This window comes from Thiorhodococcus drewsii AZ1, assembly GCF_000224065.1.
Taxonomy (GTDB): Bacteria; Pseudomonadota; Gammaproteobacteria; order Chromatiales; family Chromatiaceae; genus Imhoffiella; species Imhoffiella drewsii.
On sequence record NZ_AFWT01000039.1, the window covers coordinates 1 to 44,565 of the forward strand.

General features: G+C 62.1%; 38 protein-coding genes. 26 read left to right on the plus strand and 12 right to left on the minus strand.

Annotated elements, in window-relative coordinates; all coding sequences use genetic code 11:
- Window positions 1-244 precede the first annotated feature (244 nt).
- From leuC to THIDRDRAFT_RS19025, 16 genes are all read left to right on the plus strand, one after another.
- Entirely contained in the window at window positions 245-1,648 is a 1,404-nt protein-coding gene (gene leuC / locus THIDRDRAFT_RS18950; protein WP_007042521.1) for a 3-isopropylmalate dehydratase large subunit, read from the plus strand.
- On the plus strand, window positions 1,648-2,286 hold the full coding sequence (leuD, locus tag THIDRDRAFT_RS18955) for a 3-isopropylmalate dehydratase small subunit (protein ID WP_007042522.1): 639 nt from the start codon (window positions 1,648-1,650) through the stop codon (window positions 2,284-2,286). The genes leuC and leuD overlap by 1 nt, the downstream gene beginning before the upstream one ends.
- A gap of 154 nt (window positions 2,287-2,440) precedes the next feature.
- Window positions 2,441-3,523 (plus strand): 3-isopropylmalate dehydrogenase, encoded by a 1,083-nt coding sequence (gene leuB, locus THIDRDRAFT_RS18960; RefSeq protein WP_139058817.1) that lies wholly within the window; start codon window positions 2,441-2,443, stop codon window positions 3,521-3,523.
- Window positions 3,524-3,559: 36 nt separating this feature from the next.
- Window positions 3,560-4,675 (plus strand): aspartate-semialdehyde dehydrogenase, encoded by a 1,116-nt coding sequence (asd, locus tag THIDRDRAFT_RS18965; protein ID WP_007042524.1) that lies wholly within the window; start codon window positions 3,560-3,562, stop codon window positions 4,673-4,675.
- 302 nt (window positions 4,676-4,977) lie between these two features.
- Entirely contained in the window at window positions 4,978-7,875 is a 2,898-nt protein-coding gene (locus tag THIDRDRAFT_RS18970; protein WP_007042525.1) for a FimV/HubP family polar landmark protein, read from the plus strand.
- Window positions 7,876-7,982: 107 nt separating this feature from the next.
- Window positions 7,983-8,765 carry a tRNA pseudouridine(38-40) synthase TruA gene (gene truA, locus THIDRDRAFT_RS18975; RefSeq protein ID WP_007042526.1) on the plus strand — a complete coding sequence of 261 codons (783 nt, stop codon included), beginning with the start codon at window positions 7,983-7,985 and terminating at the stop codon, window positions 8,763-8,765.
- Between the two features lie 46 nt (window positions 8,766-8,811).
- On the plus strand, window positions 8,812-9,441 hold the full coding sequence (locus THIDRDRAFT_RS18980) for a phosphoribosylanthranilate isomerase (RefSeq protein WP_083827529.1): 630 nt from the start codon (window positions 8,812-8,814) through the stop codon (window positions 9,439-9,441).
- On the plus strand, window positions 9,422-10,672 hold the full coding sequence (gene trpB / locus THIDRDRAFT_RS18985; protein WP_007042528.1) for a tryptophan synthase subunit beta: 1,251 nt from the start codon (window positions 9,422-9,424) through the stop codon (window positions 10,670-10,672). The genes THIDRDRAFT_RS18980 and trpB overlap by 20 nt, the downstream gene beginning before the upstream one ends.
- Window positions 10,669-11,505 carry a tryptophan synthase subunit alpha gene (trpA, locus tag THIDRDRAFT_RS18990; RefSeq protein WP_007042529.1) on the plus strand — a complete coding sequence of 279 codons (837 nt, stop codon included), beginning with the start codon at window positions 10,669-10,671 and terminating at the stop codon, window positions 11,503-11,505. Before trpB ends, trpA begins: the two co-directional genes overlap by 4 nt.
- Before the next feature lie 55 nt (window positions 11,506-11,560).
- Window positions 11,561-12,454: an acetyl-CoA carboxylase, carboxyltransferase subunit beta gene (gene accD / locus THIDRDRAFT_RS18995; protein WP_007042530.1), complete on the plus strand. Its 894-nt coding sequence runs from the start codon at window positions 11,561-11,563 to the stop codon at window positions 12,452-12,454.
- Between the two features lie 15 nt (window positions 12,455-12,469).
- Complete coding sequence (gene folC, locus THIDRDRAFT_RS19000; RefSeq protein WP_007042531.1) at window positions 12,470-13,798, plus strand: bifunctional tetrahydrofolate synthase/dihydrofolate synthase; 1,329 nt, start codon at window positions 12,470-12,472, stop codon at window positions 13,796-13,798.
- Window positions 13,799-13,995: 197 nt separating this feature from the next.
- The gene (locus tag THIDRDRAFT_RS19005) at window positions 13,996-14,604 is read left to right on the plus strand and encodes an SPOR domain-containing protein (RefSeq protein WP_159105434.1); all 609 of its coding nucleotides are present in this window, start codon (window positions 13,996-13,998) and stop codon (window positions 14,602-14,604) included.
- 19 nt (window positions 14,605-14,623) lie between these two features.
- Complete coding sequence (locus THIDRDRAFT_RS19010) at window positions 14,624-15,115, plus strand: CvpA family protein (RefSeq protein ID WP_007042533.1); 492 nt, start codon at window positions 14,624-14,626, stop codon at window positions 15,113-15,115.
- Between the two features lie 121 nt (window positions 15,116-15,236).
- On the plus strand, window positions 15,237-16,751 hold the full coding sequence (gene purF, locus THIDRDRAFT_RS19015) for an amidophosphoribosyltransferase (RefSeq protein ID WP_007042534.1): 1,515 nt from the start codon (window positions 15,237-15,239) through the stop codon (window positions 16,749-16,751).
- Complete coding sequence (locus THIDRDRAFT_RS19020) at window positions 16,729-17,982, plus strand: O-succinylhomoserine sulfhydrylase (protein WP_007042535.1); 1,254 nt, start codon at window positions 16,729-16,731, stop codon at window positions 17,980-17,982. Before purF ends, THIDRDRAFT_RS19020 begins: the two co-directional genes overlap by 23 nt.
- Window positions 17,983-18,034: 52 nt before the next feature.
- Window positions 18,035-19,060 (plus strand): hypothetical protein, encoded by a 1,026-nt coding sequence (locus THIDRDRAFT_RS19025; protein WP_007042536.1) that lies wholly within the window; start codon window positions 18,035-18,037, stop codon window positions 19,058-19,060.
- 40 nt (window positions 19,061-19,100) lie between these two features.
- Here THIDRDRAFT_RS19025 and ybaK read toward each other — a convergent pair whose 3' ends face one another.
- The gene (gene ybaK, locus THIDRDRAFT_RS19030; RefSeq protein WP_007042537.1) at window positions 19,101-19,583 is read right to left on the minus strand and encodes a Cys-tRNA(Pro) deacylase; all 483 of its coding nucleotides are present in this window, start codon (window positions 19,581-19,583) and stop codon (window positions 19,101-19,103) included.
- 171 nt (window positions 19,584-19,754) lie between these two features.
- Between ybaK and mtgA the strand changes: the two genes are divergently transcribed.
- Window positions 19,755-20,450: a monofunctional biosynthetic peptidoglycan transglycosylase gene (mtgA, locus tag THIDRDRAFT_RS19035; RefSeq protein ID WP_007042538.1), complete on the plus strand. Its 696-nt coding sequence runs from the start codon at window positions 19,755-19,757 to the stop codon at window positions 20,448-20,450.
- A gap of 184 nt (window positions 20,451-20,634) precedes the next feature.
- Window positions 20,635-21,726, plus strand: coding sequence for a radical SAM protein (locus THIDRDRAFT_RS19040; protein WP_007042539.1), 1,092 nt, complete (start codon window positions 20,635-20,637; stop codon window positions 21,724-21,726).
- Between the two features lie 29 nt (window positions 21,727-21,755).
- Here the strand turns inward: THIDRDRAFT_RS19040 and THIDRDRAFT_RS19045 are convergent, their stop codons facing one another.
- From THIDRDRAFT_RS19045 to THIDRDRAFT_RS19070, 6 genes are all read right to left on the minus strand, one after another.
- A complete protein-coding gene (locus tag THIDRDRAFT_RS19045; RefSeq protein ID WP_040845467.1) occupies window positions 21,756-22,775 on the minus strand; it encodes an alpha/beta hydrolase in 1,020 nt (339 codons plus the stop codon).
- A 13-nt stretch (window positions 22,776-22,788) separates the two neighbouring features.
- On the minus strand, window positions 22,789-25,629 hold the full coding sequence (locus THIDRDRAFT_RS24085; RefSeq protein ID WP_007042541.1) for a putative bifunctional diguanylate cyclase/phosphodiesterase: 2,841 nt from the start codon (window positions 25,627-25,629) through the stop codon (window positions 22,789-22,791).
- A gap of 6 nt (window positions 25,630-25,635) precedes the next feature.
- Window positions 25,636-26,148, minus strand: a complete 513-nt coding sequence (locus THIDRDRAFT_RS19055; RefSeq protein WP_216725657.1) for a prepilin-type N-terminal cleavage/methylation domain-containing protein — start codon at window positions 26,146-26,148, stop codon at window positions 25,636-25,638.
- A 124-nt stretch (window positions 26,149-26,272) separates the two neighbouring features.
- Window positions 26,273-26,881 (minus strand): AmmeMemoRadiSam system protein A, encoded by a 609-nt coding sequence (amrA, locus tag THIDRDRAFT_RS19060; RefSeq protein WP_007042543.1) that lies wholly within the window; start codon window positions 26,879-26,881, stop codon window positions 26,273-26,275.
- Window positions 26,868-27,653 carry an AmmeMemoRadiSam system protein B gene (amrB, locus tag THIDRDRAFT_RS19065; protein ID WP_007042544.1) on the minus strand — a complete coding sequence of 262 codons (786 nt, stop codon included), beginning with the start codon at window positions 27,651-27,653 and terminating at the stop codon, window positions 26,868-26,870. Before amrB ends, amrA begins: the two co-directional genes overlap by 14 nt.
- A 96-nt stretch (window positions 27,654-27,749) precedes the next feature.
- Window positions 27,750-28,082 carry a hypothetical protein gene (locus tag THIDRDRAFT_RS19070; RefSeq protein WP_007042545.1) on the minus strand — a complete coding sequence of 111 codons (333 nt, stop codon included), beginning with the start codon at window positions 28,080-28,082 and terminating at the stop codon, window positions 27,750-27,752.
- 62 nt (window positions 28,083-28,144) lie between these two features.
- Here THIDRDRAFT_RS19070 and THIDRDRAFT_RS19075 point away from each other — a divergent pair, with 62 nt between their 5' ends.
- Window positions 28,145-30,061, plus strand: a complete 1,917-nt coding sequence (locus tag THIDRDRAFT_RS19075; RefSeq protein ID WP_007042546.1) for a transglycosylase SLT domain-containing protein — start codon at window positions 28,145-28,147, stop codon at window positions 30,059-30,061.
- Window positions 30,062-30,126: 65 nt separating this feature from the next.
- Window positions 30,127-30,771, plus strand: coding sequence for a hypothetical protein (locus THIDRDRAFT_RS25845; RefSeq protein ID WP_139058819.1), 645 nt, complete (start codon window positions 30,127-30,129; stop codon window positions 30,769-30,771).
- 118 nt (window positions 30,772-30,889) lie between these two features.
- Here the strand turns inward: THIDRDRAFT_RS25845 and THIDRDRAFT_RS19090 are convergent, their stop codons facing one another.
- Complete coding sequence (locus THIDRDRAFT_RS19090) at window positions 30,890-31,687, minus strand: sulfite exporter TauE/SafE family protein (protein WP_007042548.1); 798 nt, start codon at window positions 31,685-31,687, stop codon at window positions 30,890-30,892.
- A 199-nt stretch (window positions 31,688-31,886) separates the two neighbouring features.
- Between THIDRDRAFT_RS19090 and THIDRDRAFT_RS19095 the strand changes: the two genes are divergently transcribed.
- The gene (locus THIDRDRAFT_RS19095) at window positions 31,887-32,795 is read left to right on the plus strand and encodes a complex I NDUFA9 subunit family protein (protein ID WP_007042549.1); all 909 of its coding nucleotides are present in this window, start codon (window positions 31,887-31,889) and stop codon (window positions 32,793-32,795) included.
- An 18-nt stretch (window positions 32,796-32,813) separates the two neighbouring features.
- On the opposite strand, the gene THIDRDRAFT_RS19100 is transcribed toward THIDRDRAFT_RS19095, so the two are convergent.
- The 3 genes from THIDRDRAFT_RS19100 to THIDRDRAFT_RS19110 form a co-directional block, all read right to left on the minus strand.
- Window positions 32,814-33,245 carry a phosphate-starvation-inducible protein PsiE gene (locus tag THIDRDRAFT_RS19100; protein WP_007042550.1) on the minus strand — a complete coding sequence of 144 codons (432 nt, stop codon included), beginning with the start codon at window positions 33,243-33,245 and terminating at the stop codon, window positions 32,814-32,816.
- A 169-nt stretch (window positions 33,246-33,414) separates the two neighbouring features.
- Window positions 33,415-36,495: an efflux RND transporter permease subunit gene (locus THIDRDRAFT_RS19105; RefSeq protein ID WP_007042551.1), complete on the minus strand. Its 3,081-nt coding sequence runs from the start codon at window positions 36,493-36,495 to the stop codon at window positions 33,415-33,417.
- Window positions 36,496-36,500: 5 nt separating this feature from the next.
- The gene (locus THIDRDRAFT_RS19110) at window positions 36,501-37,604 is read right to left on the minus strand and encodes an efflux RND transporter periplasmic adaptor subunit (RefSeq protein WP_007042552.1); all 1,104 of its coding nucleotides are present in this window, start codon (window positions 37,602-37,604) and stop codon (window positions 36,501-36,503) included.
- A gap of 289 nt (window positions 37,605-37,893) precedes the next feature.
- Here THIDRDRAFT_RS19110 and THIDRDRAFT_RS19115 point away from each other — a divergent pair, with 289 nt between their 5' ends.
- A complete protein-coding gene (locus THIDRDRAFT_RS19115; RefSeq protein WP_007042553.1) occupies window positions 37,894-38,604 on the plus strand; it encodes a class I SAM-dependent methyltransferase in 711 nt (236 codons plus the stop codon).
- Between the two features lie 46 nt (window positions 38,605-38,650).
- On the opposite strand, the gene THIDRDRAFT_RS19120 is transcribed toward THIDRDRAFT_RS19115, so the two are convergent.
- A complete protein-coding gene (locus THIDRDRAFT_RS19120; protein ID WP_216725658.1) occupies window positions 38,651-39,262 on the minus strand; it encodes a 4'-phosphopantetheinyl transferase family protein in 612 nt (203 codons plus the stop codon).
- A gap of 314 nt (window positions 39,263-39,576) precedes the next feature.
- Between THIDRDRAFT_RS19120 and THIDRDRAFT_RS19125 the strand changes: the two genes are divergently transcribed.
- The 4 genes from THIDRDRAFT_RS19125 to THIDRDRAFT_RS19140 all read left to right on the plus strand — a co-directional run bounded on the left by THIDRDRAFT_RS19125 (window position 39,577) and on the right by THIDRDRAFT_RS19140 (window position 44,071).
- Entirely contained in the window at window positions 39,577-40,071 is a 495-nt protein-coding gene (locus tag THIDRDRAFT_RS19125; protein WP_007042555.1) for a DUF697 domain-containing protein, read from the plus strand.
- Between the two features lie 411 nt (window positions 40,072-40,482).
- On the plus strand, window positions 40,483-42,207 hold the full coding sequence (locus THIDRDRAFT_RS19130) for an ATP-binding cassette domain-containing protein (protein WP_007042557.1): 1,725 nt from the start codon (window positions 40,483-40,485) through the stop codon (window positions 42,205-42,207).
- Window positions 42,195-43,337: a prohibitin family protein gene (locus THIDRDRAFT_RS19135; RefSeq protein ID WP_007042558.1), complete on the plus strand. Its 1,143-nt coding sequence runs from the start codon at window positions 42,195-42,197 to the stop codon at window positions 43,335-43,337. The genes THIDRDRAFT_RS19130 and THIDRDRAFT_RS19135 overlap by 13 nt, the downstream gene beginning before the upstream one ends.
- Window positions 43,334-44,071, plus strand: coding sequence for a thioesterase II family protein (locus THIDRDRAFT_RS19140; RefSeq protein WP_007042559.1), 738 nt, complete (start codon window positions 43,334-43,336; stop codon window positions 44,069-44,071). Before THIDRDRAFT_RS19135 ends, THIDRDRAFT_RS19140 begins: the two co-directional genes overlap by 4 nt.
- Window positions 44,072-44,565 lie beyond the last annotated feature (494 nt).

The window sequence follows — 44,565 nt, forward strand, 5'->3', positions numbered from 1 at the left end:
CGTGAAACGCTGCCTCGCCGATGTTAGTGTGGGGCTTCCCCATGCGAAAGTAGGTCACCGCCAGGGCCTTATCCCGAAACCCCTCCACCAACAGGTGGCGGGGGTTTCTTCTTTGCGCAGACAAAAAATGTCCCGGTCTTGAACTAGAATCGAGGTTCCCTCGGTTTTTCGGGTTGCGAGAATTGAGTTTCTCGGCGCTGCGGAATATGCTACGCGATTCTCTTTTTCCCACTGAGGTAAGGCCATGGTCGCCAAGACCCTCTACGACAAACTCTGGGACGAGCATGTCGTCCGTGTCGACGACAATGGCACGGCACTGCTTTACATCGACCGTCAGCTGATTCATGAGGTGACCTCGCCGCAGGCCTTCGAAGGTCTGCGGTTGGCCGGACGCACGCCTTGGCGCACCAGCGCCAATTTGGCGGTTCCAGATCACAACGTCCCCACGACCGATCGCGCTGCGGGTATCTCGGATCCGGTCTCGCGCATCCAGGTCGAGGCGTTGGGCACCAACTGTCTGACGTTCGGCATCACCGAGCTTGGCATGGGCGATAAGCGGCAGGGTGTCGTGCACGTCATTGGTCCTGAGCAGGGCTTCACGCTGCCTGGCAGCACCGTCGTTTGCGGCGATTCGCATACCGCGACTCACGGTGCTTTTGGTGCGCTGGCCTTCGGTATCGGTACCTCCGAAGTCGAGCATGCCCTGGCGACTCAGACCCTGATCCAGCGCAAGTCCAAGTCGATGCTGATCAGCGTCGACGGCAAGCTGGGCACGGGCGTCACCGCAAAGGACATCGTGCTGGCCATCATCGGCAAGATCGGTACTGCGGGTGGTACCGGTTATGTCATCGAATTCGGTGGCGAGGCGATCCGCGAGCTCACCATGGAAGGCCGCATGACGGTCTGCAACATGGCGATCGAGGCGGGTGCGCGCGCCGGTCTGATCGGAGTCGACGACAAGACCGTCGAGTACATGCGTGGGCGCCCGTTGGCACCGCAGGGCGAACTGTTCGAGCGCGCCGCCGCTCACTGGCTCACGTTGTCGAGTGACGAGGGCGCCCAGTTCGATGCGGTCATCCACATGGATGCCGCCGACATCAAGCCGCAGGTCACCTGGGGGACCTCGCCTGAGATGGTGTTGCCCATCGACGGCAAGGTGCCGAGCCCTGAAGATGCTGACGACGAGGTCAAGGCGAACGGCATTCGTCGCGCGCTCGATTACATGGGGCTGGAGGCCGGCACCCCGCTCACCGAGGTTCGTCCCGATAAGATCTTTATCGGTTCCTGCACCAACTCGCGTATCGAGGATCTGCGTGCCGCAGCCTTGATCGCCAAGGGACGCAAGGTCGCCGAAAGCATCAAGCTGGCGATGGTGGTGCCCGGTTCGGGTTTGGTGAAGGAGCAGGCCGAGGCCGAGGGTCTAGACAAGATCTTCGTCGAGGCCGGTTTCGAGTGGCGCGAGCCCGGCTGTTCCATGTGTCTGGCCATGAACGCCGACCGACTGGAGTCGGGCGAGCGCTGTGCATCGACCTCGAACCGCAATTTCGAGGGACGTCAGGGCCAGGGCGGTCGCACCCATCTGGTCAGTCCAGCCATGGCCGCCGCAGCGGCCGTGACCGGACATTTCGTCGATGTGAGGGAGCTGTGATGGAAGCGTTCAAGAATTTCACCGGCGTCGTCGCTCCGCTCGATCGCGCCAATATCGATACGGATGCCATCATCCCCAAGCAGTTCCTCAAGAGCATTCAGCGGACCGGTTTCGGTCCCTTCCTGTTCGACGAGTGGCGCTATATGGATCATGGCGAGCCGGGTATGGATTGCACCAATCGGCCGCGCAATCCTGAGTTCGTTTTGAACGATCCGCGCTTCGCGCAGGCGCAGATCCTGTTGGCGCGCGAGAATTTCGGTTGTGGCTCGTCGCGCGAACACGCGCCCTGGGCGCTGACCGATTTCGGTTTTCGGGTCATTTTGGCACCGAGCTTCGCGGATATCTTCTTCAACAACAGCTTCAAGAACGGTCTCCTGCCCATCGTGCTCGATGCCAAGGTGATCGACGCGCTGTTCGCCAAGGCGACCGGTGAGACGCCGCTGTCGATCTCGGTCGATTTGTCTGCGCAGACCCTGACACTGGACGACGGTACTTGCATCTCTTTCGAGGTGGATGCGGGCAGCAAGCATCGTCTGCTCGAAGGGCTCGACGATATCGGTCTGACCCTGCAGGAAGTGGATCTCATCCGCGCCTACGAGGAACGCCGCCGGGCCGAGACGCCTTGGCTGTTTATCTGATTCGCACATCCTGAGCACTGTTCGGAGACACCTTTCGCGGCGTCTCCAACGGGCTTACCAAACTGATTTCGATCCCTTTCCTCCTTCCGGGCTTCGTCCCTGGGCGATGCGCGTTGACGTGGCAGAAAGGGGTCAACCAATGGGAGATAATCGCTTGAGCAAGAAGATTCTGGTGGTGGCTGGTGATGGTATCGGTCCCGAAATCGTCGCCGAGGCGATCAAGGTCCTGAATGCCCTTCAGGCCGATGGCGCGATCGATGTGACGCTCGAAGACGCGCTGGTCGGCGGAGCTGCCTATGACGCCGTTGGCAATCCATTGCCGGAGGAAACACTGGTCAAGGCCAGGGCCTCCGATGCCGTGCTGCTTGGTGCGGTCGGCGGACCCCAGTGGGAGTCGCTGCACATCTCCAAGCGTCCCGAGCGTGGTTTGCTGGGGCTGCGCGCCGAGCTCGGGCTGTTTGCCAATCTGCGTCCCGCCGTCCTTTATCCGCAGTTGGCGGCGGCCTCGACCCTCAAGCCCGAGATCGTTGCGGGCCTCGATATCATGATCGTGCGCGAACTGACTGGCGACATCTATTTCGGTCAGCCACGCGGTGTCGAGACCCTGCCGTCCGGCGAGCGTCGTGGTATCAATACCATGGTGTATACGGAATCCGAGGTGGAGCGCATCTGCCGCGTCGCCTTCGATATTGCTATGAAGCGCGGCAAGAAGGTCTGCTCGGTCGATAAGGCCAATGTGCTTGAATGCACCGAGATGTGGCGTGAGGTCGCGACCAAGACGGCGGCCGAGTATCCTGAAATCTCGCTCAGCCACATGTATGTCGACAATGCGGCCATGCAGCTGGTGCGTGCACCCAAGCAGTTCGACGTCATGGTGACCGGCAACATCTTCGGCGACATCCTCTCCGACTGCGCTGCCATGCTGACCGGCTCCATCGGTATGCTGCCCTCGGCCTCCCTGAACGAAAAGGGGCAGGGCATGTACGAGCCGATTCACGGTTCGGCGCCGGATATCGCGGGTCGTGGCGTGGCCAATCCATTGGCGACCATTCTTTCGGTGGGCATGATGCTGCGTTATTCGCTCGACGCCCCCGAGGCGGCGGACCGCATCGACGCGGCGGTGTTCAAGGTACTCGATCAAGGGTTGCGGACTGCGGATATCATGTCCGAGGGCATGCGTCAGGTGGGTACCGCCGAAATGGGCGACGCGGTTGTCGCGGCCCTCGCTGGCGAATAATTTGTTTGGTTGGATCGGAAATGACGGGGTGAGGTGATGAAGCGAGTCGGTTTCGTCGGTTGGCGTGGCATGGTGGGTTCGGTTCTCATGGACCGAATGCGCGCGGAAGGTGATTTCGCGCGAATCGGCGATCCCGTCTTCTTCACAACCTCCCAGGTCGGGCAGCCGGGGCCGGATGTCGGGTCCGGCTCGCGTCCGCTTGAGGACGCTGGATCCCTGGATGTGCTACGCGAGATGGATGTGATCGTCACCTGTCAGGGTGGGGATTACACCAAATCGATACATCCGCGATTGCGGGCCGCCGGCTGGGATGGCTACTGGATCGATGCCGCCTCCTCGCTGCGCATGAGTCCTGAGGCCAGCATCATCCTCGACCCAGTCAATCGCGACCTGATCGATTCCGCGCTGGATGCTGGGCGTCGCGATTTCGTCGGCGGTAACTGCACCGTGAGTCTGATGCTGATGGCCATCGGTGGGCTGTTCCGCGAAGGGCTCGTGGAATGGGTCAGCTCCATGACCTATCAGGCCGCCTCGGGCTCGGGTGCCAAGCACATGCGCGAGTTGTTGTCGCAGATGGGTGCGCTGCGCGATTCGGTCGATGATCTTCTGCAAGACCCGTCCTCTGCGATTCTGGAGATCGATCGCAAGGTGACCGAGACCCTACGTGGAGCAGACTTCCCGGTTGCGAACTTCGGCGCGCCCTTGGCTGGCAGCCTTATTCCCTGGATCGATACCCAGCTCGACAACGGCCAGAGCCGCGAGGAATGGAAGGGGCAGGCCGAAACCAACAAAATTTTGGGGCTGGAGGCAAACCCCATCCCCATCGACGGCTTGTGCGTGCGCGTTGGATCCATGCGCTGTCACAGTCAGGCGCTGACCATCAAATTGGCGCGCGATGTCTCGATCGCTGAGATCGAAGCGGTCGTGGCCAGCGCCAACGACTGGGTGAAGCTGGTACCGAACGATCGCGAACTCAGTATTCGCGAGCTGTCTCCTGCCGCCGTGACCGGAACTCTTGGTGTTCCAGTTGGCCGTCTGCGCAAGATGAACATGGGGGATCGCTATCTCGCCGCCTTCACCGTCGGCGATCAGCTCCTCTGGGGGGCTGCGGAGCCATTGCGGCGAATGCTGACTATCTTGTCGGATGTCTGAGGGTCCTTCTCTCTTCCAATTTCCTTGATGTTCTTGGTTAAAGAAGGCTAATCCGATATAGTCTGCCCGTGTTCAGGGTTTCTCGTATCCGAGGTGAAACCGGCGGGCTTCCAGGCTCGGAGAAAGTGGATCGACTCGAACCCTAGCCTTGATGCATGTCGGTTGCTTGAGATCGTATTGATCTATCCCAGTTAGACTACTGCTAACGTGATCCGCAGCGAGGAAACCGGGTAATGGTATGGTCCGGGTTTCCCCGTTTTGTTAACAGCTGTTCGCCGTTGCTTGGTGCACGAGGGAGGAGGATGTCTCGCAAGCTCATTCTAGCGTCGGCCATGACCATGGCTCTGGCCGGCACCGATGCCTTCGCCCTCGGGCTGGGTGGATTGAATACACAATCCGCCCTCAATCAGCCATTTCTTGGCGAGATCGAGCTACAGGATGTCCAGCCCGATGAGATCGATGCCGTCAAGGCGTCGCTTGCATCGTCGGAGGCATTCGCCAAGGCTGGGGTCGAGCGTTACTACTATCTGACCAAGCTTACCTTCAAGCCGGAGCGCTCTCCGCAGGGTGGAGTCGTGTTACGCGTCTCCAGCCGCGAGCCCATTCGCGAGCCCTATATGGATTTTCTGGTCGAGGTCACCTGGCCCGCCGGGAAATTGCTGAAGGAATACACCGTGTTGCTGGATCCGCCGGTTCTGGCGAACCGTGGCGCTCCAGCGGTTCGCGGTGCCAGTGCGGGTTCGGCTCGTGCCGGTCGTCGTGCTGAGGCTCGGCCGAGCACGGCAACATCCTCGAACTATATTCCCGCCCCGGGCGACGGCTTTCCCATTTATGTAGGCCCGGTCCGATCCGGCGTTGGTCTTTGGCGGATTGCGAGCGAAACGCGTCCATCCGGTGCTACCGTCGCTCAGACGGCGATGGCCCTGTACCGCAACAATCAGAAGGCGTTCATCCGCGCCAATATCAATCGCCTGCGCGTCGGTTCGACCTTGGTCATTCCAACCGGGGCCGAGTTGTTTGCGCTCGATGCTGCCGAGGCCGAGCGCGAGTATGCCGCCGCCTTGCGAGGCCGGGTGGTCCGTCGCTCGCCGCTCACCGACATTCCTCCTGGCGCGCTCGATTCGCGGCTCAGGGTTGCCGGCGCGACCTCTCCGAGGACGGCGGCTGCCCCGGCACTCACGACCGGCAGTCCCTCGGCGGAACCCGGCACCGCTTCGTCCTCCCGGCCAGGCGCCACTTCGCCTGCGGTTCAGCAGGAGGTGCTGCTCGCGCTCGAAACCAGCGAGAGCACGCGTCAGGAAACGCTTGAGTTGCGTGAGCGGATCAAGGAGCTCGAAACCCAGCTCTCGGGCATCGAATCGCTCCTTCAGTTGCGCAACGCCGAGCTGGCTCGTGCCCAGAATCAGCCGGCTCCCGGCGTGCTGGGCGATCAGACGTCTTCCGAGCCTGCCGTCGGAGCCGAATTGGCTGAGTCAGCTTCGTCGCAGCCGGCGGACACCCAAGTTCAGCCACCGCTCGAAGGTGGCGAGACTCAGGCGCCGATGTTGGACGAGGCGTCGTCGGTTGATGATAGCTCCCAGCAGACCGAGTCTGATGTGCAGTCCGACGCTTCGGGGCTTTTGCCCACTCCCGATGCTGTGGAAACGGAGCCGGCTGGTTTGATGCCGCTTCCGGTTCCGACTCCTGCGCCCGAAGATGCCGCGCCGTCCGAGCAGGCTGCCGAGCAACCCGTCGCTCAAGAGTCTCCAAAACCCGTTCCGACCAAGTCGGTGCCTCCTATCGCTCCGCCTGTTGAGGCGCCAGCCTCATCGACCTGGCATTCCTTGCTGTTGCCACTTGCTGGCCTTGCTGCGGTGACGGTGATCGGTATTCTCGTTTTCTCCTGGCTCAGTATTCGGCGCAAGCGTCGGGAGGAGGACGAGGAAGATCACGATCTCGACAAGGATCTGCTGCTCGAGCCGCTTGACGAAACTACCGAGCCTCGCACCATGGCCGCCGCAGAGGAGGACGTTTCGACGGTCGCCTCTCCGAAGGCTCCTGATGAGTCGGCCACCAGCGGCGAAACCTCGTCCAGCAGCGGTCCAAGGGAGAAGGTGGAGGAGACAGGAGTGACGCTCATGTCTTCTCTCAGTAACTTCGATGCCGAGACCGATGAGGCCGATCCCTTGGCCGAGGCCGATATCTATATCGCCTATGGCCGTCACAGCGAGGCGCAGGAGCTTCTGCGCGGCGAGTTGAAGCGCTATCCGGAACGGGTCGACATTAAGTACAAGCTGGCCGAGGCCTATGCCGGTGCCAAAGATCTGCAGGCGCTTGGCGAGGTGCTCTCGGAAATCGAGGAGTCTGGAGGCGATCAGGCCGATCCGCGTATGTGGAGCCGATTGCAGGAGGCGCATGCGCGCCTGCGTTCGGCGACCGACAGCCAGGGCGAATCGGGACCATCGCAAGTACGCGATGCTCTGCGGAGCAGTGGCGGCGATTCTGGGGGCGATTCCATGACCCTGGGTGTCGACGATTCCTTCTCGCTCGACATCAGCGATCTCCAGCAGGCATCGGCCGTCCCCTCCGATCCCCTCAAGGTCGATAGCGGCACTGAGCCGGCCACCGCTGACTCCGATTTCGAGGATGACGTCCCCCTGAAGATCAGCGACGATCTGTTGGGAGACATCCTGAGCGAGCCGCGCGATGGTCTCGGCCCCGATTCGGAGCAGGACTCCTTCGGAGCGGCTCCGACGGTAGCCGTTCCCCAGGCCAGCTCCGATCTCGCACGCGATCCCGGAGAGGATTCTGTTCAGATCGAATCGGAATTGGTCTTGTCACTGGATGAGCGGCGCGTGGAAGTCGTCGATGACCTGGATTCCATCTTCGATTCGACCGTCGAGGACGAACCGACCCTGGCTCGCAACGAGGCCTCTGGCACGCCTCCCACTGGCCCGCAAAGCGGGCAGGTGTTGTCCTCTGTCGGGTTCGATTCGAACGATTCGGTAGAGCAGGAGAGCACCCCGACCGATCTCTTGTCGTCGCAATGGCAAATGGACTCGGGGATTTGGGACGAGACGGCGACCAAGCTCGATCTGGCGCGTGCCTATATCGAGATGGACGATGCCGAGGCGGCGCGCGAAATTCTCGAAGAGGTTATCGCCGAGGGTCGTGACGAGCAGCGAAGTGAGGCTCAGGCCATGTTGAGCAAGCTGGGCTAAGTGATCGGTCGGCGGCTTCTCCAAGATTTCGACCCAGCTCCAGATGTTCGTCCGGCAGGTCGCTCGATCCGCGAGGACATGGCGCCTTGATCTCGGGTCGGATTGCCATGGGCGTCGAATACGACGGGACGGATTTTCACGGCTGGCAGACGCAGTCCGGGGTCCGTACCGTTCAGGCTACGCTGGAGGCGGCGGTCGGTCGTGTCGCCAATCATCCTGTTACCATCCATTCCGCCGGACGCACGGACGCGGGCGTGCACGGTTTGGAGCAGATCCTCCATTTCGAGACCTCGGCCGCGCGCTCTGAGCGGTCCTGGGTGCTCGGCACCAATGTGAACCTGCCGCCGGACGTGGCGGTGCGTTGGGCGCATCCGGTTCCAGAGGACTTCCACGCGCGCTTCAGCGCGATGGCCCGTCACTATCGCTATCAAATTATGGTGCGTCGGACACGCTCTGCCCTGCAGCGTTCGAGAGCGGTCTGGGTGCACGAGGCGCTGGATCTCGGATGCATGCGCGAGGCCGCTTCGGCATTGGTCGGCGAGCATGATTTTTCGAGTTTTCGCGCCGTTTCCTGTCAGGCCAAGAGTCCGATCCGCCGCATCCATTATCTGGATGTCCTGGAGAGGGACGGTCTCATTAGCTTGCATGTGGGCGCCAATGGGTTCCTGCACCACATGGTGCGCAACATTGCCGGGGTACTCATCGCCATTGGGCGTCAGGAGGCGTCGGTTGACTGGACCCGCGAGTTGCTCGACCTGCGCGATCGCACCCTGGGTGGGGTGACCGCGCCGCCGCAGGGTCTCTATTTCGTGCGGGCCGACTATCCGGAACGATTCGCGCTTCCTCAGGTCGAGAAGACCAATCCCTTGCAGCGACTGACTGCCGATTGATGTCCATCCACTCTCTAGTCTCGTGTTTCACGAATCTTCGCAGATGATCCGAACCCGGGTTAAGATTTGCGGCTTGACTCGCGTCTCCGATGTGGAGGCCGCAGTCGCTGCGGGTGCCGATGCGCTCGGCTTCGTCTTCTATCCGCCGAGTCCGCGTGCGGTGACGCCTGAGCAGGCAGCGCGGCTGTGCGCCAAGCTGCCGCCGTTTGTCTCGGCGGTTGGTCTATTCGTTGATGCCGCGCCAGAGGGCGTGCGCGCGACACTGGACCAGGTGCCGCTCGACCTGCTTCAATTCCACGGCGACGAGGCTCCCGATTACTGCGCCAGTTTCGGACGGCGCTGGATCAAGGCGCTGCGCATGCGTCCGGGGGTCGACCTCATGGCCGAGCGTGCGCGCTATGCGGGTGGGGCGGGGCTCCTGCTCGACGCCTATGATCCAGCGCGCGCCGGCGGCACCGGCCAATGCTTCGATTGGGATCGGATTCCTCCCGAGATTGCGTCTTCGGTCGTATTGGCCGGTGGACTGGATGCGAACAACGTGGCCGAGGCTGTGGAGCGGGTTCGGCCCTATGGCGTTGATGTCAGCGGTGGTGTCGAAGCCGCCAAGGGCATCAAGGACCAAGACAGAATCAATGCTTTCATGCAAGGGGTGAGAGATGGCGATACACGCCGATAACAGTCATGCGTCGCGCATGGAGCCAGGTCGGGAGTCGGCCTACGATATGCCGGATGCCAATGGTCATTTCGGCCCCTACGGCGGGATGTTCGTCGCCGAGACCCTGATGTATCCGCTGGAGGAACTGCTCAAGGCCTATGAGGGCTGCATGGCCGATCCTCTGTTCCAGTCCGAACTGGATGCCGATCTGCGCGACTATGTGGGCCGTCCCTCGCCGCTCTATCACGCCGAGCGTTGGAGTCGCGAGGTCGGCGGGGCCCAGATTTATCTCAAGCGCGAGGACCTGAATCACACCGGCGCGCACAAGGTCAACAACACCATCGGACAGGCGCTGCTCGCCAAGCGCATGGGCAAGACCCGCATCATCGCCGAGACCGGCGCCGGTCAGCACGGCGTCGCCACCGCGACCGTCGCCGCGCGTTTGGGTCTGGAGTGCGTCGTCTACATGGGGGAGGTCGATGTCGCACGCCAGGAGGCCAACGTCTACCGCATGCGTCTGCTCGGCGCCCAGGTCGTCGCGGTCAAGTCCGGCTCGCGGACCCTCAAGGACGCCATGAACGAGGCGATGCGCGACTGGGTCACCAATGTCGATAACACCTTCTACATCATAGGGACCGTGGCAGGTCCTCATCCCTATCCCATGCTTGTGCGCGACTTCCAGGCGGTGATCGGGCGTGAGGCGCGGGCACAGATCCTTGAGCGTACCGGGCGTCTGCCGGACGCTCTGGTCGCCTGCGTGGGCGGCGGCTCCAACGCACTCGGGCTCTTCTACCCCTTCATCGGCGACACCGAGGTGGCCATCTACGGCGTCGAGGCTGCGGGTGACGGACTTGAGACCGGACGTCATGCGGCGCCTTTGACCGCCGGCCGTCCGGGCGTGCTGCACGGCAATCGCACCTACCTGATGGAAGACGACAACGGTCAGATCATGGAGACCCATTCGATCTCGGCCGGGCTCGACTATCCCGGTGTCGGTCCCGAGCACTCCTGGCTCAAGGACAGCGGACGCGCGACCTACGGCGCGGTCTCCGACGATGAGGCATTGGCCGCCTTCCATCATCTGACCCGGACTGAGGGTATCATCCCGGCGTTGGAGTCCAGTCACGCACTCGCTTACGCACACACGCTCGCCGCGACCATGCGCCCGGATCAGTCTATCCTGGTCAATCTGTCCGGGCGTGGGGATAAAGACATGCATACGGTCGCGCATCACGACGGGTTGGTTCTATGAGTCGTATAGCAGCACGTTTCGAACAGCTTGCCGGTCGCGGGCGCACCGCGCTCGTTCCGTTCGTCACCGCCGGCGATCCGAATCCCGAGGTCACGGTCCCGCTGATGCACGCCATGGTTGCGGCTGGCGCGGATTTGATCGAGCTGGGCGTTCCCTTCTCTGATCCCATGGCCGACGGTCCCGTGATCCAGCGCGCCACCGAACGCGCGCTTGCCCGTGGAGTCTCGTTGACCCAGGTGCTGGAAATGGTCCGCGCGTTCCGTGCCCAGGACCAGGACACCCCGGTCGTCCTCATGGGCTACCTGAATCCGATCGAGGTGATGGGCTATGCCTCCTTCTCCGAGCAGGCCGGCGCCGCCGGAGTGGATGGCGCACTGATTGTGGATCTGCCGCCGGAGGAGGGGCATGATCTCATCACCATGATGCGCGACCAAGGGTTGGATCTGGTCAATCTGATCGCTCCGACCTCGACTGAGGCGCGGATCGCCAAGATCGGTCAGGTGGCCTCCGGATTCGTCTATTACGTCTCCATCAAGGGTGTCACGGGCGCGGCCCATCTGGATGCCAGCACCATCGCCGATAAGGTTGGCGAGATTCGCGCTCAGATCCGGCTTCCGGTCGGTGTCGGCTTCGGCATCAAGGATGCCGAGACGGCGGGACAGGTGGCTCGGGTGGCGGATGCCGTCATCGTCGGCAGCGCTATCGTTGGTCGAATCGAGTCGCTCGCCGATACCCCCGAGCGGATTCCTGAATCCATTGCCGAATTCCTCGGCGGTTTGCGAGCGGCTATCGACGTCGCAGATGGGGTGGGGCATGGCTCAACTTCCCGTTAAGTCGAACAAGGCGAAACAGATTGATCCTGAAGCAGGTGCCACATTGAAGCAGGCGATGGACAAAGGTAAGAGTTGGTTCGAGAAACTCATTCCGAGCCGCATCCGCATCGAGTCCAGCACCAAGCGTGCGGTTCCGGAGGGCGTTTGGGCCAAGTGTCCAGGCTGCAACGCCATTCTTTACCGCGCTGAGCTGGAGCGTAATCTGGAGGTCTGCCCCAAGTGCAGCCATCACAGCCGCCTTACCGCCCGCAAGCGTCTTGAGGCCTTTCTGGATCCCGACTGCCGAGAGGAAATCGGCGCGGATCTGGAGTCGCTGGATCCATTGAAGTTCAAGGATCTGAAGAAGTACAAGGATCGTCTCGCTGCGGCTCAGAAGCAGTCCTCCGAGAAGGAGGCGCTGGTCGTGATGCGCGGTCGATTGAAGGATGCGCCCATCGTCGCTTCGGCCTTCGAGTTCAACTTTATGGCCGGATCCATGGGGTCGGTGGTCGGCGAGCGTTTCGTGCGCGGCGTCGAGGCCGCCCTGGAGCAGGATGCTCCCTATGTCTGCTTCTCGGCGAGCGGCGGCGCGCGCATGCAGGAGAGTCTCTTCTCGCTGATGCAGATGGCCAAGACCAGTGCCGCTCTGGCCAAGATGCGCGAGCGCTCGCTGCCCTTTATCTCGGTGATGACGGATCCCACCATGGGTGGCGTGTCGGCGAGTCTGGCGATGCTCGGCGATATCAACATCGCCGAACCCAATGCGCTCATCGGTTTCGCCGGTCCGCGTGTCATCGAGCAGACCGTGCACGAGAAGCTCCCCGAGGGCTTTCAGCGCAGCGAGTTCCTGATCGAAAAGGGCGCCTTGGACATGATCATCGATCGTCGTGATCTGCGTGAGCGTATCGCCGATCTGCTCGCCATCCTGAGCCACCGGCCACGCTATTGCCGGACGGTCGTTCCGGTCTGATCGCAGGTTCCAATCATGAAGGCTCTTGATCACCCGGATTCGCTGGAATCCGGGTCTGGTGGCGCATGTCGTTTCGAAACGCTCGACGCCTGGCTCGACTGGCAGGTCACCCTCAATCCGAAACGGATGGAGTTTGGCTTGGAGCGGGTTGGCGAGGTCTGGCGCAGGTTGGGCCACGGCGATCCGTCCTTTCCCGTCATCACGGTGGGCGGAACCAATGGCAAGGGTTCCTGTGTCGCCATGATCGATGCCATCGCCCGCGCGGCGGGCTATCGGTGCGCGAGCTACAGCTCGCCGCATCTGCTGCGCTATAACGAGCGGATCCGTATCGATGGCGATCCCATCGCCGACGCCCCTCTGTGCGAGAGCTTCGCGCGTATCGATCGGGCCCGTGGCGATGTGCCACTGACCTATTTCGAGTTTGGAACCCTGGCCGCGATGGATCTGTTCGTCCAGGAGAAGCCTGATCTTGCCGTGTTGGAGGTCGGGCTCGGTGGACGACTCGATGCGGTCAACCTCTTCGACGCGGATGTGTCCGTGGTCACGACGATTGGTCGTGACCACACCGTCTGGCTCGGGGAAACGCTCGACGAGATTGCGATCGAAAAGGCGGGTATCTTCCGGGCCGGGCGGCCTGCGGTCATCGGTCAGCGCGATGCCCCGGAGATCTTGCGCGAAGAGGCGATTCGCGTCGGCGCGTTGCCGCTGCAATTGGGGGGCGAGTTCGATCACGCCTCCGCCGAGGCGGGTTGGATCTGGCAGGGGCCGCACGGGCGGCGTTTCGCCTTGCCGTTACCGAGTATGCGTGGCGGCTTTCAATTGGATAATGCCTCCGCCGCCATGGTGGCGCTGGACGGCTTGGCCGAGCGTTTGCCGGTTCCGCCAAGCGCCATGCGCACGGGCTTGCAGCGTGCGCGGTTGTCCGGACGTTTCGAGGTTTATCCGGGGCCGGTGACCCGAATCTTCGACGTCGCACATAACGGTGCGGCCGCCCGCTCGCTCGCCGATAATCTGCGTGCGTTCAAAACGGGTGGGCGCATCAGGGCCGTGCTCGCGGTTCTGGCGGACAAGGATCCAGAGTCGATCGTGGCGCCGCTGTTGCCTCATGTCGATCAATGGTATCTGTCGCAGAGCGATGACGAGCGAGCGCTTTCCGTGGACGCTCTGGCCGCGCGGCTGTCCGGTTTAGTGCCGAGTCCGGCGGGCTGTTTCGCCCGTATCGAACAGGCGTTGGATGCCGCCGATACGGTCTCTGTCGAGGGCGACAGCCTATTGGTGATGGGGTCCTTTACGACGGTTGGTCAGGCTTTGCGTTATCCGCGCGGTATCTGCGCCGATTCGTGACGGGCTATACTTATCACTCTCTGCACGAGAGTCGAATCATCGATGTCAACGTGCGGTTGATCGAGCCGCGCAAGACAACCAGGTAGATATCTATGCGAGAAGGGGCCAAAAGACGCTTGGCGGGTGCCGTTGTGATCGTCGCTTTGGTGGTGATCTTTGTGCCCATGCTGTTCGAAGAAGATTCGTTGGCGCCGTCATTGGATCAATCAATCATTCCGGGCGAGCCGGATCTCGGGGATCGCTTCGGTGCCGCGCCGCCTCTGCAGCTTCCCCTCGAGGGGAGCGATGGCCTCGCCGACGATCCAGCGGAGTCCGAGACGGGTGTGTCGATGGGGTCCGATTCAGACGTCCAGCCTGCGGGCGCACCGGGTCAGATCGATCTCCAGTTGCCTGCGCTTCCGTCTCGGTCTGCTGAGCCGGAGCCGGACCGTCCCGCGCGGCAGGCAGCGCAGAAGCCGGCGGCACCATCCAAGCCGCCTTCCGCACCGCCGCAAAAGCCGGCGGTCGTGAAACAGAAACCCGTTGCGCCGATCGCTCCGCCCCCGCGCGGGCCGAGCGATGGCATGCCCTCCTGGGTGGTTCAGGTCGCGAGTCTCGGTGCGATCGAGAAGGCCAATGGCCTCGCGAGCAAGCTCAAGAAATCCGGCTTCTCGGCCTTCGTCGAGAAGGCCGAGGTGCGCGGCAAGACCTATTATCGCGTGCGGGTGGGGCCGGAGCTGGATCGGGCGAACGCCGAGCGCACGGCCGCCATGCTGCGTCAGCGACAGAAGCTGGATACCCTGATCCAGCGCTATCCATCGAACTAATGTCGGTCTGGACATCAGAATGAACTGGGTCGACTACCTCATCATTTCAGTGATCGTTCTGTCCGCCCTGGTCGGGGTGGCGCGTGGTCTGATCCGTGAGGTGTTGTCGTTGGGCGTCTGGATCCTGGCGTTGCTCGTCGCCTGGTTCTTCCATCGCGATGTCGCGGATGCGCTGATCCCCTATCTGTCGCAGCCTCCAGTGCGGATCCTCGTGGCTTTCGCCGCTCTGGTTCTGGCCGTGCTATTCGTCGGCGCTATTCTGGGTGCCGTTCTGGTTGCTGTCGTCGACAAGGTCGGGCTCAATGGTTTGGACCGTTTTCTCGGGCTGGGTTTCGGGGCCGCGCGCGGGGCTCTGATCGTCTCCATGGGGGTCTTTCTCGCGGCCCTGACTCCATTGCCCGAGGATCCTGTGTGGGCCGGGTCCAGTCTGATCGGCGACTTTCAGGTCTTGGGCGACTGGTTTCTCGGCCTGGTGCCCGAGGATGTCCAGACGCGATTGAAACAACTCTGAGCAGGAGCTCGGATCCTCTTAGGCCGTTGCAGGGTTGAAGGAATCCTCTTTTCTAGAGTAACCTGGCCGGCTTCCAGTTATTTGCGTTCGTCTTTCGAGGCGAAGCACGGGCGAGGCCCCCATGTGCGGTATCGTTGGAATCGTCGGCAAGACTCCAGTCAATCAATCACTCTACGACGCGCTCTTGTTGCTTCAGCATCGCGGGCAGGATGCGGCGGGTATCATCACCTGTCAGGGTGACAAGCTTTATCTGCGCAAGGATAAGGGTTTGGCGAGGGATGTGTTCCAAACCCGTCACATGATCCAGCTGCTCGGCAATATCGGTGTCGGTCACGTGCGCTATCCGACCGCCGGTGCCTCCAGTTCGGCGGAGGCGCAGCCCTTCTACGTCAATTCGCCCTACGGCATCGTGCTGGCTCACAACGGCAATCTCACCAATGCCGAGGAACTCAAGCACGACCTGATCGTCGACGATCTGCGTCATCTCAACACCGAGTCAGACTCCGAGATTCTGCTCAACATCTTCGCTCACGAACTGCAGATCCAGGGCAAGCTGCGCATCGACGAGCAGGATGTCTTCCGCGCGGTTGCCGGCGTGCACCGTCGCTGTCGCGGCGGTTATGCGGCTGTGGCCATGATTCCGGGATTCGGTGTTTTCGGCTTCCGCGACCCTTTCGGTATCCGTCCCCTGGTCTACGGCCGTCGCGAGACCCCCGAGGGCACCGAATACATGATCGCCTCCGAGAGCGTGGCCCTGGACAGCAACGGCTTCGAGGTCATTGCCGACGTAGCCCCCGGCGAGGCCGTATTCATCACGGTCGACGGCGAACTCCATACCCGTCAATGTGCGGCTCAGCCGACCCTCTCGCCCTGTATCTTCGAGTTTGTCTATTTCGCCCGGCCCGACTCCATCATCGACAACATCTCGGTGCACAAGGCGCGTTCGCGCATGGGCAAGAAGCTGGCGGCCAAGATCAAGCGCGAATGGTCGAACCACGACATCGATGTCGTCATTCCCATTCCGGACACCAGCCGCACGGCGGCCCTGCAGTTGGCCAACCATCTCGGTATCAGCTATGCCGAGGGCTTCATCAAGAACCGCTATATTGGCCGCACCTTCATCATGCCGGGCCAAAAGGTGCGCAAGAAATCGGTGCACCAGAAGCTCAATGCCATCGATCTGGAGTTCCGCAAGAAGAACGTGCTGTTGGTCGACGACTCCATCGTGCGCGGCACCACCTCGCAGCAGATCATCCAAATGGCGCGGGATGCGGGCGCGCATCGGGTCTATTTCGCCTCGGCGGCTCCACCGGTGCGCTATCCCAACGTCTATGGAATCGACATGCCGGCTGCCAGCGAATTGATCGCTTCGGGACGGACCGAAGAGGAGGTCGCGCGTGAATTGGGCGCCGACGGCCTTATCTTCCAAGATTTGCCGGATCTCATCGATGCCGTCCAGAAGAAGGGCAAGAGTCATGTCGATCGTTTCGACACGGCCGTCTTCGATGGGGTCTATGTGACGGGCGACGTGACGCCGGAATACCTCCAAGCCTTGGAGGCCCGGCGCAACGATGGTGCCAAGGAGACACGCCAACCACCCAACGAGAGCGCCCTTGACCTCCACAACAACTACTGATCCAGGCCCGCTCGACTCGGATCCCTTTCAGCCGGGATCCGAGCGGTTCCTCGCCGGCCCCGATGCCGGTTTCGCCACGCGCGCCATCCGCATCGGGCACCAGCGCACCCCCGAGAACGAACACAGCGAGCCGGTCTTCGCGACCTCCAGCTTCGTCTTCTCCAGCGCCGCCGAGGCGGCTGCGCGCTTCGCGGGCGACGTGCCGGGAAATATCTATTCGCGCTTCACCAACCCCACGGTCCGCGCCTTCGAGGAGCGTTTGGCCTCCCTTGAAGGCGGCGACTGCTGCGTTGCGACCGCGTCCGGGATGGCGGCGATCCTGGCCGTCTGCATGGGACTGCTCAAGCAGGGCGACCGGATCGTCTCGTCGCGCAGCGTGTTCGGCAGCACCACCATGCTGTTCAACAAGTATCTGGCGCGCTTCGGTATCGAGACCTGCTTTGTTTCGTTGAGCGATCCGGACGCCTGGGAAGCGGCGATCGACGACCGCACACGGATGCTCTTCTGCGAGACCCCGTCCAATCCGCTCACCGAGATGGGCGACCTGGCGCGCCTGGCCGAGATCGCCCACCGTCACGACTGTCTGCTGGTGGTCGACAACTGCTTCTGTACCCCCGCGTTGCAGCGTCCGCTCGACTTGGGTGCGGATATCGTCGTCCACTCGGCGACCAAGTATCTGGACGGGCAGGGGCGTTGTGTCGGTGGGGCGGTCGTCGGGGACCGCAAGCGTGTGGGCGAGGAGGTCTTCGGCGTGCTGCGCACCGCCGGTCCGACCATGAGTCCATTCAACGCCTGGGTGTTCCTGAAGGGGCTGGAGACGCTGGAGCTGCGCATGCTGGCCCACTCCGAACGCGCGCTTCGGCTCGCCGAGTGGCTGCTGGAGCAGTCTGCTGTGGAACGTGTTTATTATCCTGGACTCGCCGATCATCCGCAGCATGGACTCGTCGGACCCCAGCAGCGTACCGGCGGCGGTATCGTCTCCTTCGACGTGCGCGGCGGCAAGCAGGCTGCCTGGGATTTGATCGACGCGACGCGACTCATCTCCATCACTGCCAACCTGGGCGATGTCAAGACCACCATCACCCATCCCGCGACCACGACCCATGGGCGACTGAAGCCCGAGGAGCGCGCCGCGTCCGGGATCGGCGACGGGCTCATCCGGGTCGCGGTCGGGCTGGAGAACATTGAGGACATCCAGGCCGACCTGGCATCGGGTCTGGCCGGACTCTGACCTCGGCGCTGCCCGAGTGCGTCTGAACCGAGAATCCACATACAAGCGACAGATGACCGCGCCAGCCAGTATCCAGCTCATCTGTCCCGGTCTGCTCGGTCCAGTCCCGGCGCTACCGCAACCCATGCCGCCAACGGTTGCGATCGAGCGATTGCTGGGGCGCGCCGATTCCCGTCGGGATGATTGGCATGATCCCTTGTTGGCACTGTTCGGGGCCTTCGGTCTGTCCCATGCTGACGCGCGCGATCTTCCGAGCGCTCCCGTCTCTCTGCTAGGCGAGGGCACGGACGTCGATCCCGACGCCTATTGGTTGCATGCCGATCCTATCCATCTGCGTCCGGATCGCGATCGACTGCTACTCTTCGCCGGCGACTCGGTTGCTCCGGATCGGGTCGAGGCCGATGCGCTGCTCGCGGCCTTCAATGACCATTTCGCCGACGAGCGTCTGCGACTGGTCGCGCCCACACCGAACCGCTGGTATCTGCGTATCGAGACAGCGCCACCACCGTCCGAGTTGCCGCTCTATCGTATGCTCGGCCAGCCGCTCGAAGCCGTCCACTCCGGGACATCCGACTCGCGACGCTGGTCGAGCCTGCTCAACGAGACCCAGATGCTCTTCCATGCCCATCCGGTCAATCAGATGCGCATGGATCGCGGTCGCCCGACCATCAGCGGACTTTGGGTCTGGGGCGGGGGACGCTTGCCCAAGGGTATCGACACCGATCTGAGGTGCGTCGTCGCCGACCATCCGCTCGCGCTCGGCCTGGCGCGTTTGGCCGGTCTCGACAGCATGACGCTGGAGCGCTCGGCGCCCGAGCTGCTGGTGGAGAAGGGCAGGACACTGGTGTTTTGGGACGCCCTTTGGAATACGCTGGAGGCGCGCGATCTCGATGCGTGGGGTGCAGCGTTGGAGGATCTCGAAGCCTGGATAGCTCGAATCGAGACCGAGCTACGTCACGGTACCCTATCGGCCCTCGATATCCAGACCGGCGCTGGCCAATCCCTGTCGGTTGGTCGCCGCCACCTGCGTCGTTTTTGGCGCAAGGGAGGATTCAGCCCGCGACTGCAGGTCGGGTAGCCCCAAGCGCTCGATCTGTCGGTGCGAATTCATTCGCACCTCAAACCGCCATCTCGACCAGTGTCGGCTGCAGCAATCGCAGTGCGTCCTGGGTGTCGAGAGAGATGATATAACCGCGTTTGCCGCCGTTGATATAGATGCGCGGTAGCGCGGCGATCCCCTGCTCGCAATAGACAGGCATCGTATGCCGGGTGCCGAACGGCGAGGTGCCGCCGACCTGGTAGCCCGAGTGCCGGTCGGCGACTTTGGGCGCGCAAGGCGCGATGCGCTTGACTCCGACGGTGCGCGCCAGTGCCTGGGTCGAGACCTGGCGATCGCCGTGCATCAGCACGATCAGCGGATTGCCCTTTTCATCCTCCATGATGAGCGTCTTGATGACGAGATGTTCGTCCACTCCCATCTCTTCGGCGAACTGGGCCGTGCCTCCGCCATCGACATATTTGTAGGGATGCCCCTCGAACGGGACCTTGGCGGCGCGTAGGACACGGATGGCTTGGGTGACGGGTTCTTTGGCGGTTTTCATCTGAATTGGCTATCAGCCTCCAGTGGCCGGCGTCCAGCTGGATGGGCTGTGTTATCGAGGTATCCGTTCGCGGCAGCCCTTGGTTGAAAGCGGGTCGTTGAGCGCCGGCTGCGGAACATGAATTGACACCGTTATCATACGCCCTTGGTGGCGACAAGCAGAGGAGGGGGCATGTTGCGCAAGCTGTTGCGGTGGACTGGATGGTTGGTGGGTCTCTTTCTGGCCCTTTCGGTGGTGTCGGTCGGGACACTGCGTTGGCTGGATCCACCAACCTCTTCGTTCATGCTGCAGCATTGGCTGGCTGGGCGGTTGGGGATGATCGAGGGCGCCCAGGTTCACCATGAATGGGTCGACTGGTCCAGCATTCCGTCCGAGATGGCCCTGGCCGTCATTGCGGCCGAGGACCAGCGTTTCCCTCGGCACCATGGATTCGATCTGGTCGAGATCCGGCGCGCACTGGCGCGTTTCGAGTCGGGCGGCAAACTGCGCGGAGCCAGCACCATCAGTCAGCAGACCGCCAAGAATCTCTTCCTCTGGTCCGGTCGTGACTATGTGCGCAAGGGGTTGGAGGCCTGGTTCACCTTCCTCATCGAGACCCTCTGGTCGAAACAGCGCATCCTTGAGGTCTATCTCAACATTGCCCAATTCGGACCCAACACCTTCGGCGTCGGTGCCGCCAGTTGGCAGTATTTCGATCGTCCTGTTCAGGCGATCGGCGCCCAGCAGGCCTCCCTGCTCGCCGCCGTCCTACCCAATCCCGTTCGCTATCGGGTCGACCGGCCGAGCGCCTGGGTGGAGAGACGCGCCGGTTGGATCCGTCGTCAAATGAACAACTTGGGCGGCACGAGTTATCTCTCCAAGCTCTGATGGAACGATCCTGTCCGGTGCGTGTAGTGCTAGGATGGATGACAACAGAACGTGATCGGCGTCGCGCTGATGGGGTTCGGTACCAAGACGGGTCGACAGTCACTGGGAGACAGTGTCCCGAACGCTCCAACCCCAGCGTGTCGCCCCCAAGTCAGTCACCACACCAGGTTTGGAGATCGCCGCGATGCAAGAGGCCCGCTTCTACGATCAGCTCGAACAGTCTCGGGTGCAGTGTCGGCTCTGTCCGCACGACTGCGTGATCGCCGAGAGCGGACGTGGTGTCTGCGCGGTGCGCTATAACAGCGACGGTAGGCTTTACAGCCTGGTTGCCGACCGGGTCATCGCCCGCACACTGGATCCGATCGAGAAAAAGCCGCTCTTTCATTTCTATCCTGGCTCGACCGCCTATTCAGTCGCCGCCCTGGGTTGCAACCTGCGCTGTAATTTCTGTCAGAACTGGGAGATCTCTCAATGGCCGCGCGAGGCATTGCCGAGCCGGGTCGGGTCGCAGAGGGACGCGTTGGGGGAGGTGGATGGCATTTGCCCGGATGTCGCTCGGCTGACCGATCGGATTCCGGGAGAGGAGGTGACTCCAGCGCAGATCGTGCGGGCGGCCCGCAACGCGGGGGCGCGCACTATCGCCTATACCTTCACCGAGCCGACCATCTACTACGAGCTGGCCTATGCGATCGCCTGTGAGGCGAAGGAGGCGGGGCTCTTCAATGCCTTCATCACCAACGGATACATCAACGAGACGCCGCAACGCGAGTTGTGCCGGGTGATTGACGCAGCCAATGTCGATCTCAAGTTCTTCCGCGAGGAGAGCTACCGACATTTCAGTCGGGTCAAGATGGTGCCCGTGCTGGATGCGATTCGGCGTTATCACGCGTTAGGCGTCTGGCTGGAGATCACGACCCTGGTGATTCCTGGCGTCAACGATTCGGATGAGGAGCTTCGTGGCATCGCCGGATTCATCGCCTCCCTGTCCCCCGATATTCCCTGGCACGTTTCGCGCTTCCATGCCGACTATGAATTGCAGCAGGTTCCGCCAACGCCGATCGCCAGGCTCCAACGTGCGGTCGAGATCGGAAGGGATGCCGGACTGCGCTATGTCTATACCGGCAATCTGCCGGGTGATGGTGGCGAGCATACCCAATGCTACCGCTGTGGTAAGCGGTTGGTTCAACGCCATGGTTTTCACCTGCTCGCCAATTACGTCCGCCACGGCGACTGTCCAGACTGCGCGGCTTCGATCGCGGGTGTGGGGATGGGGTAGATCGTTGGCCGTCTGCGGTTTCAGGAGGCTCAGTGTTTTGAACAGAAGGTCTTCAGTCGGGATTCGGATAGCCACGTCTCCTCACCGGAGGGCAGCTCGCCGCTTGGATCGAGGAGCCAGGCGACGATGTCGGCTCGCACGCGGGCGCCTTGGCGATCGCGCGGCAGCATGTGCCAGCCGTTGCGGTAGAGCACCAGCCGAGTCCGGTTTCGGTTTGGCAACTCGCGGATCATGCCGCAGAAGGCGGGCTTGGGGATGATCTCGTCTCGCGCTCCGTAGAGCAGGAGCGTCGGCAGTTTCAAGCTCGGCGTGCGTGCCCGTGCCTTGTCCATCAGCTCGGTTACGCCCCAGAGCGCGTCGACGCGCGCCCCCTTGATGATCAGCGGATCGGCCGACATGGCGTATAGCAGGGCGCGATTGTCGGTTGGACGGATGCGGATTCCCTTTCCGGTGAGGATCATGGATGGAACCGTATGGACGGCTGCAGTCAGGGCGAGACGTTGGTACCAGGGCATCGAGTCGCGCGACCAGACGGCTGGGGCGATGAGGATCAGTCCGGCAATGTTGCTCGGGCAGCGCGCGGAGGCGAGCATGGCGACTGCGCCACCCATGCTTTCACCTGCGATGTAGATTTCCGCCTGCGGGTGGCGACGGTGTAGGAGATTGATGAGGATGCAGGCATCTTCGACCAGCCTTTCGCTGCCATGCCAGCGTCCGGCCAGCCGGGTGGCTCCGAATCCGCGCTGATCGACCGCATAGGTCCTGATCCCCTGCTTGGCCAGGTCGAGTCCGAGCGGCTCGATGGCGTGGCTGTAGTCGTTGAAGCCATGAAGCCCCAGAACCAGGATCGATGGCGATGCCGATCCTGACCAGACCCGCAACGGTAGCTGATAGCCATCGGGCATGAAGACATGATCCGCTTGTAGTGCGGGGGCTCTTTCCAGAGGGCCGGGCTCGATCGCTTGAGGCCCGGCGCATCCGCTCAGGAGCAGTGCGGTGGCGATGAGTCTCTGAGCCCAGCAGCGGCCGGCCGATTCGTCATCTCGCATGAAGGGCACCAGATCAGGTCGTGAGCGGCATGGGGCCTTGCTGGAGCAGGCGCGTGAAGTCATGCGATGGGACCGGCGGGCTGAAGAAATAGCCCTGTATTTCATCGCAACCCTGGCGTCCGAGAAACTCCAGATGCTCTTGGGTCTCGACGCCCTCGGCAATGACGCTGAACTCGAGGCTGTGCGCCAGGGTGATGATGGAGCACACGATAGCGGCGTCCTTATCGCTGGTGCTGAGATTGCGGATGAAGGATTGGTCGATCTTGAGCGTATGGACCGGGAAGCGCTTGAGATAGCTGAGCGAGGAATGGCCCGTTCCGAAATCGTCGATACTGATATGGATGCCCATCTCCTTGAAGGTATTCAGGGTGCGGATGGTCTTCTCCATATCCTCCATGGCCCCCGATTCGGTGACCTCGAATTCGAGCTGCGCCGGATCGATGCCCGTGTTCTCCAGCGTCTCGACGACCTTGATCACCAGGTCAGGCTGGCGGAACTGTAAGGGCGAGAGATTGACGGCGATGCGCAGGTCCGCGTACCCCTGCCGGTTCCAGTCCAGGGTCTGCAGACAGGCGGTTCGGATGATCCAGTCTCCGATTGGAATGATGAGGCCGGTCTCTTCGCACAGTGGGATGAACTGGGCGGGCGAGACCCGACCTCGCTCCGGATGATTCCAGCGCAGGAGGGCCTCGGCTCCCAGGATACGCCCAGTTCGGGTGGCCACCTTGGGTTGGTAGTAGAGCTCGAATTCGCCGCGTGCGAGCGCGCGGCGCAGTCCGTTTTCCATGTCCAGTCGCTCGGTCGCCTCCGCGTTCAGAACCTTTGAATAGAACTGATAGTTGTTCTTCCCGATCGCCTTTGCGTGATACATGGCCGTGTCCGCGTTCTTCAGCAGATCGTTCGCCGTTTCGCCATCGGTCGGGTAGCAGGCGATACCGATGCTCGCGGACGTGAAGATCTCGCGGTCGTTGATTTGCAAGGGGCGCTCGAGAGCCCTGATGATCTTGCCTGCGATCGCGCTGGTCAGCGCGACGGACTCCTTCGGGTTGGCGCCTTGCTGGATCAGCACGACGAATTCGTCCCCGCCGATCCGCGAGATGGTGTCCTCCGTTCTGACCAGGCTGGCGAAGCGCTCCCCGACCTGGCGCAGCAAGAGGTCGCCCGAGAGGTGCCCGAGCGAGTCATTGACCGTCTTGAAACGGTCGAGGTCGATGAAGAGCAGCGCGACGAATGAGTGTTCGCGCTCGGCGCGGGCGAGCGCCAGATTGAGACGGTCGCGGAGCATCAGGCGGTTCGGCAGTCCGGTCAGCGTGTCGTAGTGCGCCATGTAATAGAGCTGTTCCTCCCAGCTCGCGTTGGTGAGCGCCACTGCGACGCGATTGGCGAAGTCGCAGGCGAGCTGGATGTCCTCGTTCGATGGCCCCGGTGCTTGCGTGTATCCCAGTGAGATGACCGCCGAAATCTCCTTCTTGATGACGACGGGTAGCAGCAGGAACAGTGAGGCTCCCTGGCGCTGGAGCGGAATAAGCGGTTCGGGTAGCGCTTCGTGATCGGAGACCAGGAGATATTTCTGGGCCTCGAGTCTTCGATGCCACGCGGGGGAGGCCGGATGTCGTTCCAGACTCAGTTCGTCACGCAGGCGTTCGTCTCGGATATAGGTCTTGAGGTCTTTCTCGTCCGTTGCGGTCAGGGTTATGGCGATGCGGTCGTGCGGCACCACCTCGTGCATGCGGGCGAGGACGATCCTCACGATGTCCTCGATCTTGAGGGTCGAGAGAATGAGTCGATCGATGTCCGCCATGGTCGAGAGCGTGCCGATCTGGCGATCGATGGTCACGGCCATTCGGTTGAGCGAGTGCGCGAGCGCTTCGAACTCGTCGCCGCTTTCGACCCGTACGGGCTGGTCGAAGACCCGGCTTGAGATGCGTTGCACTCCATCCATGAGCCGCTCGAGTGGGATCAGGCTCTTGCGGATCTGGTGCAGACTGAGCAGCGCCACGACCGCAATCGTTAGCGGGATGACGAAGATGAAAATGGTGCCGAATCGCTTGACCGGAACCAGGGCGACGTTCCGGGGCAGGGACCGGAAGATGGTCCATTCGGAGATGTCGAAGTCGGGCTTGAGGAAAAGCCGCCAAGACATGACGAGGATCGCCTTGTCCAGGTGTATGTCTTGCTCCTGGGCGTTGGGACGATCGATCGCCCGAAGTTGTTCGGGGGAGGGCGGTTGGCTTGGATCGGAGCAGAAGAGCGGTCGGCTCGATGGATCGAGAACACAGAGCTGGGTCTTCTGGTCCAACGCCTGCGGTGCCCAGAAGAGATAGTCGGGATCGATGGTGCCGATCAGCGTTCCACGCTCGGGATGGCGGGTGTCGAGCCAGCGGGCGAGTGTGATGAGGGGCAACCTGTCGTGACGGGGTTGGGTGCGTAGCACGGCCTTTCCAGCGGCCAGGTGGTCGGTGTGCTCGGCCGTGAAGACGGCGAGCGGGTCGATCCCTGGAGCCGTGCCGCTGTCGGCGTGCTCCGTCAGCAGCGAAACGCGCTCGAAGCCGTGCGGTGTGTCCAGCAATCTCCACGGGTGAGCCTCGTCGCCTGTCATCGACATAGAGCTATCGGCGTGCGTCCTCATCCAGTCGAGCTGTTTGTCGAGCAACAGCAGGCGGTCGAGCAATGCGAGTCCGTATTCCTTGTTCGACTGTCGAAGCTGCTCGTATCGCTGTTCTGTGAGGAGCGAGACGATCTGATCGTAGGCGAGAATGGATAGGGAGATGACCGGGACCAGAGCCGAGACGATGAACAGGAAGAAAACCCTGCGAGCGACCCGACTACGCAGGAATTCCATTTCGATCTTCATGGTTGATCAGTAATCCGAGGCCAATCCCAAATATCCGCCGTTGTTGGCTCGCACGATGTCGTCCTGGCTGATCTTGGCGGTCAGCGGAGAGGTGCTGCGACCGTCCGCGCCCATGCTGTAGAGGTCGTAGTCGGTGTTGATCGGGACCAGGTTGTGATCCTTGCGGAGCTTTCCCTTTCCCTTGGTCTTGGCGATATTGAGATATTGGTATGGATTGCCCCAGGGGTCGAGCAGGCTGTCGAATCCGCCACCGAGTTCGGCGAGGTCGTCTGGATAGCGTTGATTGACGACGTAGAAGCGCTCCATGGCCGACTCGATCTGCACCATGTCCGATTTGGCCTGTTCGAGTTCCGTCTTCTGCATCAGGTGCGAGTAGGAGCCCATGGCAATGGAGGCCAGGATGGCGGCGATCAGAATGGAGAGCATCAGCTCAACCAGTGTGAAACCACGGCTGCGTGCACGGAGGAGTGATTCGATCAGGCGTCGCAGGAACACCATGTGTCGTGAGCCGTCTTGCATCAGGTGACTGCCGGGGTATGAGTGTGCGGCACTGTAACCCTTGGTTGCGGTGTGCCGGTGGGGCGTTGTTCGCAGATCCAGCATGCGGTTTTAGGCTACTCCCGGGACGCGAGACGGCTGAGTTTCAAGTCGCGGCCCCTCCGAAGGATTCGGTGCCGTAGCGTGAGACCTGGATGTCGGTCGACCAGTATCCGAGCGGCAGTCCGGCCTTGCGTTTGAGATGTGCGAGAAAATCGACGGGGTCGGGAAGCTGCTCCCAGACCGAGGGCAGAAACGTCCCGCGATGGGCACCGGCCGTCAGGATGAGCCCGTCGCGACCGGGCCGGATTCGGCGCAGCAGGTCGTGCTCGGAGTCGAATGCGAGCGGTTCGGGCGGCGTCAGAACGGAGATGTGGAGCTCCAGTTGGGCGAACTCACTGGGGCGCAGACGGGGAAAGCGCGGATCTTCGAAGGCCGCGGCGAAGGCGTTGTGGGCCACGTCGACGACCAGCGGACGACGCGCCTCCAGCACCCCGATGCAGCCGCGTAGATCCCCCTCGATCTGCAGCGTGACGAAGGTGGCGCGCGTTTCGCGCAATGCCTCGGGATAGGCTTCCGGGTCGGGGCGTAGCACGACACCTTGTTCCAATCCATGGGCGATGGAGCGCGCAGCGACCCCGAGCAGTGACATCCGCAGGTCGGCGTCGTAGCGGTTCGATTCGCCTTCGGGTGTCTGTGGATCAGTGGAGTGCATAGGCGCCATATCCCACCACCTGGTCGCGAGAGCCGGCCGTATCGCCCGAGTTGCGTAGATCCAGGGTTTCGGCCTGGAGTCCGCGTCGCTTGGCGAGGGTGAGAAGACCCCGCAACGGATAATGGCCGCAGGCCTGGTCGGGGCCGATCCCGTTCGGATCGAGCGTTTCGATCGCGGTCGACGTCTGGCGGTCCAGGCGGTTTGCGGTCTCGTAATCCAGATAATGGCTCAGGTCCGAGCTGATGAGGATCAGGGTCTCGGGGCCGCCCCAAAGAGCGTCCAGCACCTCGGCGACCGACTCGGGGGTTGCCTCACCGACCACGAAGGGCACCAGCTTGAAATCACCGAGCGCCCGTTGCAGGAAGGGGAGCTGGACCTCCAGGCTGTGCTCGAAGGTGTGGGCGGACTCCAGCGGTTGGACCTGGGGTAGCTTCAGTGCCGATTCGATCGCCGCGCGATCAAGTCGAACGAGACCGAGAGGTGTCGCGAAATCGCTTGCCATGCTGGCCGCCAGCCCCTGAAAGGGCAGGCGATGGCTCGGACCCAGGAGCACGACGCGCCGTATGGCATCACGGACAGGTGCGAGCGTCGCGTAGGCGCTGGCTGCGATGGGGCCGGAGTAGACGTAGCCCGCGTGCGGAGCGATCAACGCCTTTGGTGGCTGGGCGCCGGTTCGGTCGCTGGACAGATACAGGTCCAGCATGACGCCCAACTCTTGGGCGTTACCTGGATAGAAGCGGTTGGCCACCGCAGGTTGCCGAATCTGAGACATGGATTTCGCCTCCTGCTTGGACTCTGTGATCGATGCGCTCGGTTGGTCCTCTGGGATTCTATTATGCGTGGCGATGTCGGATATCGCAGGACCCGATCATTCGGGTCTTGGTTTGGGGCCGTCCGAGAATTTCTCCAGCAGGGTTGCGCAACCGTCCGCATCCTTGATCCACTCCATTCCGGCCTCGTTGGGAACGGCGGCCGCCTTGGCCCGGATAGCGGCGATCGACTGCATGATGATCGCGTTCAACGCGTCAGGATCGCCCAAGCCTTGTTTTTTGGCCGTGTCCGCAGCGAGGCAGACACCGGCCTGGGCGCCCATCACCAGACCGCCAGCCGCTCCCATGCCGGCACCGAACCCGATCGCGAGCACACCGCCGACGGCTGCGCCGACTAAAAGAAAAACGAGTGCGATAATGGTCGTTCGCATGGGGCAAACCCTCCTGTCTTAGCCTGAGTCTTGATATTGCTGTGAGTCTTCGAAGCCTTGACATGCTACCCCTTGTGCTGGCTTGCGTCTCGATCTTCGTCGTCGGGTTGGCGCGTGCCGATCAGCGCCAGGATTTCCTCGCCGCCGAGTCGGCCCTGAAGCGTGGCGATCGGGTCGAGTTCGCGCGTCTGTCCGATACGCTCAAGACCTATCCGCTCTATCCCTATCTGCGTTTCGCCGAGCTCACGCGCGATCTCGATGACGCCTCGGATGCGGACATCGAATCCTTCTTGCATGCGTATCCGGACACCCAGTTGGCCGAGCGGCTGCGTCGCGCCTATCTGGCACGGCTGGCTAAGGCCGAGCGCTGGTCGGACTATGCTCGGGTCTATCGGTCCGAGGACTCCGTGGCGCGCCAGTGTCTCTATCTGCGCGCACTCGTCGAGACCGGGCGGATGGCGCAGACCCGCTCCGAGATCGACCGGCTCTGGGGCTTCGGCGAGTCGCGTCCATCCGAGTGCGACCCCGTCTTCGCTGCCTGGCGCGACGCGGGTTGGCTGACCCCAGAACGCATTCGAGGGCGTTTGACTCTGGCGATGGGGGCCGGGAGTCGCGGCCTGGTGCGCTATCTCGGTGGATTCTTGCCAGACGCGGAACAGGCATGGCCGCAGCAATGGTTGGAGGTCGATCGCGATCCGCGTCGGATTCTGGATCCCGCCTGGAGTCCGACCGAGCGCGCATCTTCGGTTCCCATTCTGGTCCAGGGCATTCTGCGCTTGGTGAAATCCTCGCCGCGCGATGCGGCACGGGCGATCGATCGCTGGCGCGCGTTGCTCGACGCCGATCCAGCGCCGGCCGCTTCGGCCTATGCTGCTGTCGGGCGCGCGCTCGCCAGCCAAGGGGATCGGCTAGGGCTTCTCTATTGGGACCACCTCGTTGCCACGACGTCCAATCTATCCCAGCAGGAAGCGCGACTGCGTGCCGCCGTCGCTCTGAGAGCCTGGGACTGGTTGGCCAAATGGGTTTCGCGCATGCCGGACAGCGAGATCAAGCGCGATCGCTGGCTCTATTGGCAGGCGCGTGCGGACGAACAGCTCGGGCGCACGGAGGCGGCCTTGGCCGGCTTCCGTCAGGCGGCGCGCCAGCGCAGTCTCTGGGGATTCCTGGCCGCCGATCGGGTCGGGGCGACCTACAATCTGTCGCACCGACCGACGCCGGCCGAGCCGGAGCGCATCCGTCGCATTCTTCTGAGCCCGGCCTATCGACGGATCAGCGAACTGGAGCGGCTCGGTCGCGAGACCGATATTCGCCGCGAATGGCGTACCCTCACGGCGGACATGGACGACGCGGATCTCATGGCCGCGTCCTTCATCGCCGACGTCAGGCGCTGGCACGACCAGGCCGTCTTCACGCTCGCCCGAACCGGATACTGGGACGATCTGGAATTGCGCTTTCCGCTCGAATACCGCGAGGAGGTGATGGATCAGTCCTGGCAGGTCGGCATCGAGCCGGACTGGATCTTCGCCATTTTGCGCCAAGAGAGCGTCTTCGCCCGAACAGTGGCCTCTCCGGTCGGTGCGATCGGGCTGATGCAGTTGATGCCGGAGACGGCGCGTGAAGTCGCCGCCTCGCTGGAGTTGGACGCGCCCTCGCGCTGGGATCTCGTCGATCCGTCTCTCAACATCGTCCTGGGCAGTACCTATCTGAGCCAGATGCGCGATCGTTTCGGTCATCCGGCCCTGGCGACGGCGGCCTACAATGCCGGACCTCGGCGTGTCAGCCAGTGGCTGCCGGAGTCTTGCATGGACGCCGACCTTTGGATCATGGAGATCCCATTCGCCGAGACACGAGGCTATGTCGAGCGCGTGCTCACCTACCGGATCATCTATGCCGCCCGTCTGGGCCTCGACATCAGGCGCGCGAGCGACCTCCTGAGGCCAATACCCGGCGTCGCGTTTCGGCGCGACTCCAGCCGCTGAATGATCGGGATCCCGGTCCCATCTGCTAAACTTCGTCCTCCGCGCTCGCGTCCGATGGGCGATCGATGCGCTCCTCCGATATCTCGCTTTCTGGTCCCATCCCGATGATCATCCCGCGTCTCGCCCAGTGGTTAAGGCCCCATCTGCTCTTGTCCTGTCTTCTTGGGCTCGGTGCGACCGGCTGGGCGGTGGCGGAAGAGACGCCAGCGCAGGCAATGGCCCATGCCATCGCGCGCATGATGGAAAGCATGGGGTTCAACGGTGCGGCTAGTGGGGCTCGATCACCTGGCTACCCGGCGCCGCCTAGCGTCGATGGATGGCCGTCGGCATTTGGTTCCTGGCCCATGAGCGGCAATCCGGCGCAGGGCGCTGCGGCCAACATGACGCAGATGGCGGGTCGGGCCTATCAGGGCATGATGCCGTCTGAACAACCGACTGGCTCGAATTGGACGCCTGGCCCCCTTGAGGGCGTGTGGGAGGACAATCAGGGCGGGCTCCTGATCGTGCAGGGAGCCCTATATCGGATCTATGCCGTCTGCAACGCGCATATCGACGGCGATATCCGCGTTCTCGACGGGCGCGTCGAGCTGACCAACCGGCAGCAGAATTTTACTCAGACCTTCGAGTACGCGCTCGACCAGGGCCGCTTGGCGCTACGCGATCCGAGCGGCCAGGTCTTCCTCTATCGGCGTTTGCTGCTTGGGCATTGAATATCCAGCCGCCAGCCGCCAGCCGCTATCCTTATGCTGGTAGCTGGTAGCTGGTAGCTGGTAGCTGGTAGCTGGTAGCTGGTAGCTGGTAGCTGGTAGCTGGTAGCTGGTAGCTGCCTTATCCGAAGGCGAGGTCCGTCGCGATCAGCAGCAACAGCACGCCGAACAGCCGTTTCAGCGTCTTGACCGGGAGGCGATGGGCCAGTCGCGCCCCCAATGGGGCTGTGGGCATGCTGGCGATCAGCATCCCAAGGACCGCCGGCCAATAGACGAATCCGGTGGCCAGAGGCGGCAGTCCCTCGCGTCCCCATCCGGCCAGGACGAACCCAATGGCCCCGGCGATGGCGATCGGTAGGCCGCAGGCCGCCGAGGTACCGACCGCCTGACGCATGTCGATCCCCCGGCTGCTCAGGAAGGGGACGGTCAGGGTTCCTCCGCCGATGCCGACCAGCGATGAGAACAGACCGATGCCGCCTCCGGCGGCCAGGAGTCCGGGCATGCCGGGCATTGGGCGGGTCTGAGCGTTTTGCGATTGGCTCAGCAGCATGCGGCTTCCCACCAGGGCGAGAAAAACGGCGAAGAGCCGTTTGAGCCAATCGGCAGGAATCCAGGAAACCACCGCCGCGCCGATCCAGACGCCGATTACGATCCCGGGAACCAGTTTGGCGAAGAGCTCCCAACGGACGCCTCCACGCCGATGGTGGGCGCGTGCCGAGGCTGCTCCGGTGCCGATAATGGTTGCAAGCGAGGTGCCGACGGCAAGATGCGGGACCCAATCGCCGCCGATGGCGATATGGCCGAAGACGAGGATCAGCGCCGGAACGATGACGGCACCGCCGCCGACTCCGAAAAGGCCGGCGAGGAGCCCGGAGAATGCGCCGATGAGAATGTAAGCGGCAAGTTCGATGGGTGACATGTTTCAGAGTCTATCGAGTCTTAGGGGCGGACTGATGAGGGTGGTTTGCGAGCTGGTGGCTATAATACGCGACACTTCGCAATCGAAAGCCTCATCTGGGGGTGTCCCTAGGCCGGTCGGGTGTTACTAAGCTGGTCGGGTGTCCATCTGATGGATGAAATAGGCGATCGAAAACAGCATCCATCGATAACAGAATCCAATGAATTACAAGAATCGTGTCTTTGTTCTTGGCGGGACCGGCTTCGTCGGTCAACACCTGTTGAACCGTCTATCGCGCGCCGGCATCCGGTCTCGGGTCGCAACGGCGCACCCCCATCGTTTTCGGGCGCTGCGCCTGATTCCGAACTGCGAGATCGTCGAGCTTCGGGACTGGTCGCACGAGGGTCTGGCGCGGTCGATGGAGGGGTGCGATGCCCTGATCAATCTGGTCGGAATTCTCAATCCGGGCTCGGGGCGCGGTTTCGAGGCGTCGCACGTCAGGCTCGTCGAGCACGCGACCCAGGCCGCCCTCGATGCCGGTGTCGGTCGCTTTCTGCAGATGAGCGCACTCAATGCCGATGCCGAGAAAGGACCAAGCGAGTATCTGCGCACCAAGGGTCGCGGCGAGGCCATGGCGCATGCCGCCGCCGCTCGCGGCCTGGCCGTCACGAGTTTTCGACCCTCGGTGATCTTCGGACGCGGCGATAGCTTCTTCAATCGTTTCGCACGTCTTCTGCACCTGTTGCCCGGACCCTTTCCCTTGGCCTGTGCCGAATCCAGATTCGCTCCCGTCTATGTTGGTGACGTGATTGAGGCCATGGTCAAATCGCTTGGCGACTCGGCCACCCACGGAAAAGCCTATGAGCTCTGTGGTCCGCGCGTCTTTTCGCTTCGCGATCTGGTCGTCTATACCGGCGAGCAGATCGGCCGCCCGGTTCGAGTGATTCCGTTGAGCGATCGCGCGGCCCAGCTTCAGGCCAAGGTCTTCCAGGTCCTGCCCGGCAAGCCCTTTACCCTGGATAACTATCTCTCGCTCCAGGTGGATAGCGTCTGCCGCACCCAGGGCCTGGCCGAGCTCGGATTGACGGCGACCGATATCGATGCGGTGGTGCCCGGTTATCTCAAATGACGGACAAGGGGCGCGGGATCATGGGTCGTGCGGGTCCTCGCCGGCTTCGACTTCTTCTGCCGTGTCGTCGCTGAAGGCGCGGCTGAAGCGGATGATGAGGATGGCGATGCTCACCAGCACGATGGCGCCGCTTTCGTAGAGTAGGTTCTCGGGGGCGATGTTCTTGCCCTGCAGCACGATGAGCCGGGAGAGCGCGGTCACGGCGATGAACATGGGGTAGGTGAAGGGCACGGCACGGCGGACGAAATAGACGTTCGCCATCGCCATGATCTCGATGAAGATGAACATGAGCAAGAGGTCTTCGAGCTTGACCTCGTCATGCTGGTAGATCCCGAACATGAGCTGTCCGATACCGACGAGCGCCAGACCGCCGACGATGACCAGGACGAACTTCTCGATGTAATGGAAGAGAATGGACAGCCAGCGGTCGATTCGGGTTCGTGATGTCATCGCGCGGCTCCTCGTCGTTGCTTTAGGGACGATGGCTCGTTAGACAGGATAAACAGGATCGAATCTCGGATGCTTGAGCCATCCTGTCGATCCTGAAGTGTCCTGTCCATTGCTTTCTGATCCCGCCCGGGCTCGACGATGTCATCGGGCGGCATCCATGCCTTTATTTCTACTCCTGGGGGCGGAGCGTCGGGTTTTCCTTTTCGATCGCGTTCGTCGCCCGCTGCTGGTTTGGCGAGAGCAGCAGATAGAAGGCCGGGACCACGAAGAGCGTGAAGATGGTGCCGATACCGAGCCCGGTGATGATCACCAGACCGATGTCGAAGCGGCTCACGGCTCCAGGGCCGCTCGCAGTCAGGAGCGGTACCATGGCCACCAGCATGGCGACCGTGGTCATGAGGATGGGACGCAGCCGGGTCTCCGAGGCCTGCTCGATCGCCTCGTGCTTGGTCAGCCCTTCCTTCTCACGCAGCTGATTGGCGAACTCGACGATGAGAATGCCGTTTTTGGCGATGAGTCCGATGAGGGTGATGAGCCCGACCTGGGTGTAGATGTTGACGCTCGCCAGCCCTAGGAAGAGGAAGGCCATGGCCCCGGCGATGGAGAGCGGCACCGACATGAGGATGACGAAGGGATCGCGCCAGCTCTCGAACTGGGCGGCGAGCACCAGATAGATGACCAGGATCGAGAGGAAGAAGGTCACCTCCAGGGCAGACCCCTCGGTCTTATATTGGCGCGACTCGCCCTTGTAGTCGATGCGTGTGCCGCGTGGAAAGATGTCCCTGGCCTCCTGCTCCAGATAGCCCAGGGCGTCGCCAAGGGTCATGCCGGGCATCATGACGCCCGAGAGGGTCAACGCGTTGAGCTGCTGGAACTGGGTGCGCTTGGAGGGTTCGACCAGATCGTTGGTGTCGATCAGTGCGCTGAGCGGGACCAGATCGCCGCTGGCGGTGCGGATCTGATAGTCCAGCACCCGTTTGATATCGCCGCGATAGTCCTGCTTCACCTGCGGGATCACCTTGTAGCTGCGTCCCTCCATACTGAACCAGTTGACGTAATCGCCGTTGAGCATGGAGGAGAGGCTGTTGCCCAGTGTCCGCATGTCGATGCCGAGGTCGCCCGCCAGGTCGCGGTTCACATTCAGCAGTGTCCGGGGGCGCTCCATCTTGACGTCCTTCATCAGGAACATGAATTTTCCGCTTCCCATCGCCTTGCCGAGCAGCTGGTCCGAAAGCTCCGAGAGCTCATTGAAGCTGCGATCGGACAGGATGACGAACTCGATCGGCATGCCGCTTCCGGGCGTCGGCAGGCTTGGCAGGGGAAAGACCACCGTGTCGAGTCCCGTGATTTGGGACAGTGCCCCCTGCAGATGGGGCTGGACCTCCATCTGTGAGCGGCTGCGCTGGTCGGACGGCCGCATCTTGAAGCCACCGAAGGTCGTGGTCGAGTCGCCGAATCCGATCAGGATGAAGCTCTCGTTGTATTCCGGGAAGGACTCGAAAATCGGCCGCATCTGACCGACGTAACGCTGGTTGTAATCGATGGTGGCGGTTTGCGGTGAGGTCGCCATGAAGAAGAGGATGCTCTGGTCCTCGGTCGGGGCGAGCTCCTTCTGGGTCATGGTGTACATGCCATAGATGGCCAGCAGCACGACGATCGCCACCAGGATCGTGGCGCTGGGAAATTTGAGCCAACTGTGGAGCAGGCGCCGATAGCCGCTGGACAACCCATGGAAGAAGCGCTCGACCGTCTGTTCGAAACGCCCCTGCTGACCGCTGCCGCGCAGCGCTGCGGCCGAGAGCATGGGCGAAAGTGTGAGCGCGACGATTCCCGAGACCAGCACGGCCCCGGCGAGGGTGAAAGCGAACTCGATGAAGAGCGATCCCACCAGACCGCCCATGAAGCCGATCGGGGCATAGACCGCGATCAGCGTGGTGGTCATGGCGATGATGGGCAGTGCCAGTTCGCGAGCCGCATCGATCGCCGCCTCGCGCTTGGATTTGCCCATCTCCAGATGGCGGTGCACGTTTTCCACCACCACGATGGCATCGTCCACCACCAGGCCGATCGCCAGCACCATGGCCAGCAGGGTCAGCAGGTTGATGGAGAAGCCCATCAGCAGCATCAGGAACCCGGCACCGATGATCGACAGCGGCACCGCGACCGAGGGGATGAGCGCCGCGCGTAGCGAGCCGAGCGAGAGGAAGATGACCAGCAGCACGATCAGCACCGCTTCGGCGAGCGTCTTGAAGACCTCATCGATGGATTGCTGGATGAACTCGCTGGCGTCGTAGGCGATGGAGGCCTTCAACCCCTCGGGGAAGCCGGCCTCCAGTGTGGGCATGAGGTCGTGAACACGTTCGGCCACATCGAGCGGGTTGGACCCCGGGGCCGGCTCGATGCCGATGAAGATGGCAGGGATGCTCTTGTAGAGTGTGGTCGAGTCGTAATCGGCGGCGCCCAACTCGATGTCGGCGATGTCCTCCAGCCGCACCAGCGCACCGCCTTGCTCGCGGATCACCAATCGACGGAAATCGTCGGCCTTACTGATGTCGGTCGTCGCCGAGAGATCGATCTGGACCATGTTGCCCTGGGTATGTCCGAGGCCCGCCAGATAATTGTTGGTCTGCAGAACCTCGGCGACCTCCTGCCCGGTCACTTCGTGCGCGGCCATCCGCGCCGGGTCCAGCCAGATGCGCATGGCATAGGTCTTGTTGCCGAACAGTTCGGCCTTGGCCACGCCCTGAGCCGCCTGCAATTGGGGCTGGACCACGCGGATCAGATAGTCCGTGATCTGGGGCAGCTCCATCTCCTCGCTGTAGAAGGCCAGGTACATGAGCGCCGTGCTATCGCCCGTGGTCGAATCGATCACCGGGTTCTGGGCGGCCTCGGGCAGGACGTTGAGCTGGCTGGCGACCTTGGCCTGGATCTCGGCGACGGCGGCGTTGGGGTCGTAGTTGAGGCGCATGTTGGCCTCGATGACCGAAACGCCCGCCGAGCTGGTGGAGGATAGGAAATCGATGCCGTCGGCTTCGGCGATCGCCTGTTGCAGCGGCTGGGTGATGAAGCCCTGGACCAGGTCGCTGCTCGCACCGGGATAGGCCGTGGTGACGCTGACGACCGTGTTCTTGGTTTCGGGATACTGGCGAACCTCCAGGTCGAGGAAGGAGCGAATGCCGAGTACCAGGATCAGCAGGCTCACCACGCTCGCCAGCACGGGGCGATGGACGAAGATGTCAGTGAATTTCATGGCGGTTACGGCTGCTGGGGCTGATCGGCCGCGTTGGGCGCGGTTTCGTCTTGGATCGCGATCTCCTGGTCATTGGTCAGCTTGACCTGACCGGCCGAGACGACGCGGTCGCCCTCGGCGAGTCCGTCGAGGACCACGACCTCGTCGTCGCGGACCGCGCCGGTACGGATTTGGCGACGCTGTACCTTGAGCTTGCCGTCGGTCTCTCGGATCAGGAAGACCGAGTCGCCGTAGGTGTTGAAGGCCACGGCCTGGCGCGGGATCACGAGCGTGCGTTTCTCGACTGGCAGTACCGTGGTGGTGCGGGCGAACATCCCTGGGCGCAGCAGATGCTCCTGGTTATCGAATCGCGCCCGGATCGAGATGTTGCGCGTCGCCTTGTCGAGGCTGGGGCTGATCGCCTCGATGCGACCCGTGAAGACGCGGTCGGGGTGGGCGGCGACCTGGATGCGTACCGATTGTCCGAGCGCGAGTTGCGGCAGGTCGCGCTCGGGCAGTGCGTAGTCGACATAGACGACATTGAGCGCCACCAGCGAGACGATCGCCGATCCCTCCGCGAGATACTCTCCGAGGTCGATCTGACGAATGCCGAGCTGACCGTCGAAGGGTGCACGGATCTGCTTCTGGTCGATGATCGCCTGCTTGGCCTTGACGAGTGCCCGCGCCTGGTCGAGCTGCGCAGTGCTTTCGTCCACGTCGCCCTGGGCCACGGCGCGGTCGCGGAGCAGTCTGCTGTTGCGCTTCAGCTTGATCTCGGCGAGGTGTGCGGCGGCGACCAATCCCTCCAGGTCGGCCCGGTCGACATCGTCGTCGAGCTGAACCAATAGTTCGCCTTTCTCGACCTCGGCGCCGGACGCGAACAGGATCGATTTGACCTGCCCGGCGACCTCGTTATTGACTGAGACTCCCTGCATGGCCTTCACCGTGCCGACGGCGCTCAGGGTCGGCTCCCAGGTCTTGGCCACGACCGTCGCAGCGGATACCGTTGAGGGTGGCCTCGGCGTCGAGAATTGGGCCATCTGTTTCTGGATCTGGGTGTATTTCAGAAAGGCCAGACCGCCGACGAGCGCGGCCAAAAGAATCAGAACGAGCGAGAGCCGGGCAAACATGCGTGCTCAATGCCTCTGTGTGCGGGGAAAAATGGGAGTGGACGGGTTGACTTGCCCAGGCTCGATACCGAGTCGGCGAGAGTCTCGGTGAGCGGACGCGAAATGCGAATAGTGGGACACTGTCCGAGTTCTCGTCATGAGCCTGCGTGGCGTGGGTGACCAAGCCGCTGATCCCTGCGAAAAAGAGGTCACAGTATAAGACCTCGACTCGCGGGCTGTCTTGGTTGAACGTATGACGGTGACCACGGCGGGGACATCGACTGCTTTCGAACGACTGGAGATGCCTGTGATGCGAATCAACGACCCGATGGCCTATCGCCGCTGCGATGAGGCGGATGTCATGGAAGAACTGGTGGATGTGCATGGACGTCGGATTCTGGAGCTGGGATGCGGCGCGGCCTGGATGACTCGGATGCTTGCCACCCGATTCGGGGCCGGCGAGATCACGGCGACCGAGGTGGACCGCGTTCAGCTCGAAAAGAATTTGGCCGTCGCGGATCTTCCCACCGTGACCTTCCGTTACGGTGGGGCCGAGGCGATCGCCGATCCGGATGGCAGCTACGACCTGGTGTTCATGTTCAAATCGCTGCATCACGTTCCTCGCGCGCTCATGGCGCAGGCGCTTGCCGAGATTCATCGGGTGCTGGTTCCGGGTGGGCTGCTTTATGTTACAGAACCCGTTTATACCGGCGAGTTCAATCGGTTGATGCGATTGATCAACGACGAGCGTGAGGTTCGGGAGGCGGCGTTTGGGGCCTTGACGGGCGCGGTCGAGCAGGGGCTCTTTGCCTCGGAGCGGGAAGTCTTTTACGAGGCCGAGGGCGTTTACGAGAACTGGGATACCTTCGCCGCTCGCTTCCTTCAGGTCACACACAGCGATTTCAATCTCGATGAGGCTCGGATCGCCGAGGTGCGAGTCGCCTTCGAGCGGCACCTCACCCCCGAGGGCGCACGTTTCCTAAAGCCGCACCGGGTGGATCTGCTGCGCCGGATCGATTGATACGTCCCCCAGGCTCCCTCTTACGGTCCGGGCGAGGCGATCTCCATCAGATCGGTTCAACAACCGCCGTCACGATCAATCCGTGACCGATCAGGAAGCGCCCCGCGATCTTGGTCCCCAAGGGGAATCCTGGGATCTCTTCGCGGAAGATGGCACTGAATCGGTCGCGAGCGAGGTCCAACTCCACATCGAGTGTCTCGAAGCCGAAGAGGGTTCGACTGTAGGGGTATTGGGCCTTGTAGACCGATTCCTTGGCGCTGAAGATCAGCTTGGCGTAACGGTTAGGCATGGCGTGGGTGTCCAACCAGGCCCGCTCTGCATCCGTGCAGACCATGGGCACGAGATCGCTCCCAAGCGGTAGGTCCGGTTCGACGTCGAGTCCAAGTAAACGGATGTCGGAATCCCATGCAACGGCTGCCAGGCAGATATCCGAGGAATGCGTAATGGAGCCGCGAGTACCGAGGGGCCAGATCGGCGAGCGGTCGGAGTCCATCGGGATCTCGGTCTCCGGAACGCCGAGTTCCGAGAGCGCACAACGGGCTGCAGCACGTCCAGCGGAGAACTCATTCACCCGTTTGGGAACCGCATGGCGGACGGCCGCATGCTCGAGGTGGAAGAGGTCGTAACGTTGACGCGGATCGGTTGCCGCAAGAGCCACTCTGCCGTCGACGAGGGCATCGGTCAGTCTGCGTGCAAGGACGTGGGCACTAGGCGGTGTGGGCATGGCCGAAAAAGAATGTGTGCTTATGGGGTTGAAAAGACAAATAAGATCATATTATTCGGACACGCCATGCGTCTTGGCGATGTCATGGTCCGCACGGCGGCCAGCGGCCGTTTTTACAGGACTAGACGGTCTTTGTTGTACACGAAAAGACAGCTGAATTAGGCCGTCAAAAATATTCTCACTGCTATACTCCCGACTGACCCAGCTCAGTTCATTCATCCCAGTCATTCCGCCGAGAGGTTCCGCCAATGGTTACCGCCGCGAATCCGACCACTGAAGATGTCCAGACTGAAACGCAAGAGAGTCAGAGTCACCAAGACCGCGTGTCGAAGATTATTTCCTCCTCGGTGAGCTGGTCTGCCGCAGCGGCTGTCGTCCCCGTTCCCTATCTCGATCTGCTCGCCATCGGCGCGGTTCAGGTCGAGATGGTTCGCCGTCTGGCGGCTGCCTATGGTGTCGATGCGGACAAAGAAACCCTGAAGGGTCTGATCTCGGCCTTGCTCGGCACCCTGGCGCCAGCCGCGATCAGCGCCAGCCTGCTGGGCTCTTCGCTGAAGATCGTTCCCATGTCGGGCACCCTGATCGGCAGTGCTGGGCTGGCTGCCTTCGCGGCTGCCGCGACCTACGCAATCGGCAAGATCTTCGTACGCCACTTCGAAGGCGGTGGTTCGATCGGGGATTTTAGCGTCGAGGCTGTCAAGGACGACCTCAAGAAGGAGTTCAGCGCCGCGAAGTCCAAGTAGAAGGCCGGACGATGTCTTTGGCCCTGGTCATCCTCTACCTTGCATTCTGTGTATATGTTGGTTTCTTGGGCAGGGATCGGGTCATTGGCTTCTCCGGAACCTTTCTTCTTTCGCTGATCTTATCCCCGCTGGTCATGGCATTGGTGGTATTGCTCACACGCCCGAAGGAGGGCTAGGGCCGTGTGAGACCGCCGATGTCGCCTCAAGCCCGCAACCGATACCTCTCAGGCGCTCTTCGATGCTTTCCGCAGGGTCGCCGACCATACCCTTGCTCAACGACTGACTCCCCGAGAGATCACCGACCAACTGCAGGGCCGTGGCCCTTGGTGCGGGATGCTGGGGCGACACAGAGGCCGAGCAGTTTGAAATTCGCTTCCATGATCCATCCAAGCTGGACAGCTGGTCGACCACATGCGTCAGGACGATAAGGTTGAAGGCTCTCTGTCCCTTGGGGACCGTCTGCTGGCACTGTTCGGTGAGACGCGGGCTCACGCCAAGGCCAGGCGTCCCAGTGTCTGGAGTGGATTGTTCGGCTGCCTAGACGATGGCGGCATCTTCAACCTCTCCTTGGTGGCGCTGCTTTCGGCGGTCTGCGGGACCACGGTGCTCTTGCTGCTCAATGCCGAGGCGCGTGAAGTCGAATACCACGGCTATTCGGATCTGATGGCATTTGCCTTCCTGGCTCTGTTGGTCGTCTACCGTTGGTCGCAGAATTATCTGATTCGCGAGGCGACTCAGGAGATCGAACTCGCCCTGCATGCGCGTCGCTTGGCGACGACCCGAAACGTGCTGCGCCTGTCGCTCGAAGATGTACAGACGCTCGGTCTGCGGAGCGTCATCGACGGGATCGGTGCCCACTATGGGACGCTGTCACAGACGCTGGTCCCGATCGTCGCTGGTGCCGAAGGGGTTGTCCTCTTGGTGTTCATGTCGGGTTACCTGGTGGTCCTCTCGCCCATGGCTGCGGCACTGACCAGCGCCGTGGTCGTGCTCACGGTGGCTGGCTTTCTGGCAAGCCGGACCCGTCTCGACGAGGACATGTCGCAGGCCGTGCGCTCCGAGGACGCCTTTCGCGAGCTGGCCGAAGGGCTGGTGAGGGGCAAAAAGGAACTCCGCCTCAACCCCGACAAGCGCGCGGCCTTCCAGAACGACATGATCGAGCGTTCCGAAGAGCTGGCCATGGGCCGCAGCAACGCGGCGGCCCATTTTGCTGCGATGCTGGCAACCGGCAACTCCGCCTCCTATCTGATGGCCGGGGCCGTTGTCTTCATCATGCCCTTGATCACTGGGGTCGAGCAGAGCGATATCTCGCGTATCGTCGTTGCGGTCATCTTCCTCCTGGGGCCGATCAGCAGCGTCGTGCAGACCTTTCAGCAGGTCACCACGGCTCGCTTCGCTCTCGCGGAGATCGCTGCGTTTCAGGATCAGGTCGAGGCGCTCGCCAATCGACACGACGCCGATCAGTCCAATGGCCGTGTTCCTGAATTCCAGGAATTGAGGCTCAATGGCGTCTCCTATACCCATGCGGGTGAGAATGCGTTTTCGATTCGTGATATCGATTTGACGTTACGAAAGGGCGAGATCCTTTTCGTGACCGGCGGCAATGGATCGGGAAAGACGACGCTGCTGCGGGTTATCACGGGTCTCTATCCACATCATGATGGTGTGATCCAGATGAATGGATTGCGTCTTGCCCAGTATCCTCCGCAATCCTATCGCAATCTTTTTGCAAGCGTGTTCTCAGACTTTCATGTCTTTCAACATCCCTATGGCCTGGACGAGGCCGGACTGGAGCGGCTGGATCGCTGGCTGGTCGAATTCGATATTCGCCACAAGCTGGGTGCCGACCTCCGCTCCATCGACGCCAATGCCTTGTCGACTGGCCAGAAGAAACGTGTGGGGCTGGCGTTGGCACTCGCCGAGCAACGCCAGATCCTTATCGTCGACGAATGGGCGGCGGATCAGGATCCGTCGACACGCAAGCGCTTCTATCATGAGATTCTGCCCCGCTTGAAGGCGGACGGCCTGACGATATTGGCGGTTACGCACGACGACAGCTATTTCGATTGCTGCGATCGTCGATTGCACATGGCCGAGGGACGGATCACCGAGGATAGCGAAGCATGGCGACAGTGAAGAAGCGAATGCGGCGCCTGACCAACGGGATGGCATTTACCATCCTGATCATCTTCTTTGCCGTGATCATCCTCTGGAACCGTATGATCTTCACGACGCCTGTCGGACATGCGAGCATCGTTTGGCACCGTCTTTGGGCGGGTGAACGCCGATCACTGGGTCCGATGGCCGAGGGTCTGCACATCATCCTGCCTTGGGACAAGTTCTACACCTATGACGTCAGGCTGCAATCGAGCGATCAGCGCTACGAGGTGGTGTCGCACGATGGCCTGCATCTGGAGATCACCTTGTCCTTTCGCTGGCGTGCGGAAAAGGACGGGATCGTGGACCTCAATCAGTCTGTCGGCCCGAATTATCTGAATACACTGCTGGTGCCTGTCGTTGGCTCGGTGGCCCGCGAGGTGATTGCCGAGCACGATGCGGAAAAGCTCTTCAGCGTCGAGCGCGGCCTGGTTCAGAACCAGATTTTCCAAGGGGTCGTCTCTCCGAACTATCCAAACGGTATTGGATCGCACCGCGCTGAAGATCTCACCGATAGCGATCATCTCATCAATCTCGAGGATGTCTTGATCAAGCGTGTGACGCTACCGCCGCAATTGCGCGATGCGATCGAAAAAAAGCTCGAACAGGCCCAGAAGGTCAAGGAATACGCCTATCGTGCCGAGCGGGAAAGGTTCGAGAGCGAGCGCAAGGCCATCGAGGCTCAGGGCATTCGTCGGTTTCAGGAAATCGTGACGCCGGCCATTTCGGAAAGCTATCTGCGCTGGCGCGGTATCGAGGCGACGCTCAAACTGGCCGAATCCAATAACAGCAAGGTGGTCGTCATCGGCAACGCGGCGAGCGGTCTGCCATTGATTCTGGACACCAGGACCGAGTCCGCTCCAGCGATGGCGCCTCGTCTGTCGCCAGATATCGATCCCGGTCCCTTGGACCCACCCGATCAGTCCTTGCTGGAGACGGGCGAAGGGGCGGTAACCCTGTCCAAGCCGGCCTTGAAGCGCGATGGGGGCGATCTCGATACAGGGGATCTACAGACCTTGCCCTTGGTAACGGCTGGTCAGAATGCCGAAGGACGTTCCATTGGGTCGCCGCCACTCCAGTCTCAGGGTACGGCGATAGATCGACCATGATCGATTTGATTTGTCTGCCCTATGCTGGAGGGGGAGCCAATGTGTTCCGGCCCTGGGAGAAGGAGGCTCCCCGGATGGGTGTCCGTATCCATGCCGTCTGTCCCCCGGGACGCGAGACGCGATTCAACGAGACGCCGTTTCGCGAGATGGATCCCATGCTCGACTGGCTCGAGGCGACCCTGCCGGATGCGCTGCGACGCCCCTACGCGCTGTTCGGACATTCGCTCGGCGGCTGCGTCGCCTACGCCCTCGCTCGGCGCCGTTTCCTGGAGGGTCGATCCCTGCCGGTCTGTCTCTTCGTCTCGGCCACCTTGCCCGCGTGGCGCGAACGCTCGCATCCATTGCATCGCCTCGACGAGGCCGGCATGCGCGAGCAGCTGCGGGCATACGACCCGCACCGATTCCCCTTCGACCAGCATCCCGAACTCTGGGAGACCTTCCTGCCGGTGCTGCGGGCGGATTTCCGCCTGGTCGAAACCTATTCACCTCCCGAAGAGGGCAGGACCCTGCCCGTACCGCTAGTGGTCCTATCCGGCCGCCAGGATTCGGTTGCGACCCCCTCGGCGATGAGCGAATGGCGGCAGGCTACGGATGTGAGCTTTGATCAGATTCTGATCGACGACGGGCATTTTTTTGTCTGTGACCAGCCGCTGGCTGTTCTCGCCACTGTTGAGCGAGGTTTGCTCAGGGTGCTTGAGACCTCGGCGGTTGACGAGCAGATCGCACCCTATTGATCGCCATCGATTTTATGCCCCTAGATTCGGCGGAAGCAGTCTTCGCTCCGTCGGGGACTGGAGTGGTTTTCTGGGTTTCGCCAGGCTGTACATAGGCTCGCGAAACTCAGGAAGTCACTCCCCAAGCGCCGCGTCCGTCTCCCCAAGCCCCATCCTCTGTTGCGCAGCAATACACTTTTTGCGGGGCTTGGTTCAGTAACGTGCCGCCCAACAGCCCGTACACGATGCCAGGTGTGTGTGTGAGCAGGCAGAAAAATGGCTGCAGAACGAATACAATCGGGTCAGACTGGGGGGCGACGGTCATGGTTGGGTTTCGGTCGATATCAGACCTGTAGCCAGTCATCCTTTGTATACCCGTTTCATACGAATTTTCGGCTCAGGCTCCCTCGTTAACCGTCTGCCCGCCATGGTAATCCTCCAGGCATGAACGACTACCGACTGAGCGATGAAGAGCTGGCTGAGCTGCGTGCGGCCCACGCAGGGTGCGCGACATC

What these genes read in the sequence shown, in the direction of transcription:
- THIDRDRAFT_RS19075 (WP_007042546.1), top strand. Translation starts at nt 28,145, where the DNA reads ATGCTACCCCTTGTGCTGGCTTGCGTCTCGATCTTCGTCGTCGGGTTG.
- THIDRDRAFT_RS19055 (WP_216725657.1), bottom strand. Translation starts at nt 26,148, where the DNA reads ATGCAAGACGGCTCACGACACATGGTGTTCCTGCGACGCCTGATCGAA.
- THIDRDRAFT_RS18970 (WP_007042525.1), top strand. Translation starts at nt 4,978, where the DNA reads ATGTCTCGCAAGCTCATTCTAGCGTCGGCCATGACCATGGCTCTGGCC.
- THIDRDRAFT_RS19045 (WP_040845467.1), bottom strand. Translation starts at nt 22,775, where the DNA reads ATGCGAGATGACGAATCGGCCGGCCGCTGCTGGGCTCAGAGACTCATC.
- asd (WP_007042524.1), top strand. Translation starts at nt 3,560, where the DNA reads ATGAAGCGAGTCGGTTTCGTCGGTTGGCGTGGCATGGTGGGTTCGGTT.
- THIDRDRAFT_RS19105 (WP_007042551.1), bottom strand. Translation starts at nt 36,495, where the DNA reads ATGAAATTCACTGACATCTTCGTCCATCGCCCCGTGCTGGCGAGCGTG.
- amrA (WP_007042543.1), bottom strand. Translation starts at nt 26,881, where the DNA reads ATGCACTCCACTGATCCACAGACACCCGAAGGCGAATCGAACCGCTAC.
- THIDRDRAFT_RS24085 (WP_007042541.1), bottom strand. Translation starts at nt 25,629, where the DNA reads ATGAAGATCGAAATGGAATTCCTGCGTAGTCGGGTCGCTCGCAGGGTT.
- trpA (WP_007042529.1), top strand. Translation starts at nt 10,669, where the DNA reads ATGAGTCGTATAGCAGCACGTTTCGAACAGCTTGCCGGTCGCGGGCGC.
- leuC (WP_007042521.1), top strand. Translation starts at nt 245, where the DNA reads ATGGTCGCCAAGACCCTCTACGACAAACTCTGGGACGAGCATGTCGTC.
- THIDRDRAFT_RS19130 (WP_007042557.1), top strand. Translation starts at nt 40,483, where the DNA reads ATGCGTCAGGACGATAAGGTTGAAGGCTCTCTGTCCCTTGGGGACCGT.
- leuD (WP_007042522.1), top strand. Translation starts at nt 1,648, where the DNA reads ATGGAAGCGTTCAAGAATTTCACCGGCGTCGTCGCTCCGCTCGATCGC.
- THIDRDRAFT_RS19125 (WP_007042555.1), top strand. Translation starts at nt 39,577, where the DNA reads ATGGTTACCGCCGCGAATCCGACCACTGAAGATGTCCAGACTGAAACG.
- THIDRDRAFT_RS19095 (WP_007042549.1), top strand. Translation starts at nt 31,887, where the DNA reads ATGAATTACAAGAATCGTGTCTTTGTTCTTGGCGGGACCGGCTTCGTC.
- THIDRDRAFT_RS19135 (WP_007042558.1), top strand. Translation starts at nt 42,195, where the DNA reads ATGGCGACAGTGAAGAAGCGAATGCGGCGCCTGACCAACGGGATGGCA.
- amrB (WP_007042544.1), bottom strand. Translation starts at nt 27,653, where the DNA reads ATGTCTCAGATTCGGCAACCTGCGGTGGCCAACCGCTTCTATCCAGGT.
- THIDRDRAFT_RS19140 (WP_007042559.1), top strand. Translation starts at nt 43,334, where the DNA reads ATGATCGATTTGATTTGTCTGCCCTATGCTGGAGGGGGAGCCAATGTG.
- truA (WP_007042526.1), top strand. Translation starts at nt 7,983, where the DNA reads ATGGGCGTCGAATACGACGGGACGGATTTTCACGGCTGGCAGACGCAG.
- THIDRDRAFT_RS19070 (WP_007042545.1), bottom strand. Translation starts at nt 28,082, where the DNA reads ATGCGAACGACCATTATCGCACTCGTTTTTCTTTTAGTCGGCGCAGCC.
- THIDRDRAFT_RS19040 (WP_007042539.1), top strand. Translation starts at nt 20,635, where the DNA reads ATGCAAGAGGCCCGCTTCTACGATCAGCTCGAACAGTCTCGGGTGCAG.
- THIDRDRAFT_RS25845 (WP_139058819.1), top strand. Translation starts at nt 30,127, where the DNA reads ATGCGCTCCTCCGATATCTCGCTTTCTGGTCCCATCCCGATGATCATC.
- THIDRDRAFT_RS19115 (WP_007042553.1), top strand. Translation starts at nt 37,894, where the DNA reads ATGCGAATCAACGACCCGATGGCCTATCGCCGCTGCGATGAGGCGGAT.
- folC (WP_007042531.1), top strand. Translation starts at nt 12,470, where the DNA reads ATGAAGGCTCTTGATCACCCGGATTCGCTGGAATCCGGGTCTGGTGGC.
- THIDRDRAFT_RS19090 (WP_007042548.1), bottom strand. Translation starts at nt 31,687, where the DNA reads ATGTCACCCATCGAACTTGCCGCTTACATTCTCATCGGCGCATTCTCC.
- THIDRDRAFT_RS19025 (WP_007042536.1), top strand. Translation starts at nt 18,035, where the DNA reads ATGACCGCGCCAGCCAGTATCCAGCTCATCTGTCCCGGTCTGCTCGGT.
- trpB (WP_007042528.1), top strand. Translation starts at nt 9,422, where the DNA reads ATGGCGATACACGCCGATAACAGTCATGCGTCGCGCATGGAGCCAGGT.
- purF (WP_007042534.1), top strand. Translation starts at nt 15,237, where the DNA reads ATGTGCGGTATCGTTGGAATCGTCGGCAAGACTCCAGTCAATCAATCA.
- mtgA (WP_007042538.1), top strand. Translation starts at nt 19,755, where the DNA reads ATGTTGCGCAAGCTGTTGCGGTGGACTGGATGGTTGGTGGGTCTCTTT.
- THIDRDRAFT_RS19010 (WP_007042533.1), top strand. Translation starts at nt 14,624, where the DNA reads ATGAACTGGGTCGACTACCTCATCATTTCAGTGATCGTTCTGTCCGCC.
- accD (WP_007042530.1), top strand. Translation starts at nt 11,561, where the DNA reads ATGGACAAAGGTAAGAGTTGGTTCGAGAAACTCATTCCGAGCCGCATC.
- THIDRDRAFT_RS19100 (WP_007042550.1), bottom strand. Translation starts at nt 33,245, where the DNA reads ATGACATCACGAACCCGAATCGACCGCTGGCTGTCCATTCTCTTCCAT.
- THIDRDRAFT_RS19110 (WP_007042552.1), bottom strand. Translation starts at nt 37,604, where the DNA reads ATGTTTGCCCGGCTCTCGCTCGTTCTGATTCTTTTGGCCGCGCTCGTC.
- ybaK (WP_007042537.1), bottom strand. Translation starts at nt 19,583, where the DNA reads ATGAAAACCGCCAAAGAACCCGTCACCCAAGCCATCCGTGTCCTACGC.